Below are 57,671 nucleotides of genomic sequence, written 5' to 3'. Positions count from 1 at the left end.
TCTCGCGCAAGCTCGATCTCTCGATCGGCCGTTCGCTGATCGTCGAATTGCCGCGCGACGCCAAGGAGGTGTTCGTCGCCAATCCGAAGGTCGCCAACGCCGTCGTGCGCTCGGCCCGCAAGCTCTTCATCATCGGCATGGCCGATGGCCAGACCTCGATGTTCGTGATGGATGCCGAAGGCAGGCAGATCACCGCGCTCGAGATCGAGGTTGGCCGTGATCTCAACGTGCTGCGCCAGACCCTGCGTTCGGCCATGCCGCAGGCACAGATCCAGGTAAAGCCGGCCGGTAACTCGATCCTGCTGGTCGGCACCGTCGCCAACGCCTCCGAGGCTACGCAGGCCGTGGACATAGCGAGCGCCTTCGTCGGCAACGCGACCACCGGCGGGCTGATCCAGACGACGAGCAAGGGCGCGGTGATCAACTCGCTGACCATTCGCGGCCGCGACCAGGTCATGGTCAAGGTCGTGGTCTCCGAGGTCTCGCGCAAGGCGATCAAGCAGCTCGGCATCAACTCGACCGGCGAGTGGAAGCTCGGCAAGTTCAGCATCACGCCTTCGATCGACAACCCGTTCCCGCTGCAGCCGCAGGCGCTCTCGGCCACCGCGATCGGCGCCGGCCTCGGCAACTCGACCAACTTTACGCTGCGCGCGCTCGAGCGGGCCGGGCTCTCCAGGGTGCTGGCGGAGCCGACTGTGACCGCGATCTCCGGCGAGAGCGCCAAGTTCATGGCTGGCGGCGAGATGCCGACACCGACGGGTGTGAACTGCGATACCGACCAGCTCACCCGCCGCAACACCAACTGCATCATCCAGCTGCAGTACAAGCCGGTCGGCGTGTCCCTGAACTTCACGCCGATCGTGATGTCGGAGGGTCGGATCTCGATGCGGATCGCAACCGAAGTCACCGAGCTCGACTTCGAGAATCAGATCCGCCTCAACGACAATCTCAACGCGCCGGCTTTTCGCGTCCGCAAGTCGGACACCACGGTCGAACTCCCTTCGGGTGGTACACTGGCGACCGCGGGCCTGATCCAGCGCATCTCGCGGCAGTCGATCAACGGCCTGCCGGGCCTGATGAACATTCCGATCATCGGCACGCTGTTCCGCTCGCGCGACTATCAGCGTGAGGAGACCGAGCTGATGATCGCGGTGACACCCTACATCGTGAAGCCGATCGACCCCGGCCAGCTCAACCGGCCGGATGACGGTTTCGTCGAAGCGCACGACGCCCAGACGATTCTGATGGGACGTCTCAACAAGATCTACGGAACGACCAGCGGCGGGCCCGTTCCCCAGGCCTATCGCGGCCGCGTCGGCTTCATAGTCGATTGAGCGCTGCGGGCATGCATCTGCAAGGGATGGCGAGCGTGACGACATACGACAGAACCCAGATGAGCCGTCGTCGCCCGGCAGGTCTCCTGCCCGTTCTCGCGGCCGCGCTCGCGCTCGGCGCCTGCGCCAAGCGCGACCTTGCGGAGGGCACTGCGCCTTTCGATACGCGCGAGCGCCATCCGATCATCCTGCGCGATGCGCCGCGCTCGCTCGACGTCTTCGTTGGCCGCGCCGGCGGTGGGCTCGACCCGCGCCAGGCCGACGATGTCGCCCGCTTCGGTCAGGATTATCGCCGCAGCGGCCGCGGCGGCCTGGTCGCCGAGGTGCCGACCGGCACCGGGCGGGAACTTGCGGCGCGCGACACGCTCGAAGGCATTCGCCGCTCGCTGGCGCAGGCCGGCGTGTCCCAGGGTGCGCTCCAGGTCAGGACCTATCCGGTCGTCGATCCCGGCCTCGCCTCACCGATCCGCCTGACCTATGCCTCGCTTCAGGCCGGCCTGCCGCATGCCTGCGGGCAATGGCCGGAAGACGCCGGCGTTTCGAGCTACAAGACCGATGCCTCGAACCAGCCCTTGTGGAACCTTGGCTGCGCGACCCAGGCCAATCTCGCCGCGCAGGTCGCCGACCCGCTCGATCTCGTCCGCGCCCGCAGCGAAGGCCGGCTCGACACCCAGAAGCGCATGGAAGCGATCAGGAAGCTGCGCGAGGGCAAGGATCCGTCGACCGAGTATCGCCAGGAGCAGTCTGCGATCAGCAAAGCCGTCGGAGGCAAGTGATGGCGGAGGGGATGCTTCATGAGCCGGACATGACCGGCGAGGAGATTATCGCGCCGCTGCCGCGCATCACCTTGCAGGCCTTCTGCGAGACGCAGGAAGTCGCCGCCGCCATGCAGGCGGTGACGGCCGACCGGCGTATGGACAAGGCGCAGACCCGTATCCAGATGGGCGGCCCGGCGGCGGCGGTCGAGGCGTTTCGCGCCGCGCCGACGCCGAACGTCATCGTGCTGGAGACGGCAACCGAGCCGGCGCGCTTGATCGCCAGCCTCGACGCCCTGGCCGAGAGCTGCGACCCCGGGACCAAGGTCGTGGTCATTGGCCACGTCAACGATGTCCAGCTCTATCGCGACCTGATCCGCCGCGGCGTCAGCGACTATCTGATCGCCCCGCTCGGCGTGCTCGATGTGCTGCGGACGCTTTCCGAACTCTACGCCACGCCGGGCGCCGAAACGCTCGGACGAACCATCGCTGTGGTCGGGGCCAAGGGAGGTGTCGGCGCCTCGACCGTCGCGCATAACCTCGCCTGGGCGATCGGCCGCAATCTCGACGCCTCGACCGTGATCGTCGATCTCGACATCGCCTTCGGCACGGCAGGGCTCGACTTCAACCAGGATCCCCCGCAGGGCATCGCCGAAGCGGTGTTCGCACCCGATCGCCTCGATGCCAACATGCTCGACCGGCTGCTCTCGCGCTGCAGTGAGAACCTCGCTCTGCTGGCGGCGCCGGCGGTTCTCGACCGCACCATCGATCTCGGTGAGGATTCGTTCGATCTGCTGCTCGACCTGCTGCGCGCCAGCGTGCCCTGCATCGTGCTGGACGTGCCGCATATCTGGACAGGCTGGGCCAAGCGCACGCTGATCGGCGCCGACGAGGTCGTGATCGTCGCTGCGCCCGAGCTCGCCTCGCTGCGCAACGCCAAGAATCTGATGGACCTGCTGCGCGCGGCGCGGCCGAACGATTCCGTGCCGCGGCTGATCCTCAACCAGGTCGGAATCGCCAAGCGGCCGGAGATCGACGCAGCCGAGTTCGCCAAGGCTCTCGGGATCGAGGTCTTGAATGCGATTCCCTTCGATGCGCAGCTCTTCGGGACGGCTGCCAATAACGGGCAGATGATCGCCGAGGTCCAGTCGGGCGGCAAGGTCGCCGAGGCCTTCGTCCAGATCGCGATGGCGCTGACGGGGCGTGGCGAAGCCAAGCGCGGCAAGCGCAGCCTGTTCGAGCCGCTGGTCGCCAAGCTGATGCGCCGGAAGGCCTGAGATGTTCGGCAAGCGCAACGCCACCCTGCCGCTCGCCCAGGCCTCGATGGCCCCGCCCGCGGCAGCGGCCGCCCGGTTGGCAGAGCAACGGCCGGCGGCTGTCGAAGCGCGCCGCCCGCCGCCGCCTCCGGCACCCGTCGAGTCTGCGAAGTCCGACGAATACTACCAGATGAAGAGCATGATCTTCGGTGCTCTCATCGAGGCGATCGACCTCTCCCAGCTCGCCAAGCTCGACGGCGAGTCTGCCCGGGAGGAAATCCGCGACATCATCAACGAGATCATCTCGCTGAAGAATGTCGTGCTGTCGATCGCCGAGCAGGAGGAACTGCTCGACGATATCTGCAACGACGTTCTCGGCTACGGGCCGCTCGAGCCGCTGCTGGCGCGTGACGACATCGCCGACATCATGGTCAACGGTGCCGGCCGGACCTTCATCGAGACCGGCGGCAAGATCCAGCTGACCAATGTCCGCTTCCGCGACAACGCCCAGCTGATGAACATCTGCCAGCGTATCGTCAGCCAGGTCGGCCGCCGCGTCGACGAAAGCTCGCCGATCTGCGACGCCCGCCTCGCCGATGGTTCGCGCGTCAACGTCATCGCCCCGCCGCTCGCTATTGACGGCCCGGCCCTCACCATCCGCAAGTTCAAGAAGGACAAGCTGACCCTGGATCAGCTCGTCCGGTTCGGCGCGATCGCGCCGCCCGGCGCTGAGATCCTCAAGATCATCGGCAAGGTCCGCTGCAATCTGGTCATCTCGGGCGGTACCGGCTCGGGCAAGACGACGCTGCTCAACTGCCTGACCAACTATATCGAGCACGATGAGCGCGTGATCACCTGCGAGGACGCGGCCGAGCTGCAATTGCAGCAGCCGCATGTCGTGCGCCTGGAAACCCGTCCACCCAATCTCGAGGGAACCGGCGCGGTTACGATGCGCGACCTCGTCAAGAACTGCCTGCGCATGCGGCCCGAGCGCATCATCGTCGGCGAGGTGCGCGGACCGGAGGCCTTCGATCTCCTGCAGGCGATGAACACCGGCCATGATGGCTCGATGGGCACGCTGCACGCCAACACCCCGCGCGAATGCCTGAGCCGCATCGAATCGATGATCACCATGGGCGGCTTCAGCCTGCCGTCGAAGACCCTGCGCGAGATGATCTGCTCCTCGATCGACGTGATCATCCAGGCGCAGCGCATGCGCGACGGCTCGCGCCGCATCACCCACATCACCGAGGTGATGGGGATGGAGGGCGACGTGATCATCACTCAGGACCTGATGGTCTATGACGTGCTCGGCGAGGATCCGAACGGCAAGCTGATCGGCCGCCACCGCTCGACCGGGATCGGCAGGCCGCGCTTCTGGGAACGGGCGCGCTATTTCGGCGAGGAGCAACGTCTGGCGTCCGCCCTCGACGAGCTCGAGAGCCAGAACGATGCGACTGCGGCGTAACCGGGGGGACGGGACAGCGCCATGGATTACGGGCTGATCGCTGCCGCCATTCTTGCTGCCATCTCGGCGGGCGGTGTCGCCTATGCGCTGCTCTACCCCTCGCTCAGCGGTCAGGCCCGGGCCGAGCGTCGGCGCAAGGAATTCGCGAGTCCCGTGGTCACCCGCGCCGCCGCCGATCGCGAGGCGCAGAATCGCGCAAAGCGCGGCCAGGTCGCGCAGAGCCTCAAGGATATCGAGAACCGTGAAAAGGCGCGCAACAAGGCGACGCTCGAAGTTCGGATCCAGCAGGCAGGTCTGAGCTGGTCGCGGCGACAATACTTCGTCTTCGCCGCGATCACCGCGGCCGTCGCCGGCCTCGCCATGCTCATCGCGTCGGGCAACGGCGTGCTCGGCCTCGCCGGGCTTGTCGTCGGTGCGCTGGGTCTGCCGTCCTTCTATTTGAGTTTTCGCCGCAAGAAGCGCCTGAAGCGCTTCTCCAACGAATTTCCCAACGCGATCGACATCATCGTGCGCGGTATCAAGTCCGGTCTGCCGCTGAACGATTGCCTGCGTATCATCGCCAGTGAGGCGCAGGAGCCGGTCAGGACCGAATTTCGCCTGATCGTCGAGTCGCAGACATTGGGTCTCTCCCTCACGGACGCTGCAACCAAGCTGTTCGAGCGCATGCCCTGCGCCGAGGCCAATTTCTTCGGTATCGTTCTGGCGATCCAACAGAAAACCGGCGGCAATCTCGCCGAGACTCTGGCCAATCTCTCCCGTGTCATCCGCGAGCGCCGCAAGATGCGCGACAAGATTGCGGCGGTCTCGATGGAGGCCAAAGCCTCGGCGGCGATCATCGGGTCACTGCCGGTCGTCGTTGCGCTCCTCGTTTATGTGACCAGCCCCCGCTACATCGAGTTGCTCTGGCTGACCTCCACCGGCCAGATTGCCTTGGCCGCCGGGCTCGTCTGGATGACGATCGGCGTCATCGTGATGAAGAACATGATCAATTTCGACATCTGAGGAGGGGAAGATGCTGGCGCTCCTCATCGAAAAGGCCATGAACCTCCAGTTCATGCTGGCCCTGTTCAGCGGGCTGGCCGTGGCTGCGACGATCGTCGCTGTCGGCACGCCGCTGCTCGAAGGCAACGCGCTGGGCAAGCGGATGAAGAGTGTCGCGACCGAGCGCGACAAGATCCGCGCCCGCGAGCGCGATCGCCTGGCACGCCAAAAGGACAAGGTGACCTTGCGGCAGGAGCCGAAGGCGTTCATGCGGCAGATCGTCGACCAGTTCAAGCTCGGCGACTGGCTTGGCACCGAAAACGCCAAGAAAAAGCTCGCTCTGGCCGGATTCCGTGGCCAGCAGGCCGAGATCGGCTTCCTGTTCTTCCGGGCTGTCACGCCGATCGGCCTGTTCCTGTTCGCGCTGTTTTACGTCACTTTCGTCAATGATTTCGGCCTGTCGCAGATCAACCGGATCGCGGTCGCCATCGCTGCCGCCTATCTCGGCATCAAGGCCCCGGAAATCTATCTTTCGAACGCCACCAAGAAGCGCCAGTTCTCGATGCGGCGTGCCTTTCCCGACGCGCTCGACCTGCTGCTGATCTGTGTCGAATCCGGCATGTCGATCGAGCTTGCCTTCCGCAAGGTCTCGACCGAGATCGGCAGCCAATCGGTGCCGCTGGCCGAGGAGTTCGCGCTCTGTACCGCGGAATTGTCCTATCTGGCGGAGCGCCGGCAGGCCTACGAGAACCTTGCGGCGCGAACCGGGCTGGAATCGGTGAAGTCGGTCTGCACGGCGCTGATCCAGGCCGAGCGCTACGGCACCCCGCTCGGCACGGCCTTGCGGACGCTCGCCCAGGAAAGCCGCGACCAGCGCATGAACGAGGCCGAGAAGAAGGCCGCAGCCCTGCCGCCGAAGCTGACCGTGCCGATGATCCTGTTCTTCCTGCCGGTGCTGTTCATCGTCATCATGACGCCGGCCTTCATCAAGCTGGTCGACATGCAATGATTATGGCGGTGCGCGCGCCGTCGCGCGTATCGAAATCAGCGATGCCTCGCCGCTCTGACCAGCACGGCATCGATTCCAGCGATTGCCGGCAGCTTTCCGACGCGCCAGTAGAGGCCTTCGCAGCACCTGCCACCGTCGACGGAAAGCTCGGCGCCGGTGAGGGAGGACGCTTCCGGGCTCAGCGGGAACATCGCCGCGGCAGCGATCACCCGCGATCTCAATGAGATCCTTGTGAGGCTCCCCCAAGCGATACGGAACGATGCCTCGAGGCTAATCGCAAAGGCGCCGGATTCTGCAGCCTGTCGCGAGCGCGGGCGCCGGCCAGCTCCGCCCTTGCGACGGATGCCCTACCTTTCGCGGAACATCCGCGAAGCGTGGTCGAGGAAGGGCTTTGCGAGATAGGAGAAGGCTGTCCGTTCCTCGGTCGAGATGAAAACCTCGACCGGCATGCCCGGAAGCAGCTTGCGTTCGCCGAGGGCTGCTGCGTCGCCATCGATCTGCACTTCGCCGACATAGAACGTCGCGCCGGTCGCGGGGTCCTTCGAGGTCGCCGGCGAGACATGCACGACCGTGCCGGGATATTCCGGCGTGCTGTTGCGGGCGAAGGCCGAGAAGCGCAACCGGGCAGATTGCCCCTGCCTGACCTGATCGATGTCGGCCGGCGAGATCCGGACCTCGACGGTGAGCCTCGCATGGCGGGGAACGATCGTCGCAAGGCGCGCAGCGGGCGTGATCACGCCGCCGACGGTGAAGACTGTGAGCTCGTTGACCACACCGGCGATCGGCGCCCGGATCTGGGTTCGCGATAGCCGGTCCTCCGTCGCCAGACGCCGCTCTGTGAGCTCGGAGACCTTGGCCTCGACCTGGCGGAGTTCGCGCTGCGCCTCGGTGCGCGCGGTCTCGTCGACGGCGATGATCTGCAGCCGGGCCTCGCTGATGCGCAGGGCTGCGCGGGCGAGGGCGGCCTCGATCTCGCCGCGCTCGCCCAGGAGCCGAGCCCATTCGCGGTTGATGTTGTAGACCTTGGTTCCGTCGATGAAGCCCTTCTCGAAGAGGCTGAGATATTTCTTGCGCTCTAGCTCGACGAGCCTCAGCTCCTCGACCTTGGCGACCTTGCGTGCATTGAGCCCCTTGATCTCCTCGCCGGACTGGACGATGGCGATCTCGAGCTGCTCCTTGCGGCTTTCCCGGTTGGTCTTGTTCCCGGCGAAGAGCCGGGTCTCGCCCTCGATGATGTGGGGCGCCTCTTCGGAGAGCTCCGCCAGGCCGGGCGGGAATACGATGTCGGGAAGGTTGTCGCGCTCGGCGATGAGGCGAATCTTGCGCCCGAGATTTTCACTGAGCTGCGAACGGACGATGCTCAGCTCGACGCGTGTCTGGACATCGTCGAGTTGGATCAGCATCTGGCCTTCGGCGACGCTGTCGCCCTGCTGGACGGCCAGCCGCTCGATGATGCCGCCATCGCGATGCTGCACTTCCTTCAGGTTCTGGTCGACCTTGACGGTGCCCTGGGCGATGATCGCGCCGCTGAGCTGGGCGGTCGCGGCCCAGCCCCCGCAGCCGACGATCAGCACGAGTGCCAGCGTCGAACCGATGATGACGTGACGCCTGAGCCGGAAGCTGCTCTGACGCTCCGGGACCTCGTTCACCTTGGGCGCCGTGTCGAACCGGCGTGCATCGAAGTTCTGCATGTTCACGGCGGCCACTCCATCCGCGCCCGAGCTGCAATACGCGCAGCCCTGCGCTGGCTAGAAGTAATAGAACTTGTGGTTTCCGAGGACCTGGATCGAGAAATCCCGCTCGTCGTCCTGCTCGAGATAGACGTCGACGATGGTATGTTCGTTGCCGTCGATCTTCTCGATGCGGAACCGGAACGGCTGCGCCGTCTCCTCTTCGCCATAGGTCGCATTGAAGCGGTCGTCCTCGCCTTCCGCCTCTGTCTGATCGTCGTCCGCTTCGTCGAAGTCGCTGCGGAGCTGGTACTGCTTGACGACGATGCGGTCGCCGGCATCGAGGTCCAGGATCTCGTGAATGAGATCGCGCTGCTCATCGCCTAGCGAAACCTCGAAGACGAAGGCATCGTCACCCTCGCCACCGGTGAGCGTCGTCGGCTTGTCGCCGACCACGAACTTGTCGTCGCCCTTGCCGCCGATGATGGCCTCGATGTTGACGGCGATGTCCTTGCCGATCTCTGCGCCCTTCGCCGTGCCGGCGATCGCATCGACTTCGACGCCCTGTGTCGTGCGGGAGAGGTCGAGCGTGTCGGTGTCGTCGCCGCCATCATAGCGATCGTCATCCTGGTCGAGGGTCACGACGAAGGTGTCGTCGCCTTCATCGCCCTTCACCTGGTCCGCGCCGGGACCTGCCTCGATCGTATCGTTTCCCTTGCCGCCGGAGACGATATCGTTGCCCGCGCCGGTGGAAATCTTGTCGTTGCCGTCCTCGCCGAAGACCCGGTCGTCGCCCGCGCCGGAGTCGACGACGTCATTGCCGCCACCCGCGCGCACCGTGTCGCGCCCGGCACCAAGCGTGACCGTATCCTCTCCGCTTCCTCCGATGACGATGTTGTCGCCATCGGCGGCCACAACACGGTTCCTGCCGCTCCCGGTCTGGATGATGTTGTTGCCCGGGCCACCGTCGATATCGTCATCGCCAGGGCCGCCGTCGATGAAATCGTCGCCATCTTCGCCGAAGATGACGTCGTCTCCCAGGCCGCCGGAGAGATAGTCGGGGGACGTCCCGCCCGAAAGCCGATCATTTCCGGAGCCGCCGCCGATCATGTCGGAGCCGGCACCACCAGAGATGATGTCGTCGCCCTCGTCGCCCGCCAAGGTATCGTCACCGTCTTCGCCATGGATCTCGTCATTGCCCGCCCCGCCCGAGATCTGGTCGTTGCCGGCGCCGCCGAAGATGCGGTCATTGCCCGCCTCGCCATGGATGATGTCGTCGCCGGCACCGCCGAACACGATGTCGTCGCCGGCGCCCGCATGGACGAGGTCATCGCCTGCGCCGGCTACGATATGGTCGTTGCCGAGGCCACCATGGATGATGTCGCTGCCGCCGCGGGCGTGGATGTTGTCTGCCCCGTCGCCGCCCGAGATGATGTCGGCGCATTCGGTACCGATCAGCATGTCGTCCGCCGCTGTGCCGTTGATCTCGTTGAACTCGACCACCTCGAAACCGGCCGTCTGCGCAACCGCGACCTTGCCGTCGCTCACCTCGTATTCCAGCGTTACCGGACCGTGAGACCCGGCGGCCGGCTTGAAGATCCAGCCGCCTTCGACCGGGGTCAGGGTTCCGCCGGAGACGCGCAGGTTGACGATGGAAAGCGTATCGCCGTCGGCATCGAAGGCGCCGGAGAGCAGCGCCGCGACGGAGACCAGCAGCGTCTCGCACATCCCGATGCTGGGCAGCGTGACGACGCCGCGCAGGACGGGCGCCTGGTTGCGCGGCGCGCGGTCTTCCGAACTGGCGCCGACGCTGCCGGACTTTCCATCGCCGCCGGTTTTCTCATTTCTGGCCTTGTCGGTCGGTTCGGCCTGTGGGGCGCTTTTGACCGGCTTCAGCGAGTCCTTCTCACCTGCTTCTCCTGACATCGAGCTGGCCGGGCGGGAGGAGCTCCCGCCCTCGCCCACAGGCGCAACGGCCTGGAAGTTGCGTGCCAGGCGGTTGTCGTTGCTCGGCAGGTCGAGGCCGAACGGGGCCCTTGGCGAATCCGAGCGCGGCAATGGCAGCTGCTCATAATCGATCGGCGGTGAATCGATCCCGAGAAAATCCGCGATCCCGCCCACCGGCGCGCTTGGGGCGCCGGAACCCAGCGCCGGCTCCCTCTCGCCCTCGCCGAGCGCTCCCGTCTCCTCTTCCGCCGCAGCGCCCAGCACGTCCGGCGCGTCGCCGCGCTTTGCCTCCGGCTGCTCGGCGCTGGGCTCCGGAGTGGACCTGGCGAGGCTGGGGAACAGGCTCGCGATGTAGGTCGCGATCGCCGCCATTGCGAGCAGGACCGCGCCGACCAAGCGCGCGGGCCGGCTTTCAGCCTCGGGCGTACGATAGATCTGCTCGGCCGTCGGCAGGTTGGGAGTTTGGGGTTTGAGAGCCTTGACCTCGATCATGCCGACACCCGTTCGTGTTTGGCATTGAAGTGACCGGTCATCGGAGTGACCGGAGCAGCGCTCGATGGCGCAGGGGGTGCCCCTGCGCCATGTCCCGCCGAGGGCACCAGGATCTCGCTTTTCGGGCCGAATGCGATGAGCTTGCCGCTCTGGATCAGGCAGACATAGTCGACGGCGACGAGCGCGCTCGGCCGATGCGCGACGATGATGGCGATGCCGCCGCGCTTCTTGATGGCTTCGACCGCGGCGTTGAGGGCCGCCTCGCCTTCGCCGTCGAGATTGGAGTTGGGCTCGTCCATCACGACGAGGAAAGGCCTGCCATAGAGCGCGCGGGCGAGCCCGATCCGCTGTCTCTGCCCGGCCGAGAGCGCGGTTCCTTGCGAGCCGAGCTGCGTCTGGTAGCCGTTCGGCAGCCGGACGATCATCTCATGGACGCCGGCCGCCGCGGCCGCCGCGACGATGTCGAAGGCGTCGGCACGCGGGCTCAAGCGCGAGATGTTCTCCTCGACCGTCGCATCCAGCAGGCTCACCTCCTGCGGGAGGTAGCCGATCGAGGCACCGAGGCTCTCCTCCGGCCATTGGCTGAGCTCGGCCCCATCGAGCCTGACCGAGCCGCGCAGCGTCGGCCAGATGCCGGTCAGGGCGCGTATCAGGGTCGTCTTGCCGCCACCGCTCGGGCCGATCACGCCGAGCGCCGTTCCGGCCGCCATCTCGAAGCCGACTTCGCTGAGCAGGATCTGCCCCGTGCCCGGCGCGGCCACCGTGATCTTTTCGACCTTGAGCGACTTGGCCGGAGCCGGAAGCTTCATGGGCTCGACCGCCTGGCTGAGTGCCACAACCGTGTCGCGCAGCCGGCCGAAGGCGAGACGTGCGGCGACGAAGCCCTTCCAGTTGGCGATGGCGAGGTCGACCGGGGCCAGGGCCCGCGCGGAGGCGACGGAGGCCGCTATGATGGCGCCGGCGGAAAGCTCGCCCTTGATCGTGAGATAGGCGCCCAGCCCGAGGATCGCCGATTGCAGGATCATGCGCAGCACGCGCGAGATCGCGCCGAAGGTGCCGCCCAGGTCGTTCGCCTGCGTCTGCAATTCCAGATGCTCGCGATTGGCGCTGTCGAAACGGGCGACGGCCTGATGGGCGAAACCCATCGCCTTCAGCACCTCGGCGTTGCGGGCATTGGAATCGGCGATCGCGTTGCGCACGATCCCGGCCTGGCGCGTGGTCCCGTTCAGCCGGCGCGTCAGCACCTCGCTGAGGATCGTCAGCAGCGTCAGGATGAAGGCGCCGCCGAGCGTCAGGGCGCCCAGCCAGGGATGCAGGAAGTAGACGAAGGCCAGGTAGAGCGGGATCCAGGGCAGGTCGAATAGGGCGCTCGGGCCCTGGCTGCCCAGGAAGGCGCGCACCGTATCGACATCGCGCCCGCGCTCCAGCGCCTCCGCGCTCGAGAAGCCGAAGCGGGGCATGTCTATCGCGACGCGATGGGCGATCGGCGCGATGTCCTCGTCGAGCCTCGCTCCGACGCGCACCAGAACCTGCGAGCGGATCACGTCGAAGCCGCCCTGGAACAGATAAAGCCCGATCGCCAGGGTGGAGAGTGCCACCAGGGTCTGCACGCTGCCGCTGGTCAGGGCGCGGTCGTAGACCTGGAGCATGTAGAGCGAGCCGGTCAGCGCCAGGATGTTGATGATGCCGGACATCACGAACAGGAAGATGAAGGCACTGCGGAAGCCCTGTGTGAGCTTCGCTGCATCGCGCCTTCTGGCGCTCGCCAGTTCTCGTGAAGAAGCCATGATCGCAATCCGTCAGCATTCACACGCGGGGGAATGTCGGAAAGGCAGGGAGCGGCCCGGGGCGCGGACCGCTCCCTGAAGTTGGACCTCAGAGATTGAAGTTGTCCGAGGTCAGCGTGTGGCTGCCCTTGAGCTCGATGCGGAAATCGGTGTCCGTCGCCGCATCGACGTTCCCCTTGACGATCGTGTAGTCGCCATCAGCCCGAGTCTCGTAGACCACCACAAGCTGGGCGGAGGCGGTGAAGTCGGCGCCGGGTACCAGCGTGAAGGCCTGGTTGCCGGCCACCGCCGCATTGGCGTCGATGCCGCTGAGGTCGAGCCGGTCGCCGGGCTCGAAACCAAGGATCGTATCGCCATCCGCCCCTTCCTTGCTCAGGAAGCGGAAGGTGTCGTTGCCGGTCCCGCCTTCCATCACGTTCACCGCATTGCTGGCCGTGATGGTGTCGTTGCCGGATCCGGTCGCGACATTCTCGATGTTCCAGAGCGAGTCGGTCCCGCTCTGGCTGCTGCTGGCACTGCCGCGTCCGAGGAGCCCGTTGCCGAGATCGACGGTGAGGTTCGCCGTGATCGCCGACAGGTCGAGCGTGTCGGTGCCGGCTCCGCCATCGGTGCCATCGCCGTAATAGGCGTCGTTGCCGTCGCCGACTTCGCCGACGATCACATCGTTGCCGGCGCCGCCGACCACGGTGTCGTTACCGGTTCCGCCGGAAAGCAGGTCATCGCCGCCGTCGCCGAACAGCTTGTCGTCGCCGGCCTCGCCATAGAGCATGTCGGCTCCGGCGCCGCCGAAGAGCTGGTCGTTTCCGGCCGCCCCGAAGACCACGTCGCGGCCTGCGCCGGCATCGGCGACATCGTCTCCCGCCCCCGCAGAGATAGCATCGTCGCCGCCTGCGCCGGTCAGGACGTCATCGCCCCCCAGCCCCACCAGCGTGTCCGCTGCTCCGGTGCCGCTCAGGACATCGTCCTGCGGCGTGCCGGTCCGCGGGCTTCCCGCGCTCGGCGCCGGATTGGTCGGGGTGTCGTCATCGTCATCATCGTCGTCACAGCCAGAGCCGTTGTGATGGTCGTCGTCATCTTCGTCGTCATCATCCTCATGGTTCGAGAATTGCGGCATGCCGCCCGTCGTCTTGAAGGCGAGGCTGTGCGTCGGGCTCGTCATCTTCGTGACGCCGTTCTCGGTCGTGACGTCATAGTCGTCCGGGGTCGCGCCGCCCGGCAGCTCGATCACGTCCTGCGGGCGCAGCGTCCCGACGATCGTGTCGTTGCCGCCATTCGACCTGAAGACGATGCGATGCGCCGAGGACAGCGAGGTGATGTCGATGGTGTCGTCACCGGCGTTGCCGTCGATGGTGATCGTGTTGAGTGCCAGGCTCGTCGTCGAGAAGTCGCCGAAGATCTGCACTGTGTCGCCCGGTGTTCCGCCGGCGCCGCCATTGACCGGATCGGTGGTCTGCGTGCCGATCCGGATCTCCTCGACATTGTCGAGTTCGGCGATGATCGAGGTGGTCCCTCCGGTGGTCCGGGTGATGACGATCTCGGTATCCGGCTGCAGGCCGCCGAGCAGGAGCGTGTCTTCCCAGTAGTCCCTGGCATAGACGCGATAGGTCTCCGCCTCGCCCGCCCGGGTCGTGACCCGGAAGGTATCGGTGCCGAAGTCGCCATTGACGATGTCGAAGCCGTCAGTGGCGCCGTTGGCGTTGGCGTTCCAGGTGATCGTCTCGTTACCGGTGCCGCCGAGGATCACGTCGTCGCCGAGTCCGCCGGTGATGAGGTCGTTGCCGTCGCCGCCGTCGATCCGGTCGTTGCCGCTGCCGGCATTGATGGTATCGATGCCGCCGCCGGCGAAGATGATGTCGTTGCCGCCGCTGGCGTTGACCGTATCGGCAGTGCCGGCGAGGACATAGATTTCCGCGTCGTTGTTGCCATTGACCGTCGTGCCGGTGACACGGGTCACGTTCACGGTCGCTCCGTCGGTCAACGTCCCGTCGCTGCCGGTATAGGTGAAGGAACCGCCGGCACCGCCGGTATCGGAAACCGTCACGGCGTCGGCGCCCAGGACCGGAGCGCTGAGACCGTTCTGCCCGCCGACCGCTGTGATCGTCACGGGCGAGCCCTCGGGATCGCTGTCGTTGGCGAGGAGGGCCGACCGCTGGATCGCGAAGCTGGTATTCGCGGCCACGTTGGTGATGACCGTATCGTTGGCGGCGATCGGAGCGTCGTTCGTCGCCACGACATTGACCGTCGTGGTGGCGACCGCGCTGTTCAGCAGGCCGTCATTGACGGTGACGTTGATCGTCCGGGCGACCGTGGACGGATTCTCCGAGGTGCTCGAATACCGGATCTGCGCAATCGCCGCCTGGTAGGCGGCCGGCGAGGCGTTGCCGGTCAGGTTCAGGACCAGCTGCCCGGCAGGCGCGTTGGGGTCGAGCGCCGAGCTGATCCCGGCCGGCAGGGTGCCTGTCACCGACAGGGCATCGCCGGCGCTGGCGTTGGTGATGACGATCCGTGCCGACGCGATGGTCGTGCCGTCATCGGTGACGACAGGCCCCAGTGCGATCGGGATGGGCGCGCCATTTTCGGTGTAGCTGGTGCTGTAGTTGTTGCCTGGTCCGCCGGGAACGGGCGTGACCGTATCGACCTCGGTCCGGATGTTCACGTTGTCGATGAAAAAGTTCTCGCCGGCTTCGTAGGTCCCCTGGGCGGCGAACCGCACTTGCGTGTTGGCGCCGACAAGAGCTGGAGCGAGTTGCTGCGAGAAGTTTGTCGTCACGTCGCCGCCCAGCGTGCCGATCGTCGTCCAAGCAGCGTTCGGGTTGGTGCTGTTGCGCACCTGGACGAGCACGGTCTCGCCTCCGTCGAGGTCGTCCGCCTGATAGTCGAAGGACAGGATTGCTCTAGTCACGCCCGTGAGATTGACCGCGCGGGTGATGGTTTCATTGCCGTCGGTGCCCTCGATGAACGCCAGGCGGCCCCCGGTGATCTGTATGTCACCATTGGCGGCATTGGCGTTGTCGTTACCTTCCGTCCAGTTGCCGCCCCAGTTCGATGTGCCGTTGTTGTTATTGTAAGCGACCAGGCCGAACGTATCGCGGTACGCCTGCAGAGCCGTCACGGTGCTCGTCGACGTCGTCGGACCATGCAGGTCCAGCGTCGGCGCGAGCAGCGAGATATCTTGGTCGGTGAAGCGCAGAATCTCGACATTGCGGACGGTGTCCGTGCCGTCGGTGGCGAGGCCGCCGGTATGGGAGACGGTCACGGTGCCGTCGGGGTTGAAGTCGATGTCGTATTCGGCCCGCGCGCCGGAGAACACCGCGACGTCGATATCGGCGACGCCGTCGCTGTCGGTGGTCTGGCCCAGCGCTTCCTGTGCGGTGCTGTCCCGGATCGTCCTGACGATCGAGAGCTGGCCGGGATTGATCGTGCCGTTGAACATCGCGTTCGCCAGCGTCGTCATGCTCTTGTGCAGGGCGAGCGGGGTGCCGGTGTGGTTGACGTCCCCGGGAGCGAAGACGCCGATCTGCACGTCGAGCCACTTGTCGCCGTCGATGATGTCGTCGCCGGCAAGGCCCGTCATGACGTCGCTGCCGTCGCCGCCGAGGATGATGTCGCCCGCCGAGAAGGACGTCACGCCCTGGCCGAGCAGTTCCTGCAGGCCGGCGATCAGGGCAATGCCTTCCGCGTCGAGCGCGCTGCCGGCAAAGCCTTCCGTGCCGCCCTGGGCGGCGGGCAGCCGGTCGGCCGCGGTCGCTTCGGAGCCGGTCAGGACGTCGTTGAAGCGGCTGCCCGAGAGGCCTTCCATCGACGCGAACTCGTCGAGCGCTGCGTTCTGGGGCAGGGTCGGAGCCTCGTCGAACACGATCGGGATCGACAGATTGGCGTTCACGCCAAGGGTGTTGTCCTTGTAGGTCGCCCAGTCGAAGCCCGACATGCCGGCCATTTTGCCGCGCCCGGCGCTGCCGACCATGATGTCGTCGCCGCCCTCGCCGATGAACTCGTCGAAGCCGCCATCGCCGAGGAACACGTCATGGCCGTCAATGCTGTCATGCGCGAAGACCTCGTCGAAATTGTCGCCCGGCGCGCCGTCGAAAGTACCGGTCTCGATCCAGTCATTGCCCTCGTTGCCGAGGATGCGTTCGGCGTTCTTGTTGCCGTAGATGAAGTCGTTGCCCGTGCCGGCGAAGACTTCCGAACCCATATCCGTGCCGAGGAAGATGAAGTCCTGGCCGTCATTGCCCATGACGAGGTCGAGGCCCGGGCCCGCATGGACGACGTCGTTGCCGGCGCCGGCCTTGATGTTGTCGTCGCCGCCGCTGTCCTTGATGATGTCGTCGCCGTCACCACCATTGATGATGTCGTTGCCGAAGCCGCCTTCGAGCTTGTCGTTGCCGGCGTCGCCGAACAGCGTGTCGTCGCCGATGCCGCCAATCAGCGTGTCGTTGCCATCGGTTCCGCCGAGGACCACATGGTCCGAGCCGGTATAGCGGAGATAGTTCGTGTCGGGGCCGGCAGTCGACGGGTCGTTGCGGATCACCAGCTGTGTCAGGATGCCCGTTCCGGTCGGATCGGTGCTCTCGAGCGTGCCGTTGCCGTCCAGATCGTTGAACTGCCTGGACTGGTTGACCTCGAGGATCAGGCCGGGGGTCGAGAACACGTCGGACGGCAGGTGCGTCGCATCGGTGTTGCGCATGATCATGCCGGCGAAGGAGTTGTTCTCCATCTCGCCGAACAGGTGCAGGCCGTCGAGCCGCTGCAGATAGTAGAAGCGGTCGCCGTTCTGCAGCTTCTCCATCTGCACTTCGAAGACGAAGTTGAAGGTCGAGCCGAGCATGCCGCCGAACGGCATGATCTCCTCGGCGAGGCCGCCGATCCAGAGATCGACATTGTTGAGGCCGCCGAGCGATCCGCCGGCATAGGTGCCGGTGGCATTGAGGAAGTCGACCGCATCGGTCGGCATGACGAACCCGGGCACCGCGAACTTGCCCACGCCGGAGCCCTGGATCAGCGTCAGGGCCGCGTCGCGCTTGCCTTCGATCGTGGTCTCGCCGGTGATCAGCGAATGCGTGCCGTAGGCCGCGATGAAGTTGATGATCGAGGCCTCGTGCTTGAGGTGCCCGGCGAAGTCGACCCAGCTCTCATAAGGCTTGAGCAGGACGTCCTGGTTGGTCGCTTCGTAGAACTGGGCGCGCGCCTGGTTGAGCGAGGGCACGCCGGTGTCGCGGCCGCGGGCGAGGTTGATGGTCGCAAGATCGAGCGGCAGGCCGAGCAGGTTGTTGCGCAGCGCGCTGGTCACGAACTCGTCGATCTCGTTGCCGACCTGCCGGGTCATGCCCCGGATGATCGAGCCCGCGGCGATCTCGTCGTCGATCACGCCGTTCAGGCCGTTGAAGGCCGTCGGGTTGAGGAAGCCTTCGATCAGGCTGATCGAGTTGGAGGCGTAGTTGGTGTCGAGCCGGTCGATCTGCTCGGTCAGCATCGAGTGGCCGAAGCGATAGACCACATGGGCGAACTCGGCGACGATCGAGGGATCGATCGTGGTGTCGAAGCCGTCAGGCACGAGGAAGACGTTGATGTTCGGCTGAACCTTGCGCGCGAACTCCTCGAAGACGAGATGCTGGTACTGCATCTCTGTGCCGAATTTGGCGGCCTGGAACAGGCGCTCGCCGTCCCAGATCAGGCCGGCGGCGCTGGCCGGAACGGCCGCGACATCGTTGACCAGCCATTCGTTGAGGAAGGCCACGGCCTCCGCCTGCGAAGCGCCTTCGGCGAGCATGGTGTTGGCGTCAGCGAGCACGACCTCCTTGGTATGCTCGACCAGCCGGTTGTGCTCGGAATGGAAGACATGGTGCACGGCGGTGAGGCCGATATTCTCGTTGGCGCGGCCGTCGCCGGCGATGAAGTGCGCGTCGAGCAGCTCATTGTCGTATTCGGTGTCGCCATTGCCGGGGTTGCCGAGGCCGATCGTGATGTCGCCGTCGGCGATCTTGCCGACCGGGACCGCCTCATGCGCGATGTCGGCTAAGAAGGCGTGGCTGGTGCGGAGCGCGCCGGTCGTCAGAACGCCGAGGCCGCCGTTGGCCGCGGGATTGCCCTCGACGACGATGTCGTCGGCGGTGTTGGGAATGCCGTCGAGGCCGATGCCTGTAATGATCTGCGGGAAGCCGTTGGTGCCCGGAATGAAGTTGCCATAGGCGTCGGTCCGCATCAGCGGCACGCTGCCGACGTCGTTGTCGGTCAGCTGGATGCCGAGCACCGTCCGGGCCTGGAACTTGACCTCGCCCCAGGTCGCCATGCCGCCATTGGCGCCTTCGATCAGCTTGCCGGTGGCGACGGGGTCGCCCGCAGCGTTCAGCACATACTGGCGCAGGAAGACCTGGTGCGAGGGATGCGAGGTATAGGTCTGGTTCTGGTCGACATAGGCGGTCGTGGTGTTGACGGGGCGCGTGTCGTCGGGTGTGCCCATGACGCCGTCGGCGCCGGGGCCAACCGTAGCGCGCGTCAGCACCATGAAATTGGTGTGGCTACCCTCGACATAGAGCGGATCATCCGGCTGCAGCGGGATGAACACGGTGCCGCTGCCGCCCTTGTTGACCAGGTCGAGCCCGTGATCGAAGAACTGGCCGAACAGCGTGAACCACGAATTGAATGGGGCGGAGAGGCCTTCGTCGGGTGCGACGGCCGGGAGATGGACGTTGTCGCCATCCATTGCGATGCCGAACGGCTCGAGCGCCGCATCGCGGACCACGCGCGCCGCTTCCAGCGCCGTGACTGTCGCAGCATGTGCGGTCGTTGCGGCTGCCAGCGCATCGAGCGCCGTCTGTTCTGCAGGCGACGGGGGCGTATTGGGATTGCCATCGCCCAGCGCATCGGCTGCCGTCTTGGCATTCTGCATCACGACGCGCGCCTGATACTCGGCGTCGGAAGCCGGCTTGAAGGTCTGGTAGATCGTCGTGATCGTCGCGAGGTCGGTCATCTGCGTCGTCGAGCCGGCGCGCTGCAGCGCCGTCAGGATCGCCGCCGGGTTGCCCAGCGTCTGGTCGACGAGCAGGTTGGAGATGGTCCGCAGGCTCGAATCGAAGACGAGCGAACCCGGATTGTTCGACGGGTTGTAGTTCGGTGCCGTCGGCATGGGCGGGACGCCCACGCCGGGGCCGTCCGGATCGAAGGGCGTGCCGTCAGCCGGTCGGTATTGCGGCGGCAGCAGCTCGGGGAACTCGTGATCGGCTGCGCCCCACTGTTCCTGGCCCGGAAGCAGATGGTTATAGGAACCGTCGACGGTGCGAAGTCCCCAGGCAATATTATAGGCCGGAATTTGCCCACCGGGACCGAACAGCGGCTGGCCGTTCGCATGGTTCTCGGCGATCTTGATCTGCGCGAGAATGAAATCGAGATCGCTTCTGATGTAGGATACCATCGTACCGTCTCCGATTTTTGTGACCGACCGCAAAGACGCTTCAGGTAACGAGCCAAATAAAATCAATATTGTTGTTATTGACGTCGAGCTGTGAGATCATAAAATTTAATACGAATAATATCGAATTCGTATCGTCGATCATTATTTCGGATTGGCTGATTTCATAGCGCGGAAGGTCCAGCCAAAAGTACCGACCTTAGTCGGCAGTCGGCGGCGGACTTTCGTACGCTTGAGATTGCGGTCGGAGCGGCTAGATTTCGCCGGGAGGAACCGCGCCTCGTGCATGCGGCGATGAGCGCCGCCCGGTGCGGACAGCCGCGAGGCGACCTCCAAGCAGAAGCTCAAGCACCGATTCCCGGGAGGGAGCGCAGGCTTTGGTGAACGCCCTTTATTATCTTGTTATTTCATACGAAATTGATCTTCACTGGCAGTGACCTGGCGCGCCCGGTCGGAGGGTACTCGGCCTGAATCCATGAGGATTGCGGATGAGCTCGCCTGCAGATGGAAAGCCCCGGCAAGGCCCCGACCTCGCCGCTTCGCCACCGGCTTCGAGCGCTCCGGCGCACTGGCCGGGGCTGGGCTTGCCCGCCGCCGTTTCGAGGCACTGGCGCGCGCTTAGCCTGGAACGGAAATTCCTGATTACCGCCGCGCTGGCGGTGGGCCTGTCGATGGCGACGCTTGGCTACTGGGTCGAGAAGCGCATCCGAGACGGCTGGGTCCAGGGGATGGCGGAGACAGGCGCGCTCTATTTGGAAGGCTTTCTCTCAAATCACGTGCAGCTTCTGGAGCACGCGAACCGGCTGACTCCGGAGAGCGAAGCGGAGATAGACGACCTGCTTTTCAAGACGAATCTTGGCAGTCGCGTCGCAATCATCAAGATCTGGGATACCAGCGGGAATCTCGTCTACAGCACGAACAAGTCGGACTCCCATCAAAAGATGCATCCGGACTACATTGCCAGAACTCTTTCCGGAAGTGTTGTGATAGACACCGATCCGGATGATGAGAAAGGTGAATTTAGATTATCTGACAATAGTAATAGACTTATAGAAATATATGCTCCGATCTACAAAAGAAAAACAAAAGATATCATTGCGATCGGAGAGTTTTATGAATTTGATACAAGAATTCAAAAAGAGCTCTATGAAATGGAGTTCACGACGTGGATGCTTATAGCGTTTGTTGCAATTGTTATTGTGTTTCTGCTTTATTTGATCGCGAGCCGTATCAGCCGAACGATCGGCATGCAGCAGGACCTGCTGGAGGCGAACCTTGCACGTGCGGCAGCGCTGGCCAAGCGCAACAACGCCTTGCGTCGCGCCGCAGATCGCGCCCGTCTCAATGCTTCCGCCTTGAATGAGACCTATCTGGCCAGCATCGGCGCGGATATCCATGACGGCCCGATCCAGATCCTGAGCCTGATGATGCTGAAGCTGCCTCGGGCCTCGGAGCAGGGGGAGCAGCCAGAGGAGCTCGCGAGAACGATCCGCCAGAACTTGGAGCCCTTGATCCAGAAAACCCTGGCCGAGTTGCGAAATCTGTCCGCCGGACTCGTGCTTCCGGAGGTCGAGCACCTGTCTCCCGCGGAGACCATCGACCTGGCGGTGACGAGACATGAGGAACACACCGGGACCCGAGTCGCGCGCGATCTCCTGAACCTGCCCAAGCACGCCCCGCGTGCCATCCGGGTCTGCGCCTACCGCGTCATCCAGGAGGCGCTGAACAATTCCTACAAGCATGCGGGAGGACGTGGGCAACGCGTAACGGCCCGGGGCGACGGAAAGATGCTGGAGATCGCCGTGGCCGACAGCGGCGTGCAATCGTCATCGCAGCTCCACCGTCCGATGGGCAGCACCAAGCTCGGGCTGCGTGGCATGGAGAGCCGCGTCAAGGCGCTGCGCGGCAGCCTGGCGATCATCAGATTGCAGAATGGCGGAACCGAGATTCGCGCGAGCCTGCCGCTGCGCTCCTAGAGCCTTTCCCCGCTTCGTTGAAACGCGGAAAAGGCTCTAATTCTCTATCATAGCATTATCTTCACGCGTCCCGGTGCTGGCTGCGCTCGAAAAGGCGCTGGCATTCAGGGCAGTGCTGGCTTGCTCAGTCTCGGTGAGGCGCCTGCAGCCTCGAGCGCCGCCGCGTTCAGCCGCTGGGCAGCGATAACGACTTCCAGCCGGTTGCGCGCGTTCAGCTTGTGCATGAGGTGGGTCATGTATCCTTTGACCGTCTTCTCGCTCAGCGAAAGCGCGCTGGCGATCTCCCTGTTCTGCTTGCCGCAGAGGAGCAGCTTCACGATCTGGTCCTCACGGACGCTGAGGCGGGTGGCCTGGGCGGACTTCTTTTCCAGCGCCTTGCACTGCAGGGCGCCGATCACTTTGGCGGAGAAGCATGGGGTGATGTAGATTTCGCCGCGGCAGGTCGCTTCGATGGCCTCGATCAGATCCTCCGCCGTGCTGCCCTTGAGTACATAGCCCTTGGCGCCTGCCTCCAGGGCCTGAATAGCGTGATCCGTGCTGGTCGAAGCCGTGAAGACCACGATCTTCATCTCTGGCACGGCTCGCGCAGCGTCCGCGATCGCCTGGAAGGCGTCACCGGGCATGTTCAGGTCGACGACCATTGCATCGGGGCGGTGTTTGACAGCAATCGCGCAGATGTCGCCCGCCTGTGATCCTGCCGATGCCAAGGAAAAGCCAGGCTTTCTTTGCATCAGCGCGACGATTCCTTCCATCAGGAGAGGGTGGTCGTCAACGACTGCGATCGTTATCCGTTCCATAGACCCTCTCGCTGTAAAGTATCGTCACATTCTTCTTGGGATCGTTCGGCTCAGGCTACTCCAAGGCAAGCGGCGAGGCGGCCTTTAACAGCGAATTGCCTCGCGTTTCTGTTCGCACTGCACCTTACACCGCGAGGGTTGAACCGCGATGCGTTCACTGTGATTACCTCGCCTTGGTATCTTGCCATCGGTCAGGAACGATGCGGCGGGCCGATGCGGCGAGCTGGATGCCGGGATCTCGCCCGGCAGCCGTCCTGCCGCAGAGCCAGAACGCCCTATCGAAACGCATCATGAGCGCGTGGTGGTTCTAAGCTGTGCGATGGGCGCAGCGGATAAGGCCACGCGCTCACGCTTGCGGTCCCGCGGAGACCTTCCCCTCGCCGTCACGCGATCAGGGGAGGGTGAGGCCGGAGGGCACGCGCTCCTCCGCCAACATCTCGAGCTGGCTCAGCGTCTCCTCGTCGCCGGGGAAACGCGAAACCCGCCTCCTCCAAGGTTGACCGGGCTCAGCTATTCGCCAGTCTGGGCCGCGGCCTGCGCCGTGCCTTCTGGAAGGATGTCATGAAGAAGCTGATCAACGATCCCCGCCAGGTCGTCCGTGAAATGCTGGAAGGGATCGTCGCCCTTCATCCCGGGCTCGCGCTGCTGGCGGAGTACGACGTCGTGCTGCGCAGCGACACGCCCGAACCGGCGCAGCGCAAGGTCGCGGTCATCTCCGGCGGTGGTGCCGGGCACGAGCCGGCCCATGCCGGCTATGTCGGCAGGGGCATGCTGCATGCGGCGGTGTCGGGCGATGTCTTCACCTCGCCGTCCGTCGATGCGGTGCTGGCCGCGATCCATGCCGTCGCAGGGCCTGCCGGTGCGGTTCTGATCGTCAAGAACTACACCGGCGATCGGCTGAACTTCGGCCTTGCGGCCGAGCTCGCTCGCGCCGGCGGGATTCCCACCGAGATCGTCGTCGTCGCCGACGATGTCGCCCTGCGCGACACGGTCCCGGAAGAGCGCCGTCGCGGCATTGCCGGCACCGTGCTGATCCACAAGATCGCCGGTGCGCTGGCCGAAGCCGGCGAGGACCTGCAAAGGGTGGCCGCGGCAGGCCGTGCGGCCGCGGCGGTGACCGGCACCATGGGCGTCGCGCTCGGCGCCTGCACGATCCCGGCCGCCGGCACGCCGGGTTTCAGCCTCGGCGCGGACGAGATCGAGCTCGGTCTCGGCATTCACGGCGAGGCCGGCATCGCCCGCGAGAAGATCGCACCGGCCGACGCCATCACCGACCGGATGCTGGACTCGATCATCGCCGATCGCGGTTATGCTGCAGGCACGCCCGTCGCCCTGCTGGTCAACAATCTCGGCGGCACCACGACGATGGAGCTCGCGGTCGTCGCGAGGCGCGCGCTCGCCCGGTTGCGCGAGCGCGGGCTGGTCGTGCGCCGTGCCTGGGCCGGAACCTTGCTGAGCGCGCTCGAAATGCCGGGCTGCTCGCTTTCCGTGATGGCGTTGGACGATGTCCGCCTTGCCCTGCTCGACGAACCGACACAGGCCCCGGCCTGGGCCGGGCCCGGCATCGTGCCGACGAGTGCAACCATCGTCTCGGCTGGTGAGCCACCCCCGGAAAGCGAGGCCGTGCTGTCGGCGGACGCTCTTGGCGCGACCGTCAGGCACGCCGCGCTTGCCGCAGCCGTTGCGCTGGAAGCCGCCGAACCGCTGCTCACCGAGCTCGACAGCCGCGCCGGCGACGGCGATCTCGGCATAAGCATGAGGCGGGCTGCGGATGCAATCCGGGCAAGCTGTGCCGCGAGCCATTCGGCCGATGCTGCATCGGTCCTGGCCTTGCTGGCCGGCGCCCTGCGACGCGCCATCGGTGGCAGTTCCGGCCCCTTCTATGCCGTGGGAATGCTGCGCGCCGCGCGGCAACTCACAAGGGAGGCGGAGAGCGATCTGAAGAGCTGGAGCGCGGCCTTCTCGGCCGGCGTCGCCGCCGTTTCGGAACTTGGCGGCGCCAAGGGCGGAGACCGGACCATGCTCGATGCCTTGCTTCCGGCTGCCGAGGCCTTGGCGGCTGCGGCACGGCGCGATCTCACTGCGAGTGCGGCCTGGGCTGAAGCCGCCGAAGCGGCGCGGATCGGTGCCGAGGCGACTGCCGGGATGAAGCCGAGGCTCGGCCGTGCGAGTTACCTTGGCGATCGTGCCCTTGGCGCGCCCGATGGCGGCGCCGTCGCGGTTTCAGTGTGGCTCGGCGCGATCGCCGGCCGGTCCGCGTCGAGAGTCGAGTGACCGCGTAGCGAAACGCCGTCCGCGGGCCGAGCCCGAGTTCTGGCAGCGCTGCGTGTATCCGGGCGGTCCCGGTCCCCGTTGCGGCGAGGGAACGGGACGACCGGGTTCATAGGCTGCCCTGTCGGGAGGGCGCCTTCGCGATCAGCCGGCCTGGCCGCTCTCCGCATCGGCCGGTGCTGGTGCGGGGGCGGCGGTACGCGGTGCCTGCGCCTTGCCCTTGCTGCCGCGCAGCATCTCCCAGCTATTAGGCTGGCTGACCGAGCGGCGCAGGTAGGCGACGGTCGCCGTGGCCTCGGCCGGGCTCATATCCTGGCGGGCGATCTGTTCGGCGTCCGCGAAGCGCCCCTGAAGGCCGAGCACCAGGACGAGGTTCTGGCGCACGCGGGCGTCGCTGCCGGGCGCGGCGGCAGCCTCGCGCAGCACGCGCTCGGCCTCGGGCAGGCGCTTCGACAAAGCGAGCGACAGGCCGAGATTGGACATCACCGTCGGCTCGTTCGGCGCCAGTCTGAGCGCCGTCTGGTAGATCTGCTGGGCGCGGTCGTGCTCGCCGAGCTGGTCGGCGACGGTGCCCTGCGCCGAGAGCACCCGCCAGTCCGGCTTCTCCGGTGTATGGGCCCGGCTCAGCACGTCGTCGGCTTCCTTCAGGCGGCCGTTATCGGCAAGCGAGCGGCCATAGGCGCCGAGCAGCTCGAGGTCGTTGGTATGGACCAGCACGGCGCCCTGCAGGATGGCGAGCGCCTGGGCGTTCTTGTCGAGCGCCCGCAGGGCCCTTGCGTAGAAAAAGGCGGCGTTGCGGTCCTTGGGATTGGCCTCGTAGCGCTTGGCCCATTGCGCCTCCTCGCCACGCCACTGCTCCGGCCCGCGCGGCTGGCTGGCGCTGCTGCCGATCGAGCCGGTGACGTCGCCGGGGCCGCCGCGCATCTGGCAGGCGCCGAGGGCGAGGCAGGCGAGCGAAACCGCGGCGAAACGGCGGATGCGGGAGGATATCATAGGCTTGGACATCGGCCGGACTGCCTCGCCGGTTACGGAAAACTGTTGCCTGCGGTGATAAAACGTTAACCCTAACGGACTGTTAACCAGCTGGATTCGCGTGGCTCACAAGGGCCGCCATGGTCCCCTTGCGAGAGGTTTTCTGCCCGTGCACGCTCTGCTCCAGCCCGCCGGCTCGCCTGCCATTCCCGTCCATTGCGTCGCCGCCGGCGGCTGGCCGGAGCTCAAGGCGGGGCTGGCGCCGCTGGCGCGTGCTTTCGCCCAGGCGCAGGGCTTCGAGGCCCGCCCCGGCCGGCACGTCCTGCTGCCGGATGCGAGCGGAGCCCTCGCGGCGGTGCTGCTCGGCGTCGAGCCCGCGACGGTCCGGCGGCGCGATCCCTTCGCGCCCGGCCGTCTCGCCGCGCTGCTTCCGGCCGGCGACTATGCGCTGTCGGGCGAGATCGGCGAGCCCGGCCTCGCCGCGCTCGGCTGGCTGCTGTCGGCCTATCGCTTCGAGCGCTACCGCAAGCCCAAGCCGGCGACGGCGCGGCTCGTCCTGCCGGCCGGCGTCGACGGCGAGGAATTGACCAACCTCGCCGAATCGACCGCGCTCGCCCGCGATCTCGTCAACACCCCGGCCAACGATCTCGGCCCGGCCGAGATCGAGGCGGCGGTGCGGGCGCTCGGCGCGGCTTTCGGCGCCGATGTCACCAGCATCGTCGGCGACGATCTGCTCGCCGCCAATTTTCCGATGATCCATGCGGTCGGCCGTGCCTCGCCGCGGGCGCCGCGGCTGATCGAACTGCGCTGGGGCGAAGAGGGCGATCCTCGCCTGACCCTGGTCGGCAAGGGCGTCGCCTTCGATACCGGGGGGCTCAATCTCAAGCCCGATGCCAGCATGCTCCTGATGAAGAAGGACATGGGCGGCGCGGCCGCCGCGATCGCCGCGGCGCGGATGATCATGCAGGCGAAGCTGCGTGTCCGGCTGCGTCTGCTGGTGCCGGCGGTGGAGAACGCGGTGTCCGGCTCGGCCTTCCGGCCGGGCGATGTCTTGCCGAGCCGCAAGGGGCTGAAGGTCGAGATCGGCAACACCGATGCCGAGGGACGCCTGATCCTCGCCGACGCGCTGGCGCTGGCCGATGAGGAAGCCCCGGAGTTGCTGATCGACTACGCCACGCTGACCGGCGCCGCCCGTGTCGCGCTCGGCCCCGATTTGCCGCCCTTCTACACCCATGACGAGGGTCTCGCGGCCGAGATCGCGCGGCTCGGCATGGCGGTGAACGACCCGGTCTGGCGGCTGCCGCTCTGGCCGGCCTATGACGCCCTGCTCGATTCCAAGGTGGCCGAGGTCAATCATATCTCGGGTGGCCCTTTCGCCGGCTCGGTCACGGCGGCGCTCTTCCTCAACCGCTTCGTCGAGAAGTCCGTCTCCTATGCCCATTTCGACATTTATGGCTGGAATCCCTCGGCCAAGCCCGGCCGGCCTGAGGGCGGCGAATGCCAGGGCGCCCGGCTGACCTATGCGCTCGCCCGGCAGCTCTACCCGGCGCGTTAAGCCTGTCTCGCGTCAGCTGTTGCGCCGCCCCGGCGCTGCGATAATGATACGGCCCCGTAACGATCGGGGGAACGGGCGCTCATGGCGCTGGAGATCAAACCGTCTCAGGCGCTCAAGCTCTGGCGCCAGGTCCATCTCGACCTGGTCCAGGACGCGCATTCCGATTTGTCGGTGCGCCAGACCGCGATCCTTCTGACGATCTATCTGGAGCTGCCACCGCATACGGTGCGCGGCCTCGCGAGCCGGCTCGGCGTCACCAAGCCGGTGATCACCCGCGCGCTGGATTCGATGGGCAAGCTCGGCCTGGTGACGCGCCGCCGCGACGAGACCGACAAGCGCAATGTCGTGATCCAGCGCACGGTCGCGGGCGCGCTCGCCGTCGAGCACCTCGCCGATCTCGTGACGGCGCGGGCCCGCGAGCTCGGCCCGGCTTAGAGCACACGCCGATCTGATTGCTTCGCAATCGGATCGGATCACGCGTTCTCTATCAATAAGTTAGAGACGGATTCACCGATTAGATTGATTCAATCTGATCGGATCCGGCTCTAGCGCTTTATCCGACCGGACCGAGCCGTCATTGCGAGCGAAAGCGAAGCAATCCAGGGGCGGCAGGGCTCTACGCCCTCCTGGATTGCTTCGTCGCTTCACTCCTCGCAATGACGGCCGTGCTTCGGCCGAAAATGCCCTGAACCAGCGCCTTCGCCTGTTAACCCGGCGGCGCTACACTGGCCCCATGACAGAGATTCTCGACCGCCGCCTCACGCCTGCCCGGCCCGATCTCGCCGCCCGCCATCTCGATGGCCAGGTCGAGGCCCTGGCCTTTGCCGATCCCGTGCCGATGCGCGTCGTTACGCCCTTCGCGCCCTTGCGGCGCGAGCCGCGCCCCGACGCCGCGCTGGATACCCAGGCGCTGGCCGGCGAGCAGGTCCGCGTCTACGAGCAGCATGAGGGCTGGGCCTGGTGCCAGCTCGTCGGCGATTCCTATGTCGGCTATCTCCCGGAGGACTCGCTCGCCGGCGATGCGGCGGTGCCGACCCATCGTGTCCGGGCGCTGCGGACCTTCGTCTACCCCGGCCCGTCGATCAAACTGCCGCCGCTGGCGGATCTCTCGCTCGGCGCCATGCTCGCCATCACCGGCGAAAGCGGCGAGTTCTTCGTCACCCAACGCGGCGGTCACGTCTTCAAGCAGCATCTCTGCACCCGTGACGTGCACGAGCCGGATTTCGTGGGGGTCGCCGAGCGCTTCCTCGAAGTGCCCTATCTCTGGGGCGGCAAGACCAGCCTCGGCCTCGACTGCTCGGCGCTGGTCCAGCTTGCGCTGGCGGCAGCCGGTATCGCCGCGCCGCGCGATTCCGACTTGCAGGAGAAGGGGCTCGGCCAGCCCGTTGCCTTCGACGAGGACCTAACCGGTCTGCAACGCGGCGATCTTGTCTTCTGGAAGGGCCATGTCGGGATCATGACCGATCCTGAGACCCTGCTGCACGCGACGGCGTTCTCGATGAGCGTGATCCGCGAGCCGCTGCGCCCGGCGCGCGATCGCATCCTCGCCCGCAATGGCGGACCGATCACCGCGATCAAGCGGCTGGGCTGACGCCGCCGGCGCGGCTCAGTAGCCGCGCGCGGGGTCGACGATGTGCTCGAGCGGCTCGCCCGCCTCGAGCCGCCTGATCTGCGCCGCGACCTGGGCCGCGACGGTTTCCGGCGCCGACATCGCCGCGTTGTGCGGGGTCACCGTCACCGCGGGATGGGTCCAGAGCGGCGAATCCTGCGGCAGCGGCTCGCTCTCGAACACATCGAGCACCGCCGCCTTGAGCTCGCCGGCGGCCAGCGAGGCGAGGATGTCGGCTTCGACCTGGAGCCCGCCGCGCCCGGCATTGATCAGCACCGGCCCGCCGAGGCGCCCGTCTCGCGCCAGCCCGGCGAAAAGGGCGCGGTTCAGCATGCCGCGCGTCTCCGGCGTCAGCGGCACGAGGCAGACCAGGATGTCGGTGCGCGCCAGGAATTCTGCCATACCGGCTTCGCCGGAATAGGTCGGCACGCCGTCGATCACCTTCGGCGAGCGGCTCCAGCCGGCAACGTCGAAGCCGATGACGCGCAACTTCGCGACCGCATCGAGCCCGAGCTCGCCCAGCCCCATCACGCCGACGCGGACCTCGCGCGCCGCCGGCTGGTTGCGGTCGTCCTCCCAGATTCCCGCGCGCTGCTGGGCCATGTAGCGCGGCAGCTGGCGCAGCTGCGACAGGCAGTGCAGCACGACATATTCGCTCATCCGCGTCGTCAGGTCGGGGTCGACGACCCGCGCGATCGGCACCTGCGGCAGCCGGGAATCGGCGAAGATGTGGTCGACGCCGGCGCCGAGCGAGAAGATCGCAGCGAGGTTGGGCAGCCCGGCGAGGCTACCCTCGGGATGTTTCCAGCTCGCGACATAATGGACGGCGCGCCGGTCGAAAGGCTCGCCGAGCGTCACGATGGGCAGCTCCGGCAGCAGCGCGGCGAAACGCGCGCGCCAGTCCTCGACATGCCAGACGGTCATTGCCACCAACAGGCTCATGGCTGGGATGCCTCCGTAACGGGAATGATCAGGGGGCCGCGCTCCACCGGGCCATCGCCGAGCCGGTAGGCGGCGCGCAGCCGCGTCTGCGCCGCCGAGAAGCCGGCCTCGTCGCGGGCATGAACGATGCCGAGCGGCTGGTCGGGGCCGACCGTATCGCCGATGCCGGCGAGCTCGACGATGCCGACGGCGTGGTCGATCGTGTCCTGCGGCCGTGTCCGCCCGCCGCCGAGCGCGACCACGGCGAGGCCGACGCCGCGCGTGTCGATCTTTGTGACGATGCCGGCGCGTTCCGGCAGCACCGGCCGGACCAGCGGCGCGGCGGCGAGATGCGCCTGCGGCCGCTCCAGCAGATCGGCCGGCCCTCCCAGCGCAACGACCATGCGGGCGAAGCGCTCGGCCGCCGCGCCACTGGCGAAGGCGGCCTCGATCTTCGCCGTCGCCTCCTCGATCGTCGCGGCGAGCTTGCCGAGCAGCAGCATCTGGGCGGCGAGCGCGACCGTGACCTCATGGAAGCGCGGCTCGCGCCGCCGGCCGGTCAGATGGTCGAGGGCATAGGCGACTTCGACCCCGTTGCCGGCGGCGGAGGCGAGCGGCTCGTCCATGTCGGTCAGCAGCGCCGTGGTCGGCAGCCCGGCGCCATTGGCGACGCTGACCAGCGCCGCGGCGAGCTCGCGCGCCTTGGCGAGCGGCGGCAGGAAGGCGCCGGAGCCGAACTTCACGTCCATTGCGAGGCCGTGCAGGCCGGCGGCGAGCTTCTTCGACAGGATCGAGGAGGTCAGCAACGGGATCGTCTCGACCGTGCCGGTGACGTCGCGGATGGCGTAGAGGCGCCGGTCGGCCGGGGCGAGATCGGCGGTCTGGCCGATGATGGCGCAGCCGGCCTCGCGCACCACCTTGCGGAAGAGTGCGAGCCCGGGCTGGGTGACATAGCCCGGCACGGCGTCGAGCTTGTCGAGCGTGCCGCCGGTATGGCCGAGGCCGCGTCCCGAGATCATCGGCACATGGCCGCCGCAGGCCGCGACCGCCGCCGCCAGCGGCAGGCTGACCGTATCGCCGACGCCGCCGGTCGAATGCTTGTCGAGCGCCGGGCCCGGCAGGTCGCTCCAGTCGAGCACCGTGCCGGAATCGCGCATCGCCAGCGTCATCGCGACCCGTTCATCGGCATCCATGCCGCTGAAGAAGATCGCCATGGCGAAAGCCGCCGCCTGGCCCTCGCTGATGCCGCCATTCGTAAGGCCGGCGACCATCTGCCGGATATCGGCGGCAGCGAGCTTTTCCCCGTCGCGCTTGGCGGTGATGATCTCCTGGGGCAGGCGCATCAATAGGCTCCGTCGGTGCGTTCGCCCGCGACGGTGCCGGCGATGATGTCGGCGAGGACGCCGTAAAGGCCGCTGGCGCCGAAGCGGAAGGTCTTCGGCGTCGCCCAGTCCGGCCCCATCATCTCGTCGGCGAGGTCGAGATAGGTCCGTGCATCGGCGAGCGTCCGCAGCCCACCGGACGGCTTCAGCCCGACCGGCCGGCCCGAGGCCTTGATCGCCTGCAGCATGGTGCGCGCCGCCTCCGGCGTCGCTGAAATCGTGGTCTTGCCGGTCGAGGTCTTGATGAAATCGGCCCCAGCGGCGATGGCAAGTTCGGAAGCCGCGCGCACGGCACCCTGGTCGGGATATTCGCCGGTTTCGAGGATCGCCTTCAGCGTCTTGTCGCCGCAGCGCGCCTTGGCCTCGACGACCATCTCGCGGCCGCTGGCGAGATCGCCGGCGAGGAAGGCGCGCCAGGGCAGGACGAGGTCGATCTCGTCGGCACCATCAGCGAGCGCCTCGGAAAGATCGTTCTCGATCAGGCTGCAATTGCTGCCGCCGGCGGGAAAATTGATCACGGTCGCGATCTGGACCGGCTGGTCGCGCAGCGCCCGGCGGGCCGTCTTGACGAATTGCGGCCAGAGGCAGATCGCCGCCACCGGGCCGGGCGGCGCGACGGCGCGGGCGCAGAGCTGCAGCGCGCCGGTTTCTGTCGCCCGTTCCGAGAGATCGGTCAGGTCGAGCAGCCTGAGGGCACGCAGCGCGAGTTCGACGTCGCTCGTCACGTCAGAGATCCGTCAGGAAGGCGCGGAAGACGCGGCGCAGCCCGGCGGTCGCGGTCGCGGCGACATCGCGGGTCTCGCCATGGCTCGGCGCGCCGCCGAGCATGCCGGCGGCCATATTGGTGATGATCGAGATGCCGGCGACGCGCAGGCCATGGCGCCGCGCCAGGATTACCTCCGGCACCGTCGACATGCCGACGAGGTCGGCACCGAGCAGCTTGGCCATCTTGATCTCGGCCGGGGTCTCGAAGCTCGGCCCACTGAACCACATGTAGACGCCTTCGCCCATATTGGCGCCGCTGGTCGCCGCCGCCTTCTTCAGCCGGGCGCGCAGATGCGGATCATAGGCGTCGATCATCGGCACGAAGCGGCCGTCGCCGATATCGCCGACCAGCGGGTTCGGGCCGTTGAAATTGATGTGGTCGGTGATCAGCGCGAGGCTGCCGGGCCGCAGATCCGGCCGCAGCGAGCCGGCGGCATTGGTCAGCACCAGAGGCGGTGAGCCGAAGGCCGTCAGCAGGCCGAGCGGCACGCGCATGATCGCCGGATCGCCGGTCTCGTAGAAATGTGCCCGGCCCTCGAAGATCAGCACCTTCTTGCCGTAGAGCAGGCCGTAGCTCACCTGCTTGGCATGGCCGGAGACCGACCCTTGCGGAAAGCCGGGAATCTCCGCGAACGGAATCGAGACCGTCTCGGTCATGTCGTCGACGATGCGCCCGAGCCCGGTGCCGAGCACGATTGCGCAGTCGATGCCGCCATCGATGCCACGGTCGATCAGGACCGATGCCGCTTGGTCGAAAAGCGGATCCGCCGCCATTTTGTACGCTCCATCGGCGCGTCGAAAGCACCGTCTCAGGCGGCTCTCGGGCGCCGCAAATCACTTCGGCAAATTGGCCGGTCCGAAGGAGGCTGGCAACAGCTCGGCGAGCGAAAAGCGCGCGCGCACCCCGTCCGGTCCGGCGATCAGCACCGGCGTCTCCGGCGCCGCGAATTCGCGGATGCGCTGGCGGCAGGCGCCGCAGGGCGTCACCAGCTCCTCGCCCGGCCCGATGACCAGGATGGCGCGGATCGCGCGGGCGCCGCCGGCGACCATCGCCGAGATCGCCCCGGCTTCGGCGCAGGCACCGACCGGATAGGCGGCGTTCTCGACATTGCAGCCGGCATGGATGCTTCCATCTGCGTCGAGGATCGCGGCACCGACCTGAAAGCGCGAATAGGGCGCATAGGCGCGTGCCTGGGCGGCCTTGGCGGCGGCGAAGAGGGCGTCGATTTCGGTCGTGGCAGGGCCCATGGCGGCTTCAGCGTTCCTTGACATAGGGCAGGCCCGAGGCCTTGGGTGGCACCGCCTTGCCGATGAAGCCGGCGAGCAGAACCACCGTCATCACATAGGGCAGGGCCTGGATCGCCTGCACCGGTACCTGGCCGATGCCCGGTAGCGCAACGCCCTGGAGGCGGATCGCGATCGCGTCGAGCAGGCCGAAGAGCAGGCAGGCGAAGAGAGCCGGCCAGGGCCTCCAATTGGCGAAGATCACCGCGGCCAGCGCGATGAAGCCTTTGCCCGCGGTCATCTGCGGCAGGAAGCCGGCCGATTGCGAGACCGCGAGATAGGTGCCGCCGAGGCCGCAGAGCGCGCCGCAGATGATCACGGCGGCATAGCGCAGGCCGGCGACCGAGACGCCGGCCGTGTCGACCGCCGCCGGGTTCTCGCCGACGGCGCGCAGGCGCAGGCCGAAGCGGGTGTGTTTCAGCACCAGCGCCGTCAGCACGACGCAGAACAGGGCGAGATAGACCGGGGCGGCATGGCCTGAGACGGCGATGTCGTAGAGCGGCCCGAGCACGGGAACGGATTTCAGCGTCTCGACCAGCGGCAGTTCGATCTCGCCGAAGCGGGCCGCGCCTTCGAGCGGCGGCGTGCGCCCGCCCTGGCCGTACCAGGCATTGCCGAGGATCACGGTCAGTCCCGCCGCCAGCATGTTGATGGCGACGCCGGAGACGATCTGGTTGCCGCGCCAAGTGATCGCGGCGAAGCCATGGACCAGCGAGAGTGCGACCGAGGCGGCAATGCCGGCGCCGAGCCCGGCCCAGGCCGAGCCGGCCTTGTAGGCGATCACTGCCGAGGCGAAGGCGGCGATCAGCATCTTGCCTTCCAGCCCGATATCGACGACGCCCGCCCGCTCCGACCAGAGCCCGGCCATGGCGGCGCAGAGCAGCGGCACCGAGAGCCTGATCGTCGAATCGAGGATGACGGCGAGCGTCTGGACGATCTCCATTCGCCTAGCCTCCGCGTCCGAGCCGCAGCGTGCCCGCGACCAGCCGCCGGAACAGCCCTTCCAGCGCCCCCGCGAAGAGGATCACCACGCCACCGATCACCACCACCATCTCGCGGGTGATGGTCGGCTTGTCGAAGGAGAGCTCGGCGCCGCCCTGGTAGAGCGCCCCGAAGAGCAGCGCCGCCAGCCCGATGCCGACCGGATGGCCCCGCCCCATCAGCGCCACCGCGATGCCGACGAAGCCGTAGCCGGCGGTGAAATCGAGCACCAGCCGGTGCTGCACCCCCATCACCTCGTTGACCGCGAGCCCGCCGGCGAGCGCACCCGAAAGCGCCATCGCCACCATGGTGATCCTGGCGGGGGAGATGCCGGCATAGGCGGCGGCTCGGGGATTGGCGCCGACGGTGCGGATCGCATAGCCGAGACGGGAGCGGTAGATCAGCAGCCAGACCGCGACGAGCGCGGCGAGCGCCAGCAGGAAGGCGCTGTTCAGCGGGGTCGTCGGCAGCTTCAGGCCGAGCGGCGCCAGCAGCTGGTGCATCGGCGTCAGCGTCGCATGCTTGGCGAAATCGGCGGTCTCGGGCTGCATCGAGCCCGGTTTTCCGATGACCTCGACCAGGAGGTAGACGATCAGCGTCGCGGCGATGAAGTTGAACATGATCGTGGTGATCACGACATGGCTGCCGCGCATCGCCTGCAGGTAGCCGGGAACGAAGGCCCAGGCCGCGCCGCCCGCAGCCGCGGCGAGAATGGCGAGCGGCACCAGCAGGATGCCGGGCAGCGGCGCGAGCCAGAGGCAGGCCAGCGCCGCGAAGATGCCGGCGACCGTCGCCTGGCCCTCGCCGCCGATATTGAACAGCCCGGCATGGAAGGCGACGGCGACTGCGAGTCCGGTGAAGACGAAATTGGTGGCGTAATAGAGCGTGAAGCCCAGCCCTTCGAGGCTGCCGAGCGAGCCCTTCAGCAGGAGCGCTGTCGCCTCCAGCGGGCTCTCGCCGATGCCGAGCACGACGAGCCCGGCGACCAGCAGCGCGGCCGCGACCGAGACCAGCGGCACGAGCGCCGTATCGGCCCAGCGCGGAAGCTCGATGGGCGCGGCGCTCATGCCGCCCGCTCGCTGACGCCGGCCATCAGCAGGCCGAGGTCGCGCTCGTCGGCCTCTTCGGCGACGCGTTCGCCGGTGATCCTTCCGCCGCACAGCGCCAGGATCCGGTCCGACAGCGCCATCACCTCCTCGAGCTCGACCGAGACGAGCAGGATCGCGACCCCGGCATCGCGGAGCGCGATCAGGCGGCGATGGATGAATTCGATGGCGCCGATATCGACGCCGCGCGTCGGCTGGCCGACCAGCAGCACTTTCGGCGCCCGTTCGATCTCGCGGGCTAGCACGATCTTCTGCTGGTTGCCGCCGGAGAATTTCGCCGTCTTCAGCGCGGGATCGGCGGGGCGGACGTCATAGGCCTGCATGCCGGAGAGCGCATGGCCGCGAACCGCCGAAGGCGAGAGCAGGGGCCCAGCGCCGAAGACCGGATCGTCATGATAGCCGAGGATCATGTTCTCGGCTGCGGCAAAGGCGGTGACGAGACCGGCCTTCTGCCGGTCCTCGGGGATATGCATCAGCCCGAGCCGGCGCAGATTGGCCGGGCTGCGATCGGCGGCGTTGAGGATCCTTCCATCGAGGCGGATCACCCCGCGCGCCGGCTGGACGAGCCCGGCGAGCACGTCGAGCAATTCGCTCTGGCCGTTGCCGGCGACGCCGGCGATGCCGACGATCTCGCCTTCATGCAGCGTCAGGCTGGCCTCGCGCAGCGTCTCGTGGCCGCGCGCGTCGACCACGGTGAGCCCGACCGCCTCCAGCACCGGCGCACCGCGCTGGCGCGGCGTCTTCTCGACCCGCAGCAGCACGCGCCGGCCGACCATCGCCTCGGCAAGTTCGGCCGGCGAGGTCTGCGCGGTTTCGACATGGGCGACCATCTCGCCGCGCCGCATCACCGAGACCCGGTCGGTCACCGCCATGATCTCGCGCAGCTTGTGGGTGATCAGGATCACCGTCTTGCCCTGAGCCTTGAGCGCCCGCAGCAATTCGAAGAGCTGGTCGGCCTCGGCCGGGGTCAGCACCGCAGTCGGCTCGTCGAGGATCAGCACCTCGGCGCCGCGATAGAGCGCCTTCAGGATCTCGACGCGCTGCTGCAGCCCGACCGAGAGCGAGCCGACGGTCGCGTCCGGGTCGATAGCGAGACCGTACTGCGCCGAGAGCCTGGCGAGCTCGGCGCGCGCTTTGGCGAGGCCGCGCTTCAGCCAGGGCCCGCCCTCGGCGCCGAGCACCACGTTTTCGACCACTGAAAGCGGCTCCACCAGCATGAAGTGCTGGTGGACCATGCCGATGCCGGCGGCGATCGCCTCGGCCGAGGAGCGGATGGTGCGCTTTTCGCCGCGCACCCGGATCTCGCCGGAATCGGCCTCGTAGAAACCGTAGAGGATAGACATCAAGGTCGATTTGCCGGCGCCGTTCTCGCCGACGATGCCATGGATCGAGCCGGCCGCGACCGTGAGCGAGACGTCGCGGTTGGCGGCAACCGGGCCGAAGGACTTCGAGACGCCGGAGAGTTCGATCGCGGCAGGCGGGGCGCCCGTCATAGGTGGAGGACCATGCCGTCATGGGCACGGGTCTCGGGGAGCGGCTCGCCATGCGCCAGCATGTCCGGTCCCATATGGGTCAGGATGATGCGCGGCGTGTCGAGCGCGTCGCGATGTGCCGCGAGCGAGCGGTAGTCGAGATGGTTGGCCAGCACCCGGTCGAATGTGTAGCACTCGACGAGCAGCGCATCGGCACCCGCAGCGAGCGGGATCAGCGCGTCGGTCCAGGCGGTGTCGCCGGAATAGGCGAAGGTCTTGCCGCCATGCCCCAGCCTGTAGCCCTGGCAGGGCCCGGCGCGCTCGTCATGCACCATCGCGAAGGCTTCGACCGCGATGCCGTCGAGTTCCGCCGGAGCCTCGGGCGTGACCTCCACATAAGTGATCGGGAAGCGCCAGCGATTGCTGGAGGCGCCGGGAAAGTCGGTTTCGAGCGCATGCCGGGCCCGGTGCTCGACGCCTTCCGGGCCGGCGATGGTCAAAGGCTCGCGCCGGCGCGAGAGGAACTGCGCTTCCAGCAGGAAGGCCGCCAGCCCGCCGAAATGGTCGCCGTGGAAATGCGTGAACAGCAGCGTCGAGAGCTGGTTGCGCACGACGCCGGCCCGGTTGAGCGCGACCATGCTGGAGGAGCCGCAATCGAGCAGCAACTTCGCTTCGCCCGCCTCGATCTGGAGGCAGGTGTTGAAGCGGCCGCCGGAGCCGAACGCGTCGCCCGAGCCGTGGATGGTGATCTTCATCGCGCCGATGCGGCGGTGCGAGCGGTCACATCGTGCACTTGGAGTCCGACATGTAGTCGTGGACCTTGACCGAGCCGGCGATGATGTCGGCCCGGGCCTTGTCGGCGGCGGCCTTCATCTCGGCGGTGATCAGCGCCTTGTTGTTGTCATCGAGCGCCCAGCCGACGCCGTCTTCCTTCAGCCCGAGCACGGACACGCCGGGCTTCCAGCTGCCCTCGCGTGCCGCCTTGAAGGAGTTGTAGGCGGCGACGTCGACGCGCTTGAGCATCGAGGTCAGCACCTTGCCGGGATGCAGCATGTTCTGGTTCGAATCGACGCCGATGCCGAGCTTGCCGGCGTCCGCGGCGGCACGCAGCACCCCGATCCCGGTGCCGCCGGCGGCATGGTAGACCACGTCGGCGCCGCGGTCGATTTGCGACTTGGCGAGCTCGCCGCCCTTGACCGGGTCGTTCCAGGCGGCCGGGGTCGAGCCGGTCATATTCTGGAAGATCTCGGCCTCCTTCTTCGCTGCCTTGACGCCCTGGACATAGCCGCAGGCGAATTTGCGGATCAGCGGAATGTCCATGCCGCCGACGAAGCCGACCTTGCCGGTCTTCGAGGCGAGGCCGGCGAGCAGCCCGACGAGGTAGGAGCCTTCATGCTCCTTGAACACCACCGACTGCACGTTCGGCAGCTCGACCACCATGTCGATGATGGTGAACTTCAGGTCCGGGAACTCGGCCGCGACCTTCTGCAGCGCGGTCGCCTGCGAGAAGCCGACGGCGATGATCGGCGAATGGCCGTCGCGCGCGAAGCGGCGCAGCGCCTGCTCGATCTGGGCATCGTTGGTCGGCTCGAAATCGCGGAACTCGACGCCTGTATCGGCCTTGAACTTCTCGGCGCCGATGAAGACGCCTTCGTTGAAGGATTTGTCGAACTTGCCGCCCTTGTCATAGACGACCGCCGGCTTGATTGCGGTCTGGGCGGTGGCCGCGAACGCCGAAAGGGCGACGCCGGCCAGGGCCAGGGCGAGGGATTTCAGGCGCATGGAACCGTTCCCCTGTCACGCATGGAGCAGTTCGGCTGCCCCCTTATGCGGTCACGATGGCACGGCTTTTCGAAAGGGCCAAGCGGCTGCGCGCGAAGCGCGCCGCCCGGCGTTTCGCAAGAGCGTCCAGGCTCCGTCAGCCGCGCTGGATCGAGACCCCGCCATCGGCGAGGAAGGCCGTGCCGGTGACGAAGCTCGACGCGTCCGAGGCCAGGAACAGCGCGGCCCTCGCGATCTCCTCGGGCCTCGCCATGCGCTTCAGGGCGTGGAGTCCCTCGACGAAGGCCAGCACCTCCGGCCCGGCATCGGGCGCGTTGGTGAAGCTCGCCGGCGTATCGGTGCCGCCCGGCAGCAGGGCGTTGACCCTTATGCCCTGGCCCCCGAGTTCGGCCGCGAGCGCCTTCACCAGCCCGATCTGCCCGGCCTTGCTCGCGGCATAAGCGGACATGCCGGAAAGCCCGGCTGTGTAGCCGACGAAGCTCGAGGTGAAGATCAGCGAACCACCGCCGCGCGCCTGCAGCGCCGGTACCTGGTATTTCGCGCCGAGGAAGGCGCTGGTCAGGTTGGTCTCGATCAGCTCGCGCCAGGCGGCCGGGGACATTTCCGCCACCGGTGCCAGCTCGCCGACCACGCCGGCATTGTTGAAGGCGATGTCGAACCCGCCGAAGCGTGCCGTCGCCGCCTCGACCAGGCGCTGCGCCAGCGCTTCGTCGCGGATATCGCCGGCAATGGCGAGCGCCTCGCCGCCGGTGGCTGCGATCTCGGCCGCGAGCCGGTCGAGCTCATCCTGGCGCCGTGCCGTAACCACCACCCTTGCCCCTTCGCTGGCGAACAGGCGGGCGGCGGCGCGCCCGATCCCGGAGCTCGCACCGGTGACGAGCGCGATCTTATCTTTGAGAACCGTCATGGCTTTGCCTTTCATGCCGCAGGAAACTGCGGCGCGGTGATCGCAGCCGGCGGGACGGGGCAGACACCCGCTTCCTGTCACGGCATGGCACCCGATTCCTGGCCACCGATTCCGCGCTCCGGATCGCGAGCACCCGATTGCTGCGCGGGCGCGATCGGCCTAATCCTGAGGGCATGATGCTGAGCGATGCCGAGATCGAGCGCTATGCCCGCCATCTGGTGCTGCCGGAGATCGGCGGCCCCGGACAGGCACGGCTGAAGCGCGCGCGGGTGCTGGTGATCGGCGCCGGCGGGCTCGGCGCGCCGTTGCTCGCCTATCTCGCCGCCGCCGGCGTCGGCACCATCGGCATCGTCGACGACGACCATGTCTCGCTGTCGAACCTGCAGCGGCAGATCATCTTCGGCACGGAGGATGTCGGCGCGCGCAAGGCGGTGGCGGCGGCGGGCTTCATCAAGCGGCTGAACCCGCATGTGCAGATCGAGGAATACGTAACGCGGATCGACCCGCACAACGCCCGCGCGCTCGTCGCCTTCTACGACGTCGTCGCCGAGGGTTCTGACAATTTCGCGACGCGCTATGCGGTCTCCGATGCCTGTTTCCACGAGGGCAAGCCGCTGGTCACGGCGGCGCTCGGCCGCTTCGACGGCTCGCTGACCACGATCAGGGCGCATGAGACCGGGCCGGATGGCGAGCCCAATCCGACCTATCGCTGCCTGTTCCCCAACGAGCCGCCGCCCGGCACGATCGCACCCTGCGCCGAGGCCGGCATTCTGGGGGCGTTGCCCGGCGTGATGGGCTCGCTGATGGCGCTGGAGGTGCTGCGGACGATCGCCGGATTCGGCGAGCCTCTGGTCGGCAGGCTCCTGCTGGTCGACGCGATGGCGATGCGCTTCGAGACGATGCGCTATCGCTGGGACCCGGAGAACCCGCTCAACGGAACGCCCGTCGCAGCGACGGGATGAGCCGGGGCGCTCAGAGCGCCGCCCGCTTCGCCTCGATCACGTCGAAGAGCTGCGCCGCGAGATCGGGGCCGCCGAGCTTCTTGATGGCGCGGACCCCGGTCGGGGCGGTGACGTTGATCTCGGTCAGCTTGCCGCCGATCACGTCGATGCCGACCAGCAAAAGGCCGCGTTCCCTGAGCGCTGGGCCGATACGCTCGCAGATCTCCAGCTCGCGCTTCGAGAGGTCGGTCGGCCGGGCCGCGCCGCCGCGCACCATGTTGGCGCGTAGGTCGCCCTCCGCTGGCACGCGGTTGACCGCGCCGGCCGCCTTGCCGTCGATCAGGATGATGCGCTTGTCGCCCGCGGTGACCTCCTTCAGGAAGGCCTGGACCACCCAGGGCTCGCGGAAGAGATTGGCGAAGAGGTCGCAGAGCGAACCGAAATTCGGGTCGCCCTTGCCGGTCTTGAACACGGTCGCGCCGCCATGGCCGTAGAGCGGCTTCATGACGATCTCGCCGAACTCCTCGCGGAAGGCCTCGATCTCGGCCTTGTCGCGGGTGATCAGCGTCGGCGGCATCAGCTCCGGGAAATGCGTGACGAACAGCTTTTCCGGCGCATTGCGGACCTCGGCGGGGTCGTTGACCACCAGCGTCTTCGGATGGATGCGCTCGAGCATATGCGTCGAGGAGACATAGGCCATGTCGAAGGGCGGATCCTGGCGCAGCAGCACCACGTCGAGCGTCGAGAGGTCGGTGCGCTCGGGCTCGCCCAGCGTGTAGTGGTCGCCCTCGACATCGCGGACCTCGACCGGGTTGATCACGGCGGTGACCTTGCCGTCGCGCAGGGTGAGCTTGTCGGGGGTGTAGGTGAAGAGCTTGTGGCCGCGCGCTTGCGCTTCCAGCATCAGCGAGAAGCCGGTGTCGCCGGCAATGCGGACCTTCTCGATCGGGTCCATCTGGATGGCGACGTTCAACGGCATGGGTGCGCTCCGGTTGTGAGCGCTTTATCGAGCCTGCCGCCGCGCCAGCGCAAGGGGCTCGTCCTGCGTCAGAGCGTGAGCTCGAAGACGGCGGGGACATGGCGCGGCAGGCGCCAGGGCGCGAGAAACACGGCATCGGCCCGCAAATGGCGCTGCATCGCCCAGGGATTGCGCGCCAGCCATTGCCGGATGCGCGCCTCGATCAGGCGCCTCTTGTCGGCAGTGATCGCGCCCGCCGCCTCGTCGAGCGCAGCGCGGCGCTTCACCTCGACGAAGGCGATGCTGTTGCCGCGCGTCATGATCAGGTCGATCTCGCCGCCCTTGCCGCCGAAGCGCCGTTCCAGCAGGCGATAGCCCTTGGCGCTGAGATAGAGCACGGCGAGCCATTCGCCGCGCCGCCCGGCGAGGCCGGAATGGCGGGCGCGACGGCTGCGGGCCGCCTCGCTCACGGCGTCCGCGTCAGCTCGAGCGCGCGGGCATAGACCAGGCGCCGAGGCTGGCCGCTGGCGGCCGTGACCTGCGCCACCGCCTCCTTCAGCGAGAGCGTTTCGAGCGCCGCCTGCAGCGCTTCGTCGAGCGCGGCGCCGCTCGGCGCCAGGGCGGCGGCGTCCGGCGGGCCGATGATCACCACGATCTCGCCGCGGGCTTCCTCGGCCTCGCCATAATGGGCGGCGAGCTCGGAAAGCCGCCCGCGCCGGACGTTCTCGTAATACTTGGTCAGCTCGCGCGCGACCGCGCCCGGCCGCTCTCCGAGCACCACCGCCGCGTCGCCCAGCATCTCGGCGAGCCTTCGCGGCGATTCGAAGAAGACGAGCGTGCCGGGGATGGCGGCAAGCTCGGTCAGCCGCGCCTTCCGGGCCGCGCTCTTCGGCGGCAGGAAGCCCTCGAAGAAGAAGCGGTCGGTCGGCAGGCCGGCGAGCACCAGCGCCGCCAGCACCGCAGACGGCCCCGGGATGCCGGTGACCGGCAGACCTTCCGCCACCAGCTCGGCGACCAGCTTGTAGCCGGGGTCGGAGACCAAAGGCGTGCCGGCATCCGAGATCAGCGCGAGCTTGCCGCCCTGGCGCAGCCTCTCGAGGATCTTCGGACGCATCTGCGCCGCATTGTGCTCGTGATACGGCAGGAGCGGCGTCGCGATGCCGTAATGCGCCAGCAGCGTCTTCGAGGTCCGGGTGTCCTCGGCGAGAACGGCGTCCGCGGCGGCGAGCGTCGCCAGCGCGCGAAAGGAAATGTCCTTGAGGTTGCCGATCGGTGTCGCGACGATGTGCAGGCCGGGCGCCAGCGGCTCGGCCTCGGCCCGCAGCCCGAAGGCGGTGTAGCTCGGTGGGGCATCTTTGGCGCGGCCCGGGAGCGGCGCGGCGGGGGAAGGCGCTGACATGGCGGCGAAACTGCCACAGGCGCTGCCGGGATGCCATCGCGCCGGCGGCAACTCATAGTTAACAGCTTGAAAATACCATCCCTGGCTGGCAGGTATTTTCCCGTGGTCCGGGGGGATATGCACCGCCGGGCGCGACCGTGAGGACGCGCCCTGCTCAGCAGTGGAGACGAAACCCGTGTCGCGCCCAGTTGGAATTCCAGATCAGGCGCCCCTCGCCGGCGTCTCGCGGCGGCTGATTCTGGCCAGCGGCGCCTCGCTCCTGCTCACCGCCTGCAGCGGCGGAACCTCCGGTTTGCCCGGCTTCGACAGCGGCGCTGGTGGCGCCGCCTCGGCTCCGACCGGCCCAACGATCGGGACCGGCTCGGTCAAGGTCGGGCTGATCCTGCCGCTGACCGCCGAAGGCGCCGGCGCGACGGTCGGCAACTCCCTGAAGAACGCCGCCGAGATGGCGCTCGCCGAATTCCCCGGGGCCGACCTGACCCTGCTGGTCAAGGATGATCGCGGCACGCCCGACGGCGCCCAGGCCGCCGCTCAGGCGGCATTGCGCGAAGGCGCCGAGCTGATCATCGGCCCGCTCTTCGCGCCCTCGGTCCAGGCCGTCGCTCAGGTTGCGCGTGGCGCCGGCAAGCCGGTGATCGCCTTCTCCAGCGACAGCAACGTCGCCTCCCGCGGCGTCTACCTGCTCTCCTTCCCGCCAGAGAACGACGTCAACCGGGTAATCGCCTACGCCGCCTCGCAGGGCCGCAAATCCTTCGCCGCGATGGTGCCGGACACTGCCTATGGCAAGGTCGTCGAGGCCGCCTTCCAGCAGGCGGTGGCCGATCGCGGTGCCCGCGCCGTGGTGATCGAGCGCTTCGGCGCCGACGCCAACAGCATGCGCGCCTCTGCCGGCCGGCTGACGCCTGCCCTGCAGCAGGCCGATGCGCTGTTCGTGCCGGGCGATGCCAACGCCATGCCGCAGCTCGGCCTGATCCTGCAGCAGGCCGGCTACGACCCGGCCAAGGTCAAGCCGCTCGGCACCGGCGTCTGGAACGATGCCGCCGTCGCCCGTATCCCCGCCATCCAGGGCGGCTGGTTCGCCTCGCCCGACACGGCCGGCTTCAATGCCTTCGCCGGCCGCTACCAGAAGCGCTTCAACAGCGCGCCGACCCGCACCGCGACGCTTTCCTACGACGCCGTCTCGCTCGCCGCCGCGCTCGCCAGGACACAAGGCAGCCAGCGCTTCTCCGAATCCGTGCTGACCAATCCCTCGGGCTTCGCCGGCGCCGATGGCGTCTTCCGCTTCAGGCCGGATGGGCTGAACGAGCGCGGTCTCGCCGTGCTCGAATTGCGCAACGGCCAGATCGTCACGGTCAACGCCGCCCCGCGCGATCTCGGACCCCGGACGAACTGACGTAACCCGGGCGCGTCGCTACCAGACGCAGCCCTCTGGCCCGGGCTTCGGCCGGCCAGGGATCAATTCCAGGAAGCTCCATGGAAAAAGGCGCCTCGACGGGCGCCTTTTTCGTCTCGAGATGCTCGGGCCTTCGCCCGAGCACGACATATGCGGTTCGATCACCCGCCGATATTGAACGCCGCCAGCGCCGCCATGTTGACGATGTCGGAATCCTTGGCGCCGAGCGGCACGATCTGCACCGGCTTGTCGAGGCCGACGATCAGCGGGCCGATCACGGTCGAGCCGCCGAGCTCCTGCAGCATCTTGGTCGAGATCGAGGCCGAGTGGAACGCGGGCATGACCAGGACGTTGGCCGGGCCGGTCAGGCGGCAGAACGGGTACTGCGCCATCAGATCGCGGTTCAACGCGACGTCGGCCGCCATCTCGCCGTCATACTCGAAATCGACGCGCTGGTTGTCGAGGATCGCGACCGCCTCGCGCACCTTCGCCGAGCGCTCGCCGGGTGGGTGTCCGAAGGAGGAGAAGGCGAGCATCGCGACCCTCGGCTCGTAGCCGAGGCGCCGCGCCACGCCGGCCGCCTCGATCGCGATCTCTGAGAGCTCGCGGGCCGTCGGCATCTCGTGGATCGCCGTGTCGGCGACGAGCACGGTGCGCCCGCGGGCGACCACCACGGAGACGCCGATGACGCGGTGGCCCGGCTTCTCGTCGATGACGCGGCGGACTTCCTCGAGCGCGATCGAGTAGTTGCGGGTGACGCCCGTCACCATCGCATCGGCATCGCCCAGCGCCACCATCGCCGCGGCGAAATGGTTGCGGTCCTGGTTGATCAGGCGCTGGCAGTCGCGGAACAGGTAACCCTGCCGCTGCAGCCGCTCGTAGAGATACTGCGCATAGGCGCTGTTGCGGTGCGACAGCCTGGCGTTCTGGATCTCGATGCCCTTGGCCTCGAGATCGACGCCGAGGAAGGTCGCGGCCTCGCTGATCCGCTCCTCGCGGCCGACCAGGATCGCCTTGCCGAGCCCCTGGTTGACGAAGGAGGCGGCGGCGCGGATCACCTGCTCCTCCTCGCCCTCGGCGAAGACGACGCGCTTCGGATAGCGGCGCACGCGCTCGATGATGCGGTTGAGCGTGCCGGCGACCGGGTCGCGCCGCGCCGAGAGCTGCGCCTTGTAGGCGGCGGTGTCGACGATCGGCTTGCCGGCGACGCCGGTATCCATCGCCGCCTTGGCGACGGCCATCGGCACGACATGGATCAGCCGCGGATCGAACGGCACGGGGATGATGTATTCCTTGCCGTAGCGCGGGCGCGCGCCCTGATAGGCGGCGGCGACCTCGTCCGGCACGTCCTCGCGTGCGAGGTATGCGAGCGCCTCGGCCGCCGCGATCTTCATCTCCATGTTGATCGTCGTGGCACGCACGTCGAGCGCGCCGCGGAAGATGAAGGGGAAGCCCAGCACATTGTTGACCTGGTTCGGATAATCCGAGCGCCCGGTCGCCATGATCGCGTCGTCGCGCACCGCCGCGACCTCTTCCGGGGTGATCTCCGGGTCGGGATTGGCCATCGCGAAGATGATCGGGTTCTCGGCCATGGAGGCGACCATTTCCGGGGTCACCGAGCCCTTCTGGGAGAGGCCGAAGAAGGCATCGGCGCCCTCCATGGCCTGCGCCAGCGTGCGCCGGTCGGTCACGGCCGCATGGGCCGATTTCCACTGGTTCATGCCCTCGGTGCGGCCCTGGTAGATCACGCCCTTGGTGTCGCAGAGGATGACGTTGTCGGGCTTGAAGCCCATCGCCTTCAAAAGCTCGATGCAGGCGATGGCGGCGGCGCCGGCGCCGTTGATCACGAGCTTCGTCGTCTTGACGTCGCGCCCCGTCAGGTCGAGCGCGTTGATCAGGCCGGCGGCGGCGATGATCGCGGTGCCGTGCTGGTCGTCATGGAAGACCGGGATGTCCATCAGCTCGCGCAGGCGCTGCTCGATGATGAAGCATTCCGGCGCCTTGATGTCCTCGAGATTGATGCCGCCGAAGGAGGGGCCGAGATAGCGCACCGCCTCGATGAACTTGTCGGCATCCTCGGTGTCGACCTCGAGGTCGATCGAATCGACGTCGGCGAAGCGCTTGAACAGGATCGACTTGCCTTCCATCACCGGCTTGGAGGCGAGCGCGCCGAGATTGCCCAGGCCGAGAATGGCGGTGCCGTTCGAGATCACCGCGACGAGGTTGGCGCGGGCGGTGTAGTCATAGGCGCGGCTGGGGTCCTCGGCGATGGCGAGGACGGGGACGGCGACGCCGGGCGAGTAGGCCAGCGAGAGGTCGCGTTGCGTCGCCATCGGCACGGTCGGAACGATCTCGAGCTTGCCCGGCCGGCCGTCCGAGTGGAACAGCAGAGCTTCCTGGTCGGTGAAGGTCGGGCGGGTGCGCTTGATCGGTGGTCGGTCGTTCATGCGTTTGTTCTTTTTCACAGACGTTTCCTCGGGGGGAAACGACCATAGGGCAGCGCCCGCCCGCTCCACAAGGCGCGATTGCCGACCATGGCTCTTGCCTGAACGGAGAAGGTCGCCGCCTCGCCGAAGCGTTCAGAGGCGGCCGCGCACCCGGGCGACGAAATCGCCGACATAGCGGTCGAGCTCGACCGATTGCTCGCTGACCCGCCGCGCCGCATCGACCACCCGCGAGGCGGTTTCGCCGGTCGAGCGCGCCTCGTCGCCGAGCGCCGCGACATTGCCGGTCACCGTCGTCGTCGAGCCGGCGACGGCCTGTGCGTCGGCCGCGATGCCGGAGGCGATCGTGCCTTGCGTGTTGACGACCCGTGCGATCGCCCCCGAGGTGGTTTCGATCGTGCCCATCGTCGCTTCGATCTGCCCGACGGCCTCGGCTGCCGTCGCCGCGGCGGCACGAATCTCCTGCAGCGTCGCCGCGATGTCGCGGGTCGCCTTCTGGGTCTGTTCGGCAAGGTTCTTGACCTCGCCGGCGACCACGGCGAAGCCGCGCCCGGCGGTGCCGGCCCGCGCCGCCTCGATGGTGGCGTTCAGCGCCAGCAGGTTGGTGCGCGCCGCGATGTCCTCGATGAAGTCGAGCACGGCGCCAACCTGGTCGGCGGCGAGGGCGAGGCCGTTGACGTCGCGCCGGGTCGAGCGGACATGGCTCGCCGCCTCCTGCGCCGTCTCGGCTGCCAGCCCGGTCTGCCGGGTGAGCTCGCGGATCGAGGCGTCGATCTCCTCCGCCGCCAGCGCGACGCTGCCGACACGGTGCGAGGCGAGCTGCGCCTGCTGGGTGACGTCGACCGCCCGCTGGGTGGTATGGTCGGCATTCGCTGCCATCTGCCTTGCCGCCTCGTGCATGTCGCGGGCCGATTCGCCGACCTGACGCAGGGCCTTGCCGACGGTGACTTCGAGATTGGCCGCCAGCTCCTCGAGCGCCGAGCGGCGGAGATTCTCGACTTCGTCGCGCCGGGTCTCCAGCGTCTTCTCGGGGGTGATATCGAGCAGGATGCCGTCCCAGATCACCGTGCCGTCTGGGAGGCGTCGGCAGGAGGCCTCGCTGCGCAGCCAGATGATCGCGCCGTCGACGCCGGCATAGCGCGCCTCGAACCGCCAGAGATCGCCATAGCCTTCCGGGTTCATGCGCGCCGTCTCGAAGCGCGCCCGGTCCTCGGGCAGCATCTTGCCGAGCCAGGTTTCCGGATCGCGCTCGACCTCCTCCTTGGTGATCCCGAGCAGCCGGTCGATGGCGAAGGAGGCGAAATGATAGCTCAGCGAGCCATCGGGGTGGACGATGCGCTGGTAGAGCGTGCCGGGCGCCCGCTGGATCAGGGAGCGCAGCCGGTAGGCGTTCTCGCGGCGCTCGCGGTCATTGTGCACGACGAGCCCGACCAGGATCGTGCCGATCGTGTTGACCAGGATGATCATCGGGACGGCCTTGCGCAGGAAGCGCTCGGCGATCGCCGGGTCCGGCATGAACAGCACAGAGAGCAGAAGGCATAGCGCTCCGATCCCGCTCAGCACCACGAAGTCGCCCAGCCCGAAGGAGCGGCGCTGCCGGTAAAGCCATGCCGCATAGGCGACGCCGGCGAGGGCGTTGAGGAAGATTCCGGCAAGGCCGGTCGCCATGCCGGCACCGCCCTGGCTGTAGCGCAGTGCCGCGAGTGGCAGGGCTGTCAGCACGGCGGAAATCGGCCCACCGATCGGCCCGGCGAGGATCGCGAGCGTGTTGCGGGAATCGACGACGACGCCGGCTTCCACCACGAAGGGGAAGGCCATGCTGCACAGCGCGGCGGCCGCGAACAGGGCGCCGATCGTGACCTGGCGCAGGATCGGCCGCTGGTCGAGCCAGGGCGCGACGACCGTCACCACCAGCGCGGCGAGCAGCAGGAAGGAAAGGCTCTCGACGAGGTTGATCAGGAGCGACATGGGGGCCTTTGGCCGAAAATGGCCCGGTCAGCCTGCTTTCAATTGTTGAAAGTCTCCCTAACGGATGGCCTTGGCGGCGTGATTTGATAGCGTGCCGGCGCGATGCACAGCACCTCTCCCCGCGACACCAAGAGTCCCCCTGCCGCCGCCGGCGCGAGCGCCGATCCCGGCCGCGTCACGCCGATGATGGCGCAGTACGTCGAGATCAAGACTGCCAATCCGGACAGCCTGCTGTTCTACCGGATGGGCGATTTCTACGAATTGTTCTTCGAGGACGCCGAGATCGCTTCGCGCACCCTCGGCATCGTCCTGACCAAGCGCGGCAAGCATCTCGGCGAGGACATCGCGATGTGCGGCGTCCCGGTCGACCGGGCCGACGACTATCTCCAGCGCCTGATCGCCGCCGGCCATCGCGTTGCCGTCTGCGAGCAGACCGAGGATCCGGCCGAGGCCAAGAAGCGCGGCGCCAAATCGGTGGTGAAGCGCGATGTCGTCCGCCTCGTCACGCCCGGCACCATCACCGAGGAGCGCCTGCTCGAGCCCGGCCGCGCCAGCCTGCTCGTCGCCGTGGCGCGGCGCCGCCTCAGCGATGTCAGCTATGCCTATGGCATCGCCGCCGTCGACATCTCGACCGGCCGTTTCAGCGTGCTGGAAACCGATGCGCGTGGGCTCTCGGTCGAGCTGGCGCGGCTGGAGCCGCGCGAGATCGTCTGCCCGGACGCGATCCATGAGGATCCGGAGCTCAAGGAGGTCTGGCGCGATACGCCCGCGGCGGTGACGCCGCTGGCCCGCGAGGGGCTCGATCCGGCTTCCGGCGAAAGGCGGCTCAAGGAGTTCTTCGGCGTCGCGACGCTCGATGCCTTCGGCGCCTTCAGCCGCGCCGAGATCGCCGCCGCCGCGGCGGCGCTCGCCTATGTCGAGCGCACGCAGTTCGGCGCCCGTCCGCCGCTCTCGCCGCCTCGCCGCGAGGGCGAGAGCGCGGCCATGCTGATCGACGCGGCGACGCGGACCAATCTCGAACTGACGCGCACCTTGTCCGGCGAGCGCGCCGGCAGCCTGCTCGCCACCATCGACCGGACGCAGACGCCAGGCGGCAGCCGGCTTCTGGCCGAGCGCCTGGCGGGGCCGCTGACCGACCCTGCCGAGATCGCCCGCCGGCACGATGCCGTCGCTGCCCTGGTCGAGGCTCCCGGGCTGCGCGAGGATCTGCGCCGCGATCTCGCCCGCGTTCCCGACATCGCCCGTGCCTTGTCGCGCCTCGCGCTCGACCGCGGCGGCCCGCGCGATCTCGCCGCGCTCGGTGCCGGGCTGGAGGCTGCGCGCGCCATCGCCGCCGCCCTGTTGCGCCATGCCGAGATTCCGCTGGAACTGCGCGAGGCGGCGCTGGCGCTCGGCCGCACCGATCCCGACCTCGGCGCGCGGTTGTCGGCGACGCTCGCAGACGAATTGCCGCTGCTGCGGCGCGATGGCCGCTTCGTGCGCGAGGGCTTCGATCCTGCCCTCGACGAGCTGCGCCTGCTGCAGGTCGATTCGCGGAAGGTGATAGCCCAGCTCCAGGCCCGTTATGCCGCCGAGACCGACTGCCGCACGCTGCGGATCAAGCACAATTCCATGCTCGGCTACTTCGTCGAGGTGCCGCAGGCGGTCGGTGAGAGCTTCCTGAGGGAGCCCTGGCGCGCCGTCTTCGTGCACCGCCAGACCATGTCGGATGCGATGCGCTTCTCCTCGGTCGAGCTCGGCGAGCTCGAGGCCAAGATCGCCTCGGCCGCCGACCGGGCGCTGAAGCTGGAACTGTCGATCTTCGCCGAGCTGACCGCGGCCGTGCTCGATCAGGCCGAGCCGATCAAGGCGGCGGCCCTGGCGCTGGCCGCGATCGACGTCGCCGCCGCGCTGGCCGAGCTCGCGGTCGATGGCGGCTGGACCCGCCCGCTCGTCGACGACGGCGCTGCCTTTTCTATCAAGGCAGGCCGCCACCCGGTCGTCGAAGCCGCGCTGAAGCGTGAGGGCCAGCCCTTCGTCGCCAATGACAGCGAGCTTTCGCCTGCCGGTAAGCGCCAGGATGGCCGCATCTGCCTGATCACCGGTCCGAACATGGCGGGTAAGTCGACCTTCCTGCGCCAGAACGCGCTGATCGCCGTGCTCGCGCAGATGGGCTCCTTCGTGCCGGCCGGCAGCGCCCATATCGGCGTGGTCGACCGCCTGTTCTCGCGCGTCGGCGCCGCCGACGATCTCGCGCGCGGCCGCTCGACCTTCATGGTCGAGATGGTCGAGACCGCGGCGATCCTGAACCAGGCCGGACCGCGCGCCCTCGTCATCCTCGACGAGATCGGCCGCGGCACTGCGACCTTCGACGGGCTCTCCATCGCCTGGGCGGCAATCGAGCATCTGCACGAGGCCAATCGCTGCCGGGCCCTGTTCGCGACGCATTACCACGAGCTGACCGCGCTGGCGGATCGGCTCGACCGGGTCGCGAACGCGACGGTGCGCGTCACCGAATGGAATGGCGAGGTCGTCTTCCTGCACGAGGTCGTGCCCGGCGCCGCCGATCGCTCCTACGGTATCCAGGTCGCCAAGCTCGCCGGCCTGCCCCCGGCCGTGGTCGAGCGTGCCCGCGCCATTCTTGGCGAACTCGAGAAGAGCGAGCGCGAGAAGCCGGTGGCGGCGCTGGTCGACGATCTCCCGCTCTTCGCCGCGCAATTGCGCAGCCCGTCGCCAGCGCCTGCGGTCGCGGCCGGCCCCGATCTGCTCAGGGAGGCGCTCGCCGGGCTCGACCTGGACGAGATGACGCCGCGCGAGGCGCTGGAAGCGCTCTATCGGTTGAAGGGGCTGAACTGAGAGCGACCTCATCCTGAGGAGGCCCGCAGGGCCGTCTCGAAGGATACTCCAGAATCTTCCGAGCCTCCTGAAACATCCTTCGAGACGCGGGCTGCAGCCCGCTCCTCAGGATGAGGGCTTGTTTAGGAGCCTCTCGATCCCCTCGGCTGCGGCGACGCCGGTCGCGAAGCAGGCCTGAAGCAGGTAGCCGCCGGTCGGCGCCTCCCAGTCGAGCATCTCGCCGGCGACGAAGACGCCGGGCAGGCGCTTCAGCATGAAACCTGCGTCGATCTCTTCGGCGAGGATGCCGCCGGCCGTCGAGATGGCGCGTGCGATCGGCGCCGTCCCGGTCAGCCGGAGCGATGCCGTTTTGATCAGTCGGGCGAGGTCCGCCGGTTCGGCCGGCAGCGGACCGTCCGAAGCCTCGCGCAGCACGGCGATCGCGACCGGCGACAGGCCGGCCGCCTTGCGCAGATGGTTGCTGAGCGTCTCGCCGGCGCGGCGCCTTTCGAGCCGGGCGGTCAGCGCGGCTTCGTCGAGATCGGGGCGCAGGTCGATGGCAAGCTCGGCATGGCCATCGCGTGCGATCGCCTCGCGCAGCGGTCCCGACAGCGCATAGATCGCTCCGCCCTCGATGCCATCGGCGTCGATCATCGCCTCGCCCATGGCGCGCCGCCCGGCAAAGGAGAGGGCGATCCGCTTCAGCGGCTGTCCGGCGAAGCGCTCGCGCATCACCGGCGACCAGTCGACCGAGAAACCGGCATTGGCCGGGCGTAGCGGAGCGATCGCGACGCCCTTCTCGGCCAGCGCCGTCTGCCAGCCGCCATCCGAGCCGAGCCTTGGCCAGCTCGCGCCGCCGAGCGCCAGCAGCGTGGCCGCCGGGCGAAGCGTTTCGACCGCCCCGTCGCGGTTGGCAAAGCGCAGGGCGCTGCTCTCGTCCCAGCCCGTCCAGAGCCGGCCGGCCTGCAGCCTGACGCCGAGCCCGTCGAGCCGCACCAGCCAGGCACGCAGCAGGGGCGAGGCCTTCATCGCCTTCGGGAAGACCCGGCCGCTCGAGCCGACAAAGCTCTGCGCGCCAAGTCCGTCGGCCCAGTCGCGCAGCGCGTCTGGCGGGAAGGCTCTGATCGCCGGCTCGAGCCAGAGGCGAGCCTCGCCATAGCGGCCGAGAAATCCGTCGAGGGGCTCGGAATGCGTCAGGTTGAGCCCGCCCCGACCGGCGAGCAGGAATTTGCGCGCCGGCGAGGGCATGCGTTCGTAGAGCGCCACCCGGTGCCCGGCCTGCGCCAGCCGTTCGGCCGCGATCAGCCCGGCCGGCCCGGCGCCGATGATGGCGACGTCCGGTTCGCTCAATTGCCGAACACGGTGTTGAGCTGGGCGCCGACCATGATGAAGGTGGTGCGCTTCGACATCTCCTTGAGGCGCACCGCACCGATATAGGTCATCGCCGAGCGGACCCCGCCCATGATCTCCTGCATCGTGCCCTCGACCGGGCCTCGATAGGGCACCTCGACGGTCTTGCCCTCGGAGGCCCGGTACTTGGCGACGCCGCCCGAGTACTTGTTCATCGCCGTGTCCGAGGACATGCCGTAGAACACCATCGCGACCGGCATCTTCTCGCCGTCGCGCTCCTCATAGCGGATCTCGCCCTCGCATTCGTCATGGCCGGCGAGCATGCCGCCCATCATCACGAAGTCGGAGCCGCCGCCATAAGCCTTGGCGACGTCGCCCGGCACGGTCAGCCCGCCATCGCCGCAGACCAGGCCCTTCAGGCCGTGGGCGGCGTCGGAGCATTCGATGATCGCCGAGAGCTGCGGATAGCCGACGCCGGTCATCTTGCGGGTGGTGCAGACCGAGCCCGGGCCGATGCCGACCTTGACGATGTCGGCGCCGGCCAGGATCAGCGCCTCGGTCATGTCGCCGGTGACGACGTTGCCGGCCATGATCGCGGCGTTCGGGAAGGCGTCGCGCGTCGCCTTGACCGTGTCGACGAACTTCTCGGTGTAGCCATTGGCGACGTCGAGGCAGATCTTGTCGATCGGCGCCTTCGCATGCACCGCCTTGAGCTTGTCATGGTCGGCTTCGGTCGTGCCGAGCGAATAGAAGGCGTTGGCCGAGCCCGGCTCCTTGAAGAAGGCGATCAACTCGTCCGCGCTGTAGTGCTTGTGCAGGGCGACCATGGCGCCGTGCTTCAGCAGCGCGCGCGCCATTGCCATGGTGCCGACCACGTCCATGTTCGCGGCGATCAGCGGGAAGCCGGACCATTCGCGGCCGGTATGGGCGAAATGGAAGCTGCGGTGGACGTCGACCTCGGAGCGGCTGCCGAGGGTCGAACGCTTGGGCCGGATCAGCACGTCGCGGAAATCCAGCTTCGGGTCGTTCTCGATACGCATGGCAAAAGCTCCGGCGGCTGTCGCAGACGGTTGAATGGCACACGCGGGATAAGAGAGCGTGCCGGGATTCATAGCCGCTCGGACCCGCCGGAGGCAATGCGCCGGATGTCGCGCTGCGTCTCGGAAAGAAACTTTAGAGAGCGCTAAAGTTTCTCTCGACAGGCTGCCAGCATCAGGATACTTAAGCGCATGCTTCACCAACCAGACCAGCTCGATCTGATGTTCCAGGCGCTGGCGGACCCGAACCGCCGGCAGATGGTGCAGCGGCTCAGCGAGGGGCCGGCCAGCGTCAGCGAGCTCGCCGCTCCCTTGCAGATGACGCTGTCGGCTGTGGTCCAGCACCTCGCCGTGCTCGAAGGCGCCGGGCTGGTGCGCTCGCAGAAGATCGGGCGCGTCCGCAACTGCCAGCTGGAGACGCAGGCGCTACGCGCAGCCGAGCGCTGGATCAGCGAGCGCCGGACCTTGTGGGAGCGGCGCTTCGACAGGCTCGGCGCCTTTCTCGCCGAACAGGCTGCGGAAACCGAAGAGGAGAACGGCGCATGACGGAACGATCGGTCGTCCATGCCAGCTTCGCGATCGAGCGTCGCTATGATGCGAGCCCTGCCCGCGTCTTCGCCGCCTTCGCCGATCCCGTTGCGAAAAGGCGCTGGTCGGCCTGCCATGACGAGGGCGGCCTCGGCCAGCACAGCCTCGATTTCCGCGAGGGCGGCAGCGAGACCATGCGCGGCGCGAGGGGGCCGGTACCCGCCTCCTCTTCACCGAGCAGGCGGCCTTTCTCGACGGCCACGACAAGCCCGATTGGCGCGAGCAGGGCACGGGCATCGGCTTCGACCGGCTGGCCGACTACCTCGCTCTGGAGCAGGCGCCCGCCTGAGCAGACGCCTTATCGACCGAAGTCCTTCAACCCGCTCCTACCAAGAAGCAGGAACGCGAAGCCATGTCCCTGACGCTCTACTTCCACCCGCTTTCCGGCTTCTGCCAGAAGGTGCTGGTCGCGCTCTACGAGAACGGGACGCCGTTCACGCCGCATCTCGTCAATCTCGGCGATCCCGACGAGCGGGCCGATTTCCTGAAGCTCTGGCCGCTCGGCAAGTTCCCGCTGCTGCGCGACGACCGACTCGGCAAGCTCGTGCCGGAGACCAGCCTGATCATCGAGCATCTCGCCTTGCATTATCCCGGCCCGGTTACACTGCTGCCGGAGAACCCGGTCACGGCGCTGGAGGTCCGCCGGCTCGACCGGCTCTTCGATCTCTACGTCGCCATTCCCATGCAGAAGGTGGTGCTCGACCGGCTCAGGCCGGAGGAGAGCCGCGACGCTGTCGGCGTCGCCGAGGCCAAGGCGACGCTCGCCTCCATCTATGACGTGCTGGAAGCCGAGATTGGCGAGCGGCAATGGGCCGCCGGCGACGACTTCAGCATGGCCGACTGCGCAGCCGCGCCCGCGCTCTTCTATGCCGAGCGGGCCCTGTCCTTTCGCGACAGCCATAAGCGGCTCCGGGCCTATTTCGACCGCCTGCGCACGCGTCCCTCCTATGCCCGCGCCCTCGCCGAGGCTGAGCCCTTCTTCCAGTTCTTCCCGCGTCGCGAGGGCGATGCCGGGCTCAGCCGCTGACCCCTGACGAACAACCGCTCAGTGAAAGGAAAACGCTCATGAGCAGGAGTCCCGTCACCCATGCGAGCTTCACCATCGAGCGCAGCTATGCCACGCCGCCCGCCAAGGTCTTCGCCGCCTTCGCCGACCCCGCGATCAAGCGCCGCTGGTTCGCCGAGGGCGAGGGCTGGACGGTCGAGCAGTTCGACGTCGATTTCCGCGTCGGCGGCTTCGAGCGCAGCCGTTTCCGCTATCAGGGCGGTCCGCCGATCACCAATGAATCGGTCTATCAGGTGATCCAGCCGAACGAGCGCATCATCCTCGCCTATGCGATGGCGATCGACGGCGTGCCGCTTTCCGGCTCGCTGCTGACCATGGAATATTTGCCCGAGGGCAGCGGCACCAAGCTCGTCTTCACCGAGCAGGGCGCCTATCTCGGCGGCAAGGATGACCCGGTCCATCGCGAGGAAGGCTCGCGCGAATTGCTGGAGAGCCTGGCCCGGATCCTCGGCGAGGAGGCGAAGGCGGCCTGAGGGCTCCCGCCTGGCGTCGCTGACGCTTTCATTCAGCCGCAGTTCATCCCGGCCTGACTAAGCGGCATCATGGGCTTGGCCCGGACCGGGAAGACCCGGCCGGCCACCGCCCGCGATGTTGCGATCCGGGGGGATCAGAAGGCTGTGCTGAAGGCGCTAGACCAGCATGCCAGGGATACCGGCCTGCCATCCGACTGGCAGGTCGCGAAGAGCTTCGCCCGCCTGACCGGCGGTTTCTGGCGTGGCGCCAGCGCCGGCAAGGCCTGGTTCTGGTCGATCTCGCTGGCGAGCGCGATCATCCTCGCCGTCTTCGCCAATGTCACCGTCAACCGCTGGAATGGCTGGTTCTTCGACGCGCTGGAGAAGAAGGACGGGGAGAGCGCGCTGATCGCCATGGCGGTCTTCCCGGTGCTGGTGCTGATCGCCGCCGGCCTCGGTGTCGTCATCCTGGTTTCACGGGAAACATTCCAGGTCCACTGGCGCGCCTGGGTCACGGCCAGGCTCGCCGATGGCTGGATCGGCGAGCGCAGGTTCTACCGGCTCGGCCTCTCCGGCTACGAGCCGGCCAACCCCGAATACCGCATCGCCGACGATGTCCGCTGGGCGACCGAGCCGGTGGTCGACTTCGCCATCGGCCTGCTCTCGGCGGTGATCACCGCGATCACCTTCATCGGCATCCTCTGGAGCATTGGCGGCTCGCTGACCGTCTCGGCCGGCGGCACGACCTTCGAGATCCCCGCCTATATGGTGCTGGCGGCCATCGTCTATGCCGTGCTCGTCTCCAGCCTGATCACCTGGGTCGGCCGGCCGCTGCCGCGCCTGATCGCCGCCCGCAACGAGGGCGAGGCGCGCCTGCGCTTCTCGCTGATGCGCATCCGCGACCATGGCGAGACCATCGCGCTCTCGCGCTCCGAGACCGGCGAGCGCCGCGCCGTCGCCGCGACCTATGACAATCTCGTCGGGCGCTGGCTCGCCATGATCCGCCAGCGCGGCCGGCTGACCTGGATCACCAATGGCAGCGGCGCGTTGGTTCCGGTGGTGCCGCTCCTGCTCGCCGCCCCGAAATACCTCTCCGGCGAGATGTCGCTCGGCGACGTCGTCCAGGTCGCCGCCGCCTTCGTCGCCGTGCAGAATGCCTTCAACTGGGTGCTCGACAACTTCATGCGCATAGCCGAATGGCTGGCGTCGGCACGGCGGGTCAACGAGCTCGCAGTCGCGCTCGGCACGCTCGATCATGGCCATTCCGGCGGCGAGATCGCGGTCGAGACCAGCGCCGATGGCTGCCTGCGGCTGGGGGATCTCACTCTCACCGACCGCGACGGGCGGACCCTGCTGGCCGATTTCGCCGTCGAG

General features: G+C 67.6%; 42 protein-coding genes (2 of these 42 only partly in view). 18 read left to right on the top strand and 24 right to left on the bottom strand.

The genetic code is table 11. From position 1 onward, the window contains the following. The 6 genes in view from AC1REK_RS22505 to AC1REK_RS22480 are tightly spaced (at most 59 nt apart) and all read left to right on the top strand, a layout consistent with a single transcriptional unit that may run on beyond the window. A protein-coding gene (locus AC1REK_RS22505) for a type II and III secretion system protein family protein (protein WP_327521559.1) crosses the window boundary here: on the top strand, positions 1 to 1,334 show its 3' portion. The gene continues 166 nt to the left of window position 1, outside the view; the window shows 1,334 of its 1,500 coding nt (coding positions 167–1,500); the start codon falls outside the window, past its left edge; its stop codon occupies positions 1,332 to 1,334. Positions 1,335 to 1,393: 59 nt separating this feature from the next. Continuing rightward, positions 1,394 to 2,110: a CpaD family pilus assembly protein gene (locus AC1REK_RS22500; RefSeq protein ID WP_492270127.1), complete on the top strand. Its 717-nt coding sequence runs from the start codon at positions 1,394 to 1,396 to the stop codon at positions 2,108 to 2,110. Then, the gene (locus tag AC1REK_RS22495) at positions 2,110 to 3,366 is read left to right on the top strand and encodes a CpaE/TadZ family protein (protein WP_492270128.1); all 1,257 of its coding nucleotides are present in this window, start codon (positions 2,110 to 2,112) and stop codon (positions 3,364 to 3,366) included. The genes AC1REK_RS22500 and AC1REK_RS22495 overlap by 1 nt, the downstream gene beginning before the upstream one ends. A gap of 1 nt (position 3,367) precedes the next feature. Beyond that, on the top strand, positions 3,368 to 4,813 hold the full coding sequence (locus AC1REK_RS22490; RefSeq protein ID WP_327521562.1) for a TadA family conjugal transfer-associated ATPase: 1,446 nt from the start codon (positions 3,368 to 3,370) through the stop codon (positions 4,811 to 4,813). Positions 4,814 to 4,834: 21 nt separating this feature from the next. Continuing rightward, a complete protein-coding gene (locus AC1REK_RS22485) occupies positions 4,835 to 5,815 on the top strand; it encodes a type II secretion system F family protein (protein WP_492270129.1) in 981 nt (326 codons plus the stop codon). A 10-nt stretch (positions 5,816 to 5,825) separates the two neighbouring features. Next, a complete protein-coding gene (locus tag AC1REK_RS22480) occupies positions 5,826 to 6,803 on the top strand; it encodes a type II secretion system F family protein (protein WP_316019809.1) in 978 nt (325 codons plus the stop codon). Positions 6,804 to 7,150: 347 nt separating this feature from the next. Here the strand turns inward: AC1REK_RS22480 and AC1REK_RS22475 are convergent, their stop codons facing one another. From AC1REK_RS22475 to AC1REK_RS22460, 4 genes are all read right to left on the bottom strand, one after another. Beyond that, the gene (locus tag AC1REK_RS22475) at positions 7,151 to 8,494 is read right to left on the bottom strand and encodes an HlyD family type I secretion periplasmic adaptor subunit (protein WP_492270275.1); all 1,344 of its coding nucleotides are present in this window, start codon (positions 8,492 to 8,494) and stop codon (positions 7,151 to 7,153) included. Positions 8,495 to 8,551: 57 nt separating this feature from the next. Further along, complete coding sequence (locus tag AC1REK_RS22470) at positions 8,552 to 10,912, bottom strand: cadherin-like domain-containing protein (protein ID WP_492270130.1); 2,361 nt, start codon at positions 10,910 to 10,912, stop codon at positions 8,552 to 8,554. Continuing rightward, the gene (locus AC1REK_RS22465; protein ID WP_316019807.1) at positions 10,909 to 12,699 is read right to left on the bottom strand and encodes a type I secretion system permease/ATPase; all 1,791 of its coding nucleotides are present in this window, start codon (positions 12,697 to 12,699) and stop codon (positions 10,909 to 10,911) included. The genes AC1REK_RS22470 and AC1REK_RS22465 overlap by 4 nt, the downstream gene beginning before the upstream one ends. Positions 12,700 to 12,787: 88 nt before the next feature. Next, positions 12,788 to 20,110, bottom strand: a complete 7,323-nt coding sequence (locus tag AC1REK_RS22460) for a peroxidase family protein (protein ID WP_492270131.1) — start codon at positions 20,108 to 20,110, stop codon at positions 12,788 to 12,790. A 485-nt stretch (positions 20,111 to 20,595) separates the two neighbouring features. On the opposite strand from AC1REK_RS22460, the gene AC1REK_RS22455 reads away from it, so the two are divergent. Next, positions 20,596 to 22,083, top strand: a complete 1,488-nt coding sequence (locus tag AC1REK_RS22455; protein WP_492270132.1) for a sensor histidine kinase — start codon at positions 20,596 to 20,598, stop codon at positions 22,081 to 22,083. Positions 22,084 to 22,187: 104 nt separating this feature from the next. On the opposite strand, the gene AC1REK_RS22450 is transcribed toward AC1REK_RS22455, so the two are convergent. Next, the gene (locus tag AC1REK_RS22450; protein ID WP_492270133.1) at positions 22,188 to 22,880 is read right to left on the bottom strand and encodes a response regulator; all 693 of its coding nucleotides are present in this window, start codon (positions 22,878 to 22,880) and stop codon (positions 22,188 to 22,190) included. Positions 22,881 to 23,441: 561 nt separating this feature from the next. Between AC1REK_RS22450 and AC1REK_RS22445 the strand changes: the two genes are divergently transcribed. Beyond that, positions 23,442 to 25,154: a dihydroxyacetone kinase family protein gene (locus AC1REK_RS22445; protein ID WP_492270134.1), complete on the top strand. Its 1,713-nt coding sequence runs from the start codon at positions 23,442 to 23,444 to the stop codon at positions 25,152 to 25,154. Positions 25,155 to 25,295: 141 nt separating this feature from the next. Here the strand turns inward: AC1REK_RS22445 and AC1REK_RS22440 are convergent, their stop codons facing one another. Next, positions 25,296 to 26,156 (bottom strand): tetratricopeptide repeat protein, encoded by an 861-nt coding sequence (locus AC1REK_RS22440; protein ID WP_492270135.1) that lies wholly within the window; start codon positions 26,154 to 26,156, stop codon positions 25,296 to 25,298. 130 nt (positions 26,157 to 26,286) lie between these two features. Between AC1REK_RS22440 and AC1REK_RS22435 the strand changes: the two genes are divergently transcribed. The 3 genes from AC1REK_RS22435 to AC1REK_RS22425 all read left to right on the top strand — a co-directional run bounded on the left by AC1REK_RS22435 (position 26,287) and on the right by AC1REK_RS22425 (position 29,269). After that, positions 26,287 to 27,678: a leucyl aminopeptidase family protein gene (locus tag AC1REK_RS22435; RefSeq protein WP_492270276.1), complete on the top strand. Its 1,392-nt coding sequence runs from the start codon at positions 26,287 to 26,289 to the stop codon at positions 27,676 to 27,678. A gap of 81 nt (positions 27,679 to 27,759) precedes the next feature. Beyond that, entirely contained in the window at positions 27,760 to 28,113 is a 354-nt protein-coding gene (locus AC1REK_RS22430) for a MarR family transcriptional regulator (protein WP_066473420.1), read from the top strand. A 298-nt stretch (positions 28,114 to 28,411) separates the two neighbouring features. Continuing rightward, positions 28,412 to 29,269, top strand: a complete 858-nt coding sequence (locus AC1REK_RS22425; protein ID WP_492270136.1) for a C40 family peptidase — start codon at positions 28,412 to 28,414, stop codon at positions 29,267 to 29,269. A gap of 15 nt (positions 29,270 to 29,284) precedes the next feature. Here the strand turns inward: AC1REK_RS22425 and AC1REK_RS22420 are convergent, their stop codons facing one another. The 11 genes from AC1REK_RS22420 to AC1REK_RS22370 all read right to left on the bottom strand — a co-directional run bounded on the left by AC1REK_RS22420 (position 29,285) and on the right by AC1REK_RS22370 (position 39,887). Beyond that, positions 29,285 to 30,229 carry a 2-hydroxyacid dehydrogenase gene (locus AC1REK_RS22420; RefSeq protein WP_492270137.1) on the bottom strand — a complete coding sequence of 315 codons (945 nt, stop codon included), beginning with the start codon at positions 30,227 to 30,229 and terminating at the stop codon, positions 29,285 to 29,287. Then, positions 30,226 to 31,551 (bottom strand): thymidine phosphorylase, encoded by a 1,326-nt coding sequence (gene deoA, locus AC1REK_RS22415; protein ID WP_492270138.1) that lies wholly within the window; start codon positions 31,549 to 31,551, stop codon positions 30,226 to 30,228. Before deoA ends, AC1REK_RS22420 begins: the two co-directional genes overlap by 4 nt. After that, positions 31,551 to 32,315, bottom strand: coding sequence for a deoxyribose-phosphate aldolase (deoC, locus tag AC1REK_RS22410; protein ID WP_492270139.1), 765 nt, complete (start codon positions 32,313 to 32,315; stop codon positions 31,551 to 31,553). The genes deoA and deoC overlap by 1 nt, the downstream gene beginning before the upstream one ends. Position 32,316: 1 nt before the next feature. Beyond that, on the bottom strand, positions 32,317 to 33,129 hold the full coding sequence (locus AC1REK_RS22405; protein WP_327521616.1) for a purine-nucleoside phosphorylase: 813 nt from the start codon (positions 33,127 to 33,129) through the stop codon (positions 32,317 to 32,319). A gap of 60 nt (positions 33,130 to 33,189) precedes the next feature. Then, entirely contained in the window at positions 33,190 to 33,603 is a 414-nt protein-coding gene (locus tag AC1REK_RS22400) for a cytidine deaminase (protein WP_492270140.1), read from the bottom strand. A 7-nt stretch (positions 33,604 to 33,610) separates the two neighbouring features. Next, positions 33,611 to 34,582 (bottom strand): ABC transporter permease, encoded by a 972-nt coding sequence (locus AC1REK_RS22395; protein ID WP_492270141.1) that lies wholly within the window; start codon positions 34,580 to 34,582, stop codon positions 33,611 to 33,613. A gap of 4 nt (positions 34,583 to 34,586) precedes the next feature. Then, a complete protein-coding gene (locus tag AC1REK_RS22390) occupies positions 34,587 to 35,687 on the bottom strand; it encodes an ABC transporter permease (protein ID WP_492270142.1) in 1,101 nt (366 codons plus the stop codon). Then, a complete protein-coding gene (locus tag AC1REK_RS22385) occupies positions 35,684 to 37,219 on the bottom strand; it encodes an ABC transporter ATP-binding protein (protein WP_492270143.1) in 1,536 nt (511 codons plus the stop codon). Before AC1REK_RS22385 ends, AC1REK_RS22390 begins: the two co-directional genes overlap by 4 nt. Next, complete coding sequence (locus AC1REK_RS22380; protein WP_492270144.1) at positions 37,216 to 37,953, bottom strand: MBL fold metallo-hydrolase; 738 nt, start codon at positions 37,951 to 37,953, stop codon at positions 37,216 to 37,218. Before AC1REK_RS22380 ends, AC1REK_RS22385 begins: the two co-directional genes overlap by 4 nt. 25 nt (positions 37,954 to 37,978) lie before the next feature. Next, positions 37,979 to 38,980 (bottom strand): BMP family lipoprotein, encoded by a 1,002-nt coding sequence (locus tag AC1REK_RS22375; RefSeq protein WP_316021365.1) that lies wholly within the window; start codon positions 38,978 to 38,980, stop codon positions 37,979 to 37,981. A 136-nt stretch (positions 38,981 to 39,116) separates the two neighbouring features. Then, complete coding sequence (locus AC1REK_RS22370; protein ID WP_492270145.1) at positions 39,117 to 39,887, bottom strand: SDR family oxidoreductase; 771 nt, start codon at positions 39,885 to 39,887, stop codon at positions 39,117 to 39,119. A 173-nt stretch (positions 39,888 to 40,060) separates the two neighbouring features. Here AC1REK_RS22370 and AC1REK_RS22365 point away from each other — a divergent pair, with 173 nt between their 5' ends. Beyond that, complete coding sequence (locus AC1REK_RS22365) at positions 40,061 to 40,849, top strand: HesA/MoeB/ThiF family protein (RefSeq protein WP_492270146.1); 789 nt, start codon at positions 40,061 to 40,063, stop codon at positions 40,847 to 40,849. Positions 40,850 to 40,859: 10 nt separating this feature from the next. On the opposite strand, the gene gshB is transcribed toward AC1REK_RS22365, so the two are convergent. The 3 genes from gshB to rsmI form a co-directional block, all read right to left on the bottom strand. Then, positions 40,860 to 41,807, bottom strand: a complete 948-nt coding sequence (gene gshB, locus AC1REK_RS22360; protein ID WP_291648067.1) for a glutathione synthase — start codon at positions 41,805 to 41,807, stop codon at positions 40,860 to 40,862. Between the two features lie 68 nt (positions 41,808 to 41,875). Then, entirely contained in the window at positions 41,876 to 42,256 is a 381-nt protein-coding gene (locus AC1REK_RS22355) for a YraN family protein (RefSeq protein ID WP_316021369.1), read from the bottom strand. Continuing rightward, positions 42,253 to 43,185 carry a 16S rRNA (cytidine(1402)-2'-O)-methyltransferase gene (rsmI, locus tag AC1REK_RS22350; protein ID WP_327521606.1) on the bottom strand — a complete coding sequence of 311 codons (933 nt, stop codon included), beginning with the start codon at positions 43,183 to 43,185 and terminating at the stop codon, positions 42,253 to 42,255. Before rsmI ends, AC1REK_RS22355 begins: the two co-directional genes overlap by 4 nt. Before the next feature lie 175 nt (positions 43,186 to 43,360). On the opposite strand from rsmI, the gene AC1REK_RS22345 reads away from it, so the two are divergent. Next, positions 43,361 to 44,578 carry a penicillin-binding protein activator gene (locus AC1REK_RS22345; RefSeq protein ID WP_316021371.1) on the top strand — a complete coding sequence of 406 codons (1,218 nt, stop codon included), beginning with the start codon at positions 43,361 to 43,363 and terminating at the stop codon, positions 44,576 to 44,578. 161 nt (positions 44,579 to 44,739) lie between these two features. On the opposite strand, the gene AC1REK_RS22340 is transcribed toward AC1REK_RS22345, so the two are convergent. Both AC1REK_RS22340 and AC1REK_RS22335 read right to left on the bottom strand, forming a co-directional pair. After that, positions 44,740 to 47,025 (bottom strand): NADP-dependent malic enzyme, encoded by a 2,286-nt coding sequence (locus AC1REK_RS22340; protein WP_316021374.1) that lies wholly within the window; start codon positions 47,023 to 47,025, stop codon positions 44,740 to 44,742. Positions 47,026 to 47,157: 132 nt separating this feature from the next. After that, entirely contained in the window at positions 47,158 to 48,990 is a 1,833-nt protein-coding gene (locus AC1REK_RS22335; RefSeq protein WP_327521604.1) for a methyl-accepting chemotaxis protein, read from the bottom strand. A 102-nt stretch (positions 48,991 to 49,092) separates the two neighbouring features. Here AC1REK_RS22335 and mutS point away from each other — a divergent pair, with 102 nt between their 5' ends. Then, positions 49,093 to 51,825: a DNA mismatch repair protein MutS gene (mutS, locus tag AC1REK_RS22330; protein WP_492270147.1), complete on the top strand. Its 2,733-nt coding sequence runs from the start codon at positions 49,093 to 49,095 to the stop codon at positions 51,823 to 51,825. Positions 51,826 to 51,930: 105 nt separating this feature from the next. Here mutS and AC1REK_RS22325 read toward each other — a convergent pair whose 3' ends face one another. Continuing rightward, positions 51,931 to 53,154 carry a TIGR03862 family flavoprotein gene (locus AC1REK_RS22325; protein ID WP_492270148.1) on the bottom strand — a complete coding sequence of 408 codons (1,224 nt, stop codon included), beginning with the start codon at positions 53,152 to 53,154 and terminating at the stop codon, positions 51,931 to 51,933. After that, positions 53,151 to 54,194, bottom strand: a complete 1,044-nt coding sequence (locus AC1REK_RS22320; RefSeq protein WP_492270149.1) for a GMP reductase — start codon at positions 54,192 to 54,194, stop codon at positions 53,151 to 53,153. Before AC1REK_RS22320 ends, AC1REK_RS22325 begins: the two co-directional genes overlap by 4 nt. A gap of 189 nt (positions 54,195 to 54,383) precedes the next feature. On the opposite strand from AC1REK_RS22320, the gene AC1REK_RS22315 reads away from it, so the two are divergent. The 4 genes from AC1REK_RS22315 to AC1REK_RS22300 form a co-directional block, all read left to right on the top strand. Beyond that, positions 54,384 to 54,737, top strand: coding sequence for an ArsR/SmtB family transcription factor (locus AC1REK_RS22315; RefSeq protein WP_291639397.1), 354 nt, complete (start codon positions 54,384 to 54,386; stop codon positions 54,735 to 54,737). 394 nt (positions 54,738 to 55,131) lie between these two features. Then, entirely contained in the window at positions 55,132 to 55,806 is a 675-nt protein-coding gene (locus AC1REK_RS22310; RefSeq protein ID WP_492270150.1) for a glutathione S-transferase family protein, read from the top strand. Positions 55,807 to 55,844: 38 nt separating this feature from the next. After that, a complete protein-coding gene (locus AC1REK_RS22305; protein WP_492270151.1) occupies positions 55,845 to 56,318 on the top strand; it encodes an SRPBCC family protein in 474 nt (157 codons plus the stop codon). A 144-nt stretch (positions 56,319 to 56,462) separates the two neighbouring features. Continuing rightward, positions 56,463 to 57,671: the 5' portion of an ABC transporter ATP-binding protein/permease gene (locus AC1REK_RS22300; RefSeq protein WP_492270152.1), read on the top strand. The gene runs 585 nt beyond the window's last position; 1,209 of the gene's 1,794 nt are visible here — the first part of the coding sequence; it begins with the start codon at positions 56,463 to 56,465; its stop codon lies beyond the right edge, outside the window.

The organism is Allobosea sp. GW823-FHT02B03 (assembly GCF_058797755.1).
This window is presented reverse-complemented; position numbering and strand designations above follow the sequence as displayed.

Bases quoted from the DNA above. Each gene is read 5' to 3' on its own strand.
- AC1REK_RS22480 (WP_316019809.1), top strand. From the start codon at position 5,826: ATGCTGGCGCTCCTCATCGAAAAGGCCATGAACCTCCAGTTCATGCTG.
- AC1REK_RS22425 (WP_492270136.1), top strand. From the start codon at position 28,412: ATGACAGAGATTCTCGACCGCCGCCTCACGCCTGCCCGGCCCGATCTC.
- AC1REK_RS22445 (WP_492270134.1), top strand. From the start codon at position 23,442: ATGAAGAAGCTGATCAACGATCCCCGCCAGGTCGTCCGTGAAATGCTG.
- AC1REK_RS22315 (WP_291639397.1), top strand. From the start codon at position 54,384: ATGCTTCACCAACCAGACCAGCTCGATCTGATGTTCCAGGCGCTGGCG.
- AC1REK_RS22475 (WP_492270275.1), bottom strand. From the start codon at position 8,494: ATGCAGAACTTCGATGCACGCCGGTTCGACACGGCGCCCAAGGTGAAC.
- AC1REK_RS22460 (WP_492270131.1), bottom strand. From the start codon at position 20,110: ATGGTATCCTACATCAGAAGCGATCTCGATTTCATTCTCGCGCAGATC.
- AC1REK_RS22495 (WP_492270128.1), top strand. From the start codon at position 2,110: ATGGCGGAGGGGATGCTTCATGAGCCGGACATGACCGGCGAGGAGATT.
- AC1REK_RS22305 (WP_492270151.1), top strand. From the start codon at position 55,845: ATGAGCAGGAGTCCCGTCACCCATGCGAGCTTCACCATCGAGCGCAGC.
- AC1REK_RS22450 (WP_492270133.1), bottom strand. From the start codon at position 22,880: ATGGAACGGATAACGATCGCAGTCGTTGACGACCACCCTCTCCTGATG.
- AC1REK_RS22430 (WP_066473420.1), top strand. From the start codon at position 27,760: ATGGCGCTGGAGATCAAACCGTCTCAGGCGCTCAAGCTCTGGCGCCAG.
- AC1REK_RS22455 (WP_492270132.1), top strand. From the start codon at position 20,596: ATGAGCTCGCCTGCAGATGGAAAGCCCCGGCAAGGCCCCGACCTCGCC.
- mutS (WP_492270147.1), top strand. From the start codon at position 49,093: ATGCACAGCACCTCTCCCCGCGACACCAAGAGTCCCCCTGCCGCCGCC.
- AC1REK_RS22470 (WP_492270130.1), bottom strand. From the start codon at position 10,912: ATGATCGAGGTCAAGGCTCTCAAACCCCAAACTCCCAACCTGCCGACG.
- AC1REK_RS22365 (WP_492270146.1), top strand. From the start codon at position 40,061: ATGATGCTGAGCGATGCCGAGATCGAGCGCTATGCCCGCCATCTGGTG.
- AC1REK_RS22335 (WP_327521604.1), bottom strand. From the start codon at position 48,990: ATGTCGCTCCTGATCAACCTCGTCGAGAGCCTTTCCTTCCTGCTGCTC.
- AC1REK_RS22490 (WP_327521562.1), top strand. From the start codon at position 3,368: ATGTTCGGCAAGCGCAACGCCACCCTGCCGCTCGCCCAGGCCTCGATG.
- AC1REK_RS22420 (WP_492270137.1), bottom strand. From the start codon at position 30,229: ATGAGCCTGTTGGTGGCAATGACCGTCTGGCATGTCGAGGACTGGCGC.
- deoA (WP_492270138.1), bottom strand. From the start codon at position 31,551: ATGCGCCTGCCCCAGGAGATCATCACCGCCAAGCGCGACGGGGAAAAG.
- AC1REK_RS22485 (WP_492270129.1), top strand. From the start codon at position 4,835: ATGGATTACGGGCTGATCGCTGCCGCCATTCTTGCTGCCATCTCGGCG.
- AC1REK_RS22465 (WP_316019807.1), bottom strand. From the start codon at position 12,699: ATGGCTTCTTCACGAGAACTGGCGAGCGCCAGAAGGCGCGATGCAGCG.
- AC1REK_RS22340 (WP_316021374.1), bottom strand. From the start codon at position 47,025: ATGAACGACCGACCACCGATCAAGCGCACCCGCCCGACCTTCACCGAC.
- AC1REK_RS22400 (WP_492270140.1), bottom strand. From the start codon at position 33,603: ATGGGCCCTGCCACGACCGAAATCGACGCCCTCTTCGCCGCCGCCAAG.
- AC1REK_RS22440 (WP_492270135.1), bottom strand. From the start codon at position 26,156: ATGTCCAAGCCTATGATATCCTCCCGCATCCGCCGTTTCGCCGCGGTT.
- gshB (WP_291648067.1), bottom strand. From the start codon at position 41,807: ATGCCGTTGAACGTCGCCATCCAGATGGACCCGATCGAGAAGGTCCGC.
- AC1REK_RS22320 (WP_492270149.1), bottom strand. From the start codon at position 54,194: ATGCGTATCGAGAACGACCCGAAGCTGGATTTCCGCGACGTGCTGATC.
- AC1REK_RS22405 (WP_327521616.1), bottom strand. From the start codon at position 33,129: ATGGCGGCGGATCCGCTTTTCGACCAAGCGGCATCGGTCCTGATCGAC.
- AC1REK_RS22500 (WP_492270127.1), top strand. From the start codon at position 1,394: ATGAGCCGTCGTCGCCCGGCAGGTCTCCTGCCCGTTCTCGCGGCCGCG.
- AC1REK_RS22390 (WP_492270142.1), bottom strand. From the start codon at position 35,687: ATGAGCGCCGCGCCCATCGAGCTTCCGCGCTGGGCCGATACGGCGCTC.
- AC1REK_RS22385 (WP_492270143.1), bottom strand. From the start codon at position 37,219: ATGACGGGCGCCCCGCCTGCCGCGATCGAACTCTCCGGCGTCTCGAAG.
- AC1REK_RS22310 (WP_492270150.1), top strand. From the start codon at position 55,132: ATGTCCCTGACGCTCTACTTCCACCCGCTTTCCGGCTTCTGCCAGAAG.
- AC1REK_RS22375 (WP_316021365.1), bottom strand. From the start codon at position 38,980: ATGCGCCTGAAATCCCTCGCCCTGGCCCTGGCCGGCGTCGCCCTTTCG.
- AC1REK_RS22380 (WP_492270144.1), bottom strand. From the start codon at position 37,953: ATGAAGATCACCATCCACGGCTCGGGCGACGCGTTCGGCTCCGGCGGC.
- AC1REK_RS22395 (WP_492270141.1), bottom strand. From the start codon at position 34,582: ATGGAGATCGTCCAGACGCTCGCCGTCATCCTCGATTCGACGATCAGG.
- rsmI (WP_327521606.1), bottom strand. From the start codon at position 43,185: ATGTCAGCGCCTTCCCCCGCCGCGCCGCTCCCGGGCCGCGCCAAAGAT.
- AC1REK_RS22370 (WP_492270145.1), bottom strand. From the start codon at position 39,887: ATGACGGTTCTCAAAGATAAGATCGCGCTCGTCACCGGTGCGAGCTCC.